Source organism: Bacillus sp. BHET2 (assembly GCF_005938125.1).
GTDB lineage: Bacteria > Bacillota > Bacilli > Bacillales > Bacillaceae_B > Rossellomorea.
In genome coordinates, this window is record NZ_VCQN01000001.1 from 977,870 (window position 1) to 1,035,414 (window position 57,545).

Genomic DNA, 57,545 nt, shown 5'->3' on the forward strand with positions numbered 1-57,545 from the left:
AAGACCTTCATTAGCACTTATAAGTAAAACAAAGATTTCTAGCTAAGAGCTTTAATATAATGTGGTAATTCCATCAACTCATCGATCACTGTGTCTGCATGATCAGCATGACTCCATAAAGGGTCTCTTTTCCATGCGCCTTTCATCCCCACTTGTTGAGCTCCGGATACATCATATTGCGGGTGGTCCCCGATAAAGATGCACTCTGAAGACTCTAAATTCAGCCTTTCCAACGCTCTCTGAAAAAGTTCAGGATCAGGTTTTTTTATACCTTCCCATTCTGAAATGAGAATTTCATCAAAATATGCTTTAATTTCCAGAGCTATAATATTGTCCATTTGAAACCGTCCAAAACCATTGGTGATCATCCCAAGCTTTATGTTTGCCGATTTTAATTCGTCCAACATTTGATGCAAATGTGGAAAAGGGACACAACTATTCCTAAATTCCCTGAGGTAATCATCCAGCATTTCCTCCCATGTTAGTTCCGTGATTTTGAATTCCTCTATAAGCTGCTTGTATACCTTATCTTTCCAAACATATCCACGCTGATCTAATTCAATGAACCTTTGTATGTAGGACGTTTCAGGAATATGATTTAGCCATTTATGAAGTCTCTCATATTGATTTGTTATAAATTGTTGTACTGATGCATCCCTGTTAAGCAGGGTTCCGTCCAGGTCGAAAATGGCTGCTTTTATCATGTTGATTTCCTCCTTTTCACTCATTTTGATTTGAGTGTTTTCTTATTATATTAGGACGATTCTTCATACCCAATAGCATCATAGAATCGATGTGCTCTTCTGGTGGCTAACGCTAATAACTTTGAATTTCTATATTATGAGGTTTTCTCGCAGCCTCAATTTGGCTACTTGATAAATCCACTCCCCACAGCTCACTTGCATGATTACGATACATATATTCCAATGAATGACCGCTTCCACATCCAATATCAAGCACCTTATTCCCTTTAACACTACCGAGGAGTTGTACTTCATCCTCTGTCGGTGCAAGTGGCCCGTATTCTGGGAGTGGGTTTCTTCCGTAGAAACGGGGAGCTGCCTCGTTCCAGCTTTCCTTATTAATAGAAATGGTTTTTGAGTCCATAAAATCCCTCCTAGTTATTCACATGATATTTCTAAAAGAAATTAAATTAGCAACAACTATTTAAAATATGAAAAAATGCCGTTTAATTACTAGTTCCTGAAGAAATTATTAATTCGTGATATCTGTACAGGCATTCTAAAAGATTTTTCATACGTTAATATATACAGGAGGTGAAAGATATGAACTGTTACAACACCCCTCTAGGTTGGAAGGATGATAAATGTCCTCCGAGACCTAAAAAAGAGTGCAAAAATGCTCACTACGAAAACTGTGCTCCGTTCGCAGGTACTGGAAACCAAGATGTAAATACAATATTTGACGTTCAATCCACAAGTATTCCAGTTATTGCTGCAGGTACTATTGAAAACTTTAGTACTCAGGCGATTAATGTTCGATTTGAAAGAAGTGTAAGCAATCAGCCAATTGTTCTTTTAGTTCAACCCCATAGTTCTTTAACCTTTGTTTATGATCATTTAACAAGAATCGCAACTACAGGCACTGCACCAGAAAGAATGTACAATGGATCTTTAAAAATTCAATTGAATTATTCTTTTGAAACAACTTGTAAAGAATAAGAATAAAGCGGGACCTTCTCGCTTTTTTCTTATTCACATGTTCTTCATGATCGATATGCCCTTCTGATTGTGTATTCCCTCAGCAGTTGAAAGAATCTCATGATATACCTCATTCCATGCAGGGTAATAATCTGACACCCTGGCTGGATCGATCCAGCATCTTTCTACAGATTCATATTCCGCTTCAAATCGATGGACTTGATCTACTTCCATTTGATAAAAAATTTGATACCCCACTTTGGGATAGTGGCCATCTTCATTCCAGTAGGGATTGTCATGATGATCCACAATGATATATCCTAATAGATGGGAATGCCCCGAAACATACGCTTCTTCCATTGCTTCCCTTTCCAAACACTCTTCTGGAGATTCACCTTTCTCTAAATGCCCTCCTGGAAAATCCCAGCCTCTTTTACGCAGCTTCACTAGAAGTAATTTTCCACTATTAAAGCAGAAGCCATGTATACTGGTGATTAGCTTCATGTCTGGAAGGTGAATATCCTGTCTCCATGTTAACTTTACTTTCGATTCCCCCCATTTTACGATTGTAGAAGTCATTTTATCCTCCTATTGTATAAAGAATATTCCATCTATTCACTATATTAACCTATTTTAGAATATAATGGAAAGATAGTACTAGAAAGGGAGATACATATGGGATTAGAAATGAAGAACAATTGTCAGTCATGTCAGAATTTATTGAACGATCATGCATATATCTGTGTTCATGAATGTAGTTTTTGTGAAAAATGTACAGATAATTATAACTATACTTGTCCGAATTGTAGTGGGTAGTTAGTCAGAAGGCCGAAATCGCCAACAGGCATCAAACAGTAAGGAGGAGAACGAATGAATATAGCACTAATGATTATCGATGTCCAGAAAGGGATGTTTACAACCAATCCTTCTATTTATAAAGGGGACACATTACTGGAAAATATTAAAAGAGCGATGGAATATGCAAAGAAAAAAGAAATCCCTATTATTTTTGTCCAACATAATGGACCTGAAGGAAGTCCGTTAGAGAAGGAGACAGCGGGCTGGAACATACATGAGAGTATCTCACCGGAAGAAGGATCGATTATAATAGAAAAGAATACCCCAGATAGCTTTTATCAAACGGATCTTCAACAAAGATTATCAAATTTAAACATTGATCACTTAATCATAACCGGTATTCAAACCGAAGCATGCGTGGACACTATCTGCAGAATAGGTTGCAGTAAGGACTACAAGGTAACCCTGCTTACAGATGCCCACTCAACTTTCGACAAAACAGAAATTTCGGCAGCACAAATCATTTCACATCACAATGAAGTGTTGCGTTGGTTTGCTGAAGCAGTTAGTACAGAAGAATGGCTCCTCCAATAGTACACGAATGAAATGAAGCCCCAGGGTCTTGACCTTTATAGCTTCATTCTTTTAATTCATATCTCCAAGATAGACAATCGATGCTTCTTTCAGGAGGTACTCTATGATTTTCTGTGGGTAGACCCTTAGTTTCGTAAATTTTTGTAAATCAATCCACTCAATGCCGACTTGATGACTATCTGGATTTGTTGGTGGTTCACTATTTTCCAATTCTACTTCCAACGTAGTTCTAAAATAAAACTCTACCTGATGCACGTCATAGTCAAATGAAGAATGCTCATGATTCTTTCCTATATACTCACGAATATGTAAAAGTTCGCCTACTTTTACTGAACTTCCTATTTCCTCGATACATTCTCTTCTTAATGCCTCATCAAGAGTTTCACCATGCTCCTGACCGCCTCCAGGGAAGAGATAGAAATATCCCTGTGCATCCTTGTTTTTGGTTAAAAGTATTTTGTTATTATGTATAATGATGGCTTTTGCTGAGTTTCTGATCGCCATGTTATCATTCTCCTTCTATTTATCATCTTTCTTCATATGTATAGAGCATACTCTTAAATACTTTTCAGAAAATACTGGGTGATGCTCCTTTCAAGTTTGGATCAACATCACCCACACTTATTATGACTTATTCAGTTACAAACCATCAGCAAATTCCCATCAGGATCTTTAAATACAAAGTATTGATTATTCTCAATCTCGGTTATTAACTCTACACCTTTGTCTTTCATAAAATGGTAGGATTCGTGAATATCGTCTGTCGCAAATTGAATGGCTGGAAAATCCAACCTTGGTAGTCTACCAGATTTGTCCCTCCACATTGGCATTGTGTCGAGGATCATCCCTGTTCCTTCCATGTCAGCAACAAATAGATGATCAAAATGTTCTTCTCCTTCTTGGATGTCCAATATACTTGTGTACCACTCTTTAGACTTTTCAATGTCACTTACAGGAATAAACACCAAATTCACTTTATTTTTGATCGGACTTTTTATCAAAGAGACTCCCTCCATTCCATTCGATACTTATTTATATTTCAATCTAACCGTTGTCAATTCCTGCTAAACTTCCAGATTTTCACTTACAAGTAATAAACTAAGTATAAAGACGGCTTTCATAATGATCGGTATCCAATATCTATTACTAGATGAAAGGACGATGACATTGATTAATCATACGATATTACAGAATACGGTGCGAACCCTCCAGGAGAAACACAATCTTCCAGGAATTTCTGTTTGTTTAACAAATTCTGATGGAAGTGACCATATTTATGCTGCTGGCGTACGGCAACTGGGGACAAATGACGTATTGAATGCACATGATCATCACCGGGTCGGGAGCATTACTAAAATAGTCATCAGCACCCTCCTTCTAAAACTCCAGGAAAAAGGGCATCTTTCACTCGAACAAACAGTAGAATCCATCTTACCCGGTCTCCTAACCCATGGTAGACACATAACAGTTCGTCAATTGCTTCAGCACAGAAGTGGTTTAAAGGATTACATTTGGATGGATGTTGCAGGAACAAAATGCATCCAACACGCATTATCCTGCCCTAAAGATGATTTTCCACCTCAAAGTCTTATAAGGCTCATTCGTGATCAAGACCTTGAATTTGAACCCGGAACCCAATATAGCTATTCTAATACAGGATACATTTTGCTTGGTTTAATAGTAGAGAAATTGTCAGGAAAAACGATTGAAGAGGTTATCCATCAATGGATTATACAACCACTCCATCTAAAAAGGACATACTTCCCGTCTGCTAACGAACTAAGACATCCATATGCAACTGGCCACTCGATAGCCACAGAAGACATGTCAGAGCTCTCTGATGAACTCACATATATAAATATTCTCAACGTATCGATCATCTGGACAGCCGGAGCTCTTATTTCTAACCCCATCGAAATTCAATCGTTTATGAAGGCTCTGTTCAATGGTTCATTATTATCAGAAGAATCCCTGAAAGAAATGGTCCACTTTCAAGCTACTGATGATCCTTCCAACTCTTATGGACTAGGAATACAAAAATATAGATTTGATAACGGTAAATCTGCACTCGGCCACCAGGGAGGAATTCATGGTTACGAATCTGTGACGCTTTATTATCCTGAAGATGAACTCTTTTTGACCGTGATTGTGAATCAAATGCCCGTAGGGGTTGTAAGGATTGCAAATCAGGTATTTAATGAAGTATTAAGAAATGAAAGTTAGTCTTTAATCATTACTAGCCATTTGTTGAAGTTCATTGACAGTCGCGAAAGTAAACCCCTCTTTCGTCAATGCTGCAAGGATTTCATCTAGTAACTGTATTACATTCCGACTCTCATCATACATGGGATGTAATAAGATAATTGAACCTGGCTTTGCCTTCTCCTTCACATATGCGACTTTCTCATAAGGATCATTCGATATACTATCAGGTTCAATATTCCACATAATGGTTTCTCTCTTATACTTATCTAGATAATAAGGAAGACCTATCAATTTCTTTCCGTTCGGGGGACGAAAATCAATCTGTCCATCATATCCTGCTTGATTGATCAGCTCATCCGTTTTTTCGATTTCTTCTCTATAGTATGTTCTCGATTTAAAAATCATCCGTTCATGTGAATAGGAGTGATTTCCAATTCCATGGCCAGCTTTCACAATTTTTTCAATTTCCTCCGGATGTTTCTCTATCTCTCTCCCGATAAGAAAGAAAGTGGCTTTGGCTTCATACTTTTCTAGTGTGGTAAGAATTTCATCAACATTTTCAGTAGGGCCATCATCAAAAGTGATGGCTATTACTTTTTCATTGATTTTCACTTCTGAGGTCAGATTGCCAAACATTTGAAACGTTCTTGCATTCATCCACTTGTAAGTACCGACTACTACCAGTGATAACACACAAAAACCTGTAATGGAAATCAACATTATTTTTTTCATAGCTTACTCCTTTGCTTTATCATCAAAAATAGTATAGCAGTTTTATAGACAGTTCATACTTTTTTTGAATAGTAAATGGCCAACGTCCAAGGAGTTGGCCACGCATTTCATTCATTTGTTTCTAGTTACCTTCTAGCCCTTCATGCGTTAAGGATTATGATTAATATAAGAAGCGATGCCAATTCCCTTGTTTTTCATTAATATTTCACAAATCCTTTTTTTATTTAGATGAATTGATCGGTTACTTTATAGAAAAACCCTGAGATTTTTTCTGGTTTTTATTGAATTTCATATAAGAAAATAATGACTTTCCTCTTTTGTTCGCCTTTCATTTTCCCAGTATGGTAAAGCTACCTAGGAATACAATGAGTGGCGCGTCAATCAAAAGGAAGTCACATTGGAAAGTTTTGAAGAACTTCAAAAGAATTATGAATTGATGATTCATAAGTTGATCCATACCTTGCATATTTACAAAAACAAGGATGAATACTATCAGACTGGTCTCATTGCCTTATGGGAGGCTTATGAAAATTTCGATGCGGAGAAAGGAGCGTTTCCAGCGTATGCCTATTATTTCGTACGAGGTAGAATCCTATCTCAATTAACGAGTGAAAATCGCAATGAGACGAAAAGTATTTTTAAAGAAACGGACTTTTTTGAAGTGATCGAGGATGAGAACGGGAATGAGCAGTTAGCGCAGGAAATGGTACTCTCCTATTGCGAAGACTTAACGGAAAATCAAAAAAAATGGGTAATGTATACGTGTGTGCACATGTTGACAATCAGCGAAATTGCAGAAGTTGAGAATGTTTCGAATTCTGCAGTAAAGAAATGGCGTAAAGGAGCAAAAGATAAGATAAAAGAGTCATTGGTTATAAGAGAAAACTAGTGGCGCGCTGCCGCTATACTTCTTTCTAGCTCACGGCTTATGATTGCTGTGAGCTTTATTTCCATCTGAAATCATGCCCCCTCACTGACTTAGCTAATAGAAAAAGGCCAAGCATCTATTCTTGACCTTTTCATAATTATTTACTTAGCTTATCCTTCTTTCACTACAGCCATTTCCTTGCCAAATCTATTACCATGGTCAACAAACCCTAAACTTGCATATAAATGGTGGGCTTCCTTATTATCAGGATGGTACCCAACCACAATCTTATTTCCTTCAAGAGTTTCATTCATTTCAGATAACATCAAAGTCGTCGCTGCTTTTCCGATTCCCTTACCCTGATAGTCTTTATCCACCATGATTCTATATACCCAATATGCATCGAGCTCTTCTGGCACAGTGTTATACATTAAAAATCCAACAACTGTACTCCCATCATAAATAGCATAAGGTTTAAGTGTAGGTTCAAATTTTGATTGAGCAATGGATATGGCGTTTGATTCAACAAAAGATTTTTGGTCTTCAGATACTTTCAACTGACAGCACTCATACCAATTTTTTTCATTTAATTCTACTATCGAAACATTGTTTATTTCCATTAAGTTTCCCCTTTCAACTCATGGGGAGTGAGACCTCCTAGCTAGGAAACTCCCCCTTGTCACTACTTGTATTCAATCTTTCCAATTTTGTCATTATGAACGCCTCCTTCCAAAAAATGCACTCCCAATTTTCAGACTATTATATTATACCATTATTTTCTATCAGAGATTCTTACCCTCCGTTCTGAACATTGGTAAGAGTAACAAAAAAAAATCGGTCTATCGGAAAATCATGTTTTACACTTATTTCTTAACTCTTTGATAACCGTAGGAACCGGGGATAGGCAGCGTATGCAATTAATCCCCCTCCTATGCCGGAAACAAGCAAGATGATGATGTTAAACCACACATCACCCGTTGTTCCATTCTCAAGAATAATTTCTTTGTAACCTTCTATCGCCCAGTACTGAGGCAGGAATTTACTGACGGTTTGCATGAAGTCCGGCATCAATTCTACAGGAAGCCACAAGCCTCCAAGCATAGCTCCACCGAGTGCTATGATTTGTGTCATGGCAATACCCATGTTCTCTGTTTTCACCAGTACCGCAAGTGCCATCCCCCATCCTGTTACAATAAAAGCTAATGATAAAGATAACATAACTAAAGATATAGGATCTCCTAATGGAAGATCGTAAACAACGACACCAAAGCTAAATAATACAGCAATCTGAATCAATACAATCAACATGAACGGAATCCATTTTCCGATAAAATAACCTTGGATTGGAAGTGGTGTACTGGCTATACGGGCCACCATCCCTCTATCCCTATCCTTCACAAAACCAATTACCATAGAGATCATTATATAAAAGGCGAACATAATGGTGTAGCCTGGAATGATTTGGGTGACAACCTCTTTATAACTCGTATTTTCATCACCCGAAAAAATGGAAACAAACGCAACAATGAATACAATAGGTAGAATAAACGTCCAAAACCATAACCCTTTGTCTTGAAAATTCTTCTTCAATTCCGTACGTGCAACTGCAAACATTTGTAATCCCTCCTTTTCTATGAATCTCGTAACTGAGTACCTGTTAAGTTGAAGAAGATATCTTCAAGCCTTGGATGATATAATTCCAGTCTCCTTGGTTCAATTTTAAGATTACGAAGATCAGCAATCAACCCTTGGAGCGTTTCTAAAGGTTCGTCACTATCTAATAAGAATCCGCTACCCTTTGATTCCACGCGACCATGCTTTGATAACAATTCATCATCTAACCTGTCTCCAGAAATAAATAATGAAGGCTTATTATATTTCTGTAGCAATTCATCCATTGTCCCACATTCTACAAGCGTTCCTTTATCAATAAGACCAATACCATCACATAGCTGTTCTACTTCTTCCATATAATGACTAGAATAAATGATTGTACTGCCTTTTGATTTTAATTGATTAATGATGGAGAAAATGGAATTTCTCGATTGCGGATCAATGCCAACAGTTGGTTCATCCATGATGACAATCGAAGGATTATGCAATAATGCACAGCCTATATTCAGTCTCCTTTTCATCCCTCCTGAAAAGGTGATTACCTTGTCTTTCCCTCGGTCCTTCAATCCTATTTGCTCTAATATTTCTTCTGCACGTGTTTGGAGGATCTTCCCTTTCAGTCCATACAGACTGCCGAAATAAGTGAGATTATCTTTAGCCGAAAGGGATTCTTCCAAACAAATATCTTGGGGTATGTATCCTATCATCCGCTTCACTTTTTTTCGGTCCTTAAGGACTGAATGATCATTGACGATGATATCCCCCTCAAAGTCTTGGAGAACACCTGATAAAATTTTCATCAAAGTCGACTTCCCTGCCCCATTCGGACCTACCAGACCAAAACAACTTCCTTTTTGGATGGTCAATTGAATTCCTTCAAGTGCTTGGATGGAATCATATCGTTTACTCACGTTACCAACTTCGATCATAAAAAGCACTCCTTTCATATAAATGTAAATATGACGATGTGTTAAATAAATCTACGGTTTAACAATGGGAAAAGTTTCATTAAATGTCTTATCCTCAAGTATCGAGCCCTTGCTTCAAGCATGAAAAAATCCGATTATTTAAAATCGGATTTGAAATACGGTAAGTTCAGGAGCGACGACGGCCTTTATCGGACCAAATACAATAATATAAATGAAAGGATTCCCAATACCACAATCATGATGGTATCTTTAAAGCCATCTTTCACACGAATATGAGCCAACATTCCTCCAATAGCTGTTATACCAAGGATGAGCGCTCCAGCTGAAATGACATTTTCCTGCCAGTATCCAATGACTAAAAGGGCAGCACCTGTTAACTCCACTAATCCTGTGACGCCCCTAAACCATTGAGGTAGCCGTAAGTGTTCAAATACACCACGCTGCATACTGGATCCGGTTAATTTTCCAACTGCTGCCATTAAAAACATGGCTGCTAATAAACCTTGTAACGTCCAGATAAAGATAGTCATGCTGTTTCCCCCTTCAAATAGAAGCAATGGAGCCTATTTAATGAGTATGCTATCTTATTAATTTCCATTCAATATTTTTCCTAGGACCAGGGAAATAGAATATTAAACCTACTCTTTTACCTTTAATCCCAATAAACTCGCAAACCCAATCGCTTGCTCCGGTGAAACCACACAACCAGATAGATTCTCAAGGGCCACATTGATGCGTGTAAACGTACATGTGCTTATATCGATTCCATTAAGGTTTGTTTGAGTAAAATCAATCTCATGAAGATCGCACTTATCAAAGCTCACCTTAACAAGTTTACAATCTGAATAATTCGCATTCTGTAAAGAGGTTTGATCGAATTTCACTTGTTTTAAACGAGCGTCCACAAAGTCACTCATATTCGCCATGGATTCAACGAAACTTACATTGCCTAAATTGGTCTCAGAAAAATCCACCCCCAATAACTTACATTCTTTAAATAGTACCCGGTGGATGATGCCTTCTGTGAAGATAGCATTCGAAAGATCACAGTTCTCAAACACTACATCCGTCATATCGATCCGTGGAAATGACGCACCAATGAACGAAACATTTTTAAACGCTACTTTAGATAAAACGAGCTGATCGAGCGCTTCGTTATCCAGTCGTGCATTTTCTACCATACAATTAGAAAGGTACGGATCTTCTTCATAATAGACATCTTGGAAATTAGCTGATGCTAAACGGGCTGGGATTTTCGGAGCTTCTATTTTGATTTTCATTGTTTGATTACACCTCTACTATGTTCATTTTCTATAAGGAAACTATATCATGAAGAAATTTGATTAGTAGTCTTGGATTTTTTCCAGGTGTGTGTCTCGCTAAATATATGATTGGCTGACCGGAGAGAATATTCTATACTTGAATTGATTTTCCTTTTATATTTTTAAAGGTACAATAGGATGTGATCATATAGAAACGAGGTGCTCACATGAAAGTACTAGAAACGGAAAGGCTCATCCTGAGATGGGTAGAATCGAGCGACGCTGAATTCATAATGAAATTATTAAATGAACCAGGCTGGTTAAAGTACATAGGTGACAAAGGCATTCGCACATTGGATGATGCAAGAAGTTATATTGTGAATGGTCCGAGAGCAATGTGTGAAAGAGAAGGCTTTGGATTATTTTTGACGGAAAGGAAAGATGATCAGTCTCCTATAGGCTTATGCGGATTAATTAAGCGTGAAGGGTTAGAAGATGTAGATATCGGTTTTGCGTTCCTTGCTGACTTTCAATCTCAAGGATATGCATATGAGGCAGCTGCAGGAACCATCGAATTTGCTAAGAAGATCGGCTTAAACCGGCTGGTAGCGATTACGACAAAGGATAATGAATTGTCATCTAAACTTCTAGAGAAACTGGATATGAATCCAGAAGGCTATGTGACACTGCCAAATGATACAGAAGAACTGAAAAAGTACGGGTTGAACTTGTAATAGAAGGCGTATCATCAGATTCATAATAAAAGAGCAGTGATCAGAGAATCACCGCTCTTTATAAACATATAACTTCTTTAATTCTCTCAGTACATAATTCTCCCGTTCTATCCAGCGATTGTTATCAAACTGATCCTTAAGACTTTCATTTCCATTGATGGCTTCATCCAGCGTAACCCATTTCGGTACCATTTCCAGTTCAGATTCGTACCCTTCCAATTGTTGCGGTACCTTTTCACTGTCAGTTAATTCACATCGAAAATAGTGAGAAGTCATTTCAAATAGAGATTCTTCATTAAATAAATCCATATGCCTCTGTGTGACAATTCCAAGTGGCTCATTAACAACACAGTGAACATATCCTGTTTCTTCAGCAATTTCCCTTATTAGTGCAGCATGTAAGGTTTCACCCTCTTCCACACCTCCACCAGGAAATTTAAAATCCCCTCTATTCGAATGCATAAGAAGTATCTTATGATTTTGAAAGATAACCGCTTTAACGGCCGTTCTATATTTCATTTTCAATTCAGTTTTTGCGTTTTTGGGTTTTCCTAATACTGTTTCAAACAATGTGGTATCTCCTTGTATTTTATTAAATTGTGATTAATCATTTAAAGCCGAAGATCAATGAACGATCTTCGGCTTTTTCATTCAGATTACTGATTTATTGGTTTTTCTGCATAACTGCAAAATAATTATCTTCACTATCTGCAAAGTTAAATACCCTGCCTGAAGGCATGTCCACAATTTCCCCAACCGTGATGTTTTTGTTTGATAAGTCTTTATGTAATTCATCCAGTTTGTCTGTGTACATCATTAATGAAGGAGTTCCAAGATTTAGTTCAGGCTGCATTTTAGCAATCAGTTCTTTATTATGGAGAACAATACTTGTTTCAGCTTCTTTCGTTGGTGCTATTTCAATCCATTTCATTCCTTGACCATTATCTTCCTCAGAAATGATGGTAAAACCGACTACTTCAGTCCAAAAATTCATCGATTTTTCCTGATCTTTCACATATAACATGATTTGCCCTACTTTATTTATCACCTTGATCACTCCTTTTTGAGTATGTTTCAATTATACCATCATCTTGTTGAAGCGTTAACATAAATCAACCTACATCGTCTAAGAATGTAGGTTGATTCTCATTATCGGTTAGAGTTTCCGATATATTCTGATTGAGGTCTGTAAATGGTATTATTCTCAGCCTGTTCTAATACATGGGCTGTCCATCCTACGATACGGCTCGCAGTAAAGGTGGGTGTAAATAAATCTGATTCAAGTTGAATGGATTTCATGATGGCCGCTGCATAGAACTCTACATTTGTGTAGAGTGATCTTCCCGGTTTAATTTCAGTTAAAAGTTGGAGCGCACTGTTTTCCACTGCCAATGCTAGATCAAGAGATTTTTCTTCCCCCTTGGATTTTAATAATTTTTTTCTTAAGGCTATAGCTCTCGGGTCATGAGTCTTATACACCCGATGACCAAATCCCATTAATTTCTCTCCTTTAAGCAACTTTCTTCTGATGACATTCTCCGCATGATCGGCAGTCCCGATCTCATTTAGAAGATCGATAACACCAGATGGAGCTCCTCCGTGAAGTGGACCTTTCATCGTCCCGATCGCTGAGGTTACGGCTGAAACCATATCTGATTCTGTGGAAGCCGTCACTCTTGCAGAAAATGAAGAAGCATTCATACCATGTTCCATGGTTAAGATCATGTATGTTTCTAACGCATCCACAACTACCTTAGAGGGCTTGTTACCGGTAAGCATATATAGATAATTCTCAATATGGTTAAGTCTGGGATTTGGCTCATTAATGGGGTTTCCCTTAACCCTATTATGTCTATAAGCAATAATGGTAGGTATTACAGCTGTTAACCTAATCGCTTGATCAATAGTAGGTTTCCAAAGGTAGCTTTTTCCTCCTTCAGCAGAGATTACAGTCCTCAATACACTCATCATATCCATTTCTTTAGGCAAAGAATGAATCACTTCCTTCATGGTATGAGATAAAGATCGAAGCGAGATCAATTTTCGCTTAACAGATTCTGCTTCGTCCTCTATTGGTAGACGACCATACCATAATAAGAACGCAACATCTTCAAATGAACGATTTGTTAGTTTCCCAATTTCATATCCTCTATAGATTAGGATCCCCTCTATACCATCAATGTGACTAATCATTGTTTGTGCTGCAATAATTCCTTTTAACCCTTTACTAAACATTCACTCATCCCCTTTTCATTCATTACAATTATTGTATAATGATAATATAATTAAGAAAATTAAATATTTTTAATTAATTTGATTAAAAATATTAATAAGGGTGAGGGAAATGGATCTAAATGTTTTAAAAACGTTTATTACCGCTGCTGAATTCGGTCATTTTAGAAAAGCTGCTGAAAGGCTATATATATCACAGCCTTCCGTTACCGTTCATATTAAACAATTAGAAAAAGAGCTCGGCGTTTTATTATTTGAACGTGAGGGAAAGAAAATTAAATTAACAGAGGCTGGGAGGTTCTATATAAAGCATGCACGAAGATTGTTAGACGTGTACGAGGAAGGTATCACTAATCTCCAATCCTTTCATCAAGGATATACATCAAAACTGAAAATCGCCATTTCTCCTTTAATTGCAGATAATGTATTACCTTTTGTGTTAAAACAGTATTTAGAAAACCATCCGCAAGTAGAGATTTCCGTTGAAATCATTGAATCAGAAAACATAGAGAAGGTTGTCCTGAATGAAAATGTGGACATTGGTCTTTCCTGCCTCCCTAGTTTTAGCCCGGAACTGGATCATACCTTATTATTTACTGATAAAGTGATTCTCGTTGCCCCCCATGATGGACGAGATTTCGAGTCCGCTTTTCCATTAGAAGAAGAGGAACTGTTAGAATCTCATCATGTTTTCACCCACAATCATCCTGCCTACTGGGATGATTTGTGCAGAACAATCAAACGATACTATCCTTATACAAAGATGATGAAAGTCACTCAAACTCATATTACGAAGCGGTTTATTGCAGAAGGACTTGGCGTTTCCTATCTTCCCTCCTCTACTGTCCGTCGGGAGCTACTTGAAGGGAGACTATTGGAGGTTGACACACATACTTTTCCATTACCAGAAGCAAGGACTTTCGCCATAACGAAATATCAGCATAAAGAACAGCAGGAGTTTTTACGTTTTCTGTCTCACTTCAGAGTATAAAAGAATACGAGCATATGATCTGAAAATGACAGAAATGCACTCGTATTCTTTATGCTTCATGGTTGATAGATTATTATTTCTTAAAAAGTCCTGTTAATAACTCAGAGACTCCAAATTGATTATCTTGTTGGTCTCTCATCTTCCTCACTTCAATAGGTTCTAAAGTATGAAAAATGCTCAAGAGCCGTTCTTTTGTATAACCTAATCCTCCCTTGAGAGAACCAGCTCTGTATACTTCCCAATCGGATATATCTGCACCGCCTAACTTTCCACCCTTTAGAAAACACGTAATGCCAAAGTAACCTCCCTTCTTTAATGATTTCTCAATAATTTTAATGTAACTCATCCTTCTATGAGGGGCTATATGATGAAAGCAGCCTGAATCGTAAATGAAATCGTACTTTCCTGGTTCAACATTAAAGTCAAATATATTTTGATGTAAGAAATTGATTGAAAGGTTTTCTTCATCGGCTCGTTCCTTTGCCCAGTCCAATGAAACCTTTGATACATCGACTGCGTCCACCTTAAATCCTTTCTCAGCTAAATAAATCGCATTCCTGCCAGGACCACATCCAAGTTCGAGAACTCTTCCACTCTTAATGATCTCCTTGTCCACATATGTAACTAAATTTTCGTCTGGTGCATTGACAAATATAGGAATCGCTTTATCACGATCAGAAAAAAACTCATCCCAAAATTGAGCAGGTTCCCTTATAAAAGAATCCAGCATATTTAATAAATCATCGAAATTATGAATGTTTTCTTGCATGTGTTCCCCTCCCAAATGAATATACATTCATTTTACTTTATTACAAAAGGAAGTAGGTTACCACGATTTTACAGTTCGTTTACTTTACAATCCAGCTCATCCATAAACAAGTGTTTGGGATGCCTCTAAAAAGGATGATAATCTCCCAAATTCAATCGTACGTTCTTTTTAATAGTTACATATATAAAATACTTTAGACTGAATAAATGACAATGGAAAGCCTTTATGAATGATAGGTTAAATACAACAACCTCATTTATTATTTCAATTATTACATTTTTATTACATATGAAAGAATTATTTCTATATACTGACCAAGAGTAACAAATGATTATAATCTGATCTTTTATCACTTTCAACTATCTTAAGTTTCAATTTGTCCATCACCTTCATTTATATACTTTTCCATCCTGATGTCCGCCCACATCTTATTGTTCCAATATGTGAAATCAGCAATTCTTCCAATTTCGTGATATCCTAACCGGGTATACAAATCATATGCCTGAGTATTAAATTCAAAGACCCCTAACTCAATTCGGTCGTGTCCTTGCTTTTTTATCTCTGCCTCTAAAAACTGGATTGCCTTAAATCCTACTCCCTTTCCCCGTCCCTGGGCTTCACCGATCGTAATTCCAATCCATGCAGTTCCTGTCACTTTTCTATACAAATGAACAGGGTCAAGCATATAATTCATTTCTCCCACAAGAGTGTCATCTAAGTAGATGAGATACACCTGATGAGTGTCTAAACGCTTTCTAAACTCGTTTAAGGTCGTATCTCTCCTTTGTTCCGACTCATCTTTATCTTTGCAGGGACGAATGAGGGGAATTAATGCTGGATCATTGTCCCATCGATTCATTGCGAATACCATATCAGATTCAGGTTCGATTATCTTTATGAAATGTATTTTCATCTATTTCCCTACCTTCAAACTATTTTTTTCATTTAAAAGTAATACATTGCATTCTACAGAAAAAAGCAAAAGTCGATGTTTTTACATGATGGGGGGGCGATATTTAGATCGCTACTATTTAAACCAACCTGTACATTAATATATCATCTACATATTCATTTTCATCAAATTTAAATTCTCTTATCTTGCGCCCTTCCTCTATGAATCCTAATTGCTTGTATAGTGCGATAGCTCGTTGATTTGTATGGAAAACACCTAAACATATCTTTTCAATTTTAGGATTCTGTTCCGCCCATTGAATCAACTCTTCAATCAATTTCTTGCCAACGCCTTTCCCTCTATAATCTTTATGAATCATGACTCCAAATGAACCTGTATGCATTAACCTTTTCCGGTCTTGGGATAAAAATACCAACCAGCCAACAACCTTGTTGTTTATTTCAGCAACCAGCAGCGTATTCCTACTCTTTTCTGATATCTCCTGAATCCATCCTCTTTGTTCTTCTTCCGTTTTCTGAAATTCTTCTGTTACAGATATAAAATAATCATTTTCAGCTATTACCTCACGTTGAATGTGTAAAATGGCTTCTGCATCTTCTATTCTGGCTTTACGTATTTGAACATTCATGTGGTTCGTTTCGATCATCCTTATGCCCTCCGATTTCTGTTTCGATTATTAAACTTCGAAGTAATTCTACTATTATCAACTAAAAGTTAGCAACGCGAATTTAGCAACCACGAGTAAGACGCTAACAGTAGTAGAAAAATAGTAGCTTCAACTTCCTTATTTTAACATCAATTGAATTCTTTACACGCTAATTCTGTAAGGCACAAGCATTACCTTTCTGTTCTATCGATTTCCTTTATTAAATAGGTTTATATATGACGTTATTTACCTATTTTAAGGAGGAAGATAAATGAACGGAGTGATCAATGCAATCAAGCTGAACCAAGTCATGGAATATGAAGATCTTTTTCACCAAGCATACTCGCCATCGCGACTTAAAGCTGGTCAAGTGAAACAAATAAATTATCATATTCAACCGAATAAAAATGAACTATCCTACGAAATTGCGAATGGGGAAAAGGTATATGTAAATGTAGAGGATGCACCCTGCCCTCCCTCTATTGTCAGGGAAGAACTCAGCTATCAGACTTTATTTCATTTGAAACAACCTATCGATATTGAGATAGCAGGGGTAAAAAGATCGTCTATTATAATATCGATACAAGTTTCATGGCTCGATGAAGGCAATTTCGTCTCATATGGTGTGAAAGATCGTACTGATACGACTTATTTCGGAGTAAGACAAGAACGATTGGTGGAATGGAATCCAATTGGGAGATGAAGATTTCTTTTCATTAGAACCTGTCATCATTAAGAAAAGATGCTAATTCCCAACAGGGATCTTAGCATCTTTTTTAAATTATTTATAAAATACTTTATCTACATTATATTTCGCTTGAAGCTTATTAAGGATGTATGTTTCGTAAATTTCACGATCCATAGCGTCCTCTACAATGGCTACGTCGATTCGATAAATTTCGCCTCTATGATTACGTAGTGGTGAAACACTATCTTCCAAGTGCTTTTTGACTCTTTGTCTTAATTTACGTGCTTTCCCAACGAAGAGAAGTTCATCATTAATATTATAGAATAAGATGATGCCACCTTTGTCTCTTGGAATATCGTGAAGATCAATGAATCCTTGAATACTCTTGATCTTTGGTTCTTCCGAATCTCTTGGTTGCTTTCGTTCCGTTATGGAAATATCCGCTTGTGGGATTTGAATGTTTATCATAAATGGTCACGTCCTTTATTTGCTCTAAGAGGTAATGGTAACACAAAAAAGATAGAAATACTATACAACGTAACACTTACTTACAAAAAAGAGAATGTTCCTCTCCCTCTTTACACGTAACTATTCCAATTTAATTTTGAAAAGTTTAATGAAGAATTTTGCCCACAGGAATCTCAGTTATTTATTCCTTACGAGGCTGGATAATCTTTTGTATCATTACAATTTCCTCCTACTCATTTCGGGGAACAAGTATCTCTAAATGCTGTTTTAAATTTTCTACCTTGATGGGAAGTCTGTCTCCTTCATCTCCATCCACATTTGCAATCATTTCATAAGTAGATGATGCTTCAATCTGATCTACTTTCATATAATGAACGTGTTCGCTAGCAGCTAATTCACCTGATAATACTTTAGGAAGTAACAGAAGAAATTGAGGCAAAGCGATATCTTTGATAATAAAGACATGAAGCTTTCCATCGTTCACTTTGGCTTCAGGAGCAATGGTCTCCATCCCGCCGACTGAGTTGGTAAGTGCAATCAGCATAAGAAGAGCTTCCCCTTCCCAATCATGATTAGAGTGCACCTTGAGTTCAAAGGGCTGCTTCTCCTTCATTTTCTTCATTCCTTCTATAATATAGGCAAGTGGCCCTAGCTTAGATTTCTGCTCGACAGGTGTCGAAAAAGACGCTTCTGCCAAAGCCCCTACTGCAACGATATTGATAAAGTACCGATCATTGATCTTACCAACATCTGTTTTCTGTATATGATGTTGCTTAAAGATGTTGATTGCTTCTTCCGGTTTCATAGGGATGTTGAGTGCTCTAGCAAAGTCATTAACCGTTCCAAGAGGGATAAGCCCGAAAAGTGGACGATGTTCCTGCTCTGCCATTCCATTGATTGCTTCATTGATTGTTCCATCTCCACCCATGGCTGCCACGAAATTAAACTTTTTCTCACAAGCTTCCCTTGCAAACGAGACCGCGTCTCCTTCTCCTTTTGTCAATCGCAATTCCGTTTCATATCCCATTTCTCTCATAACATTAAGTGCATGATCACAATACTCGTTTCCCATTTCTGTTCCAGAAGATGGATTGACAATCAGCATGGCTTGTTTCACGGTGATTCCTCCCCTTTATAATAAGTATATGGTTAGGGTATACCCTATAAGTGAAGAGAGGAATCCTTCATATGAGCAATTCACGCTAATGAAATAATCCGGACTCTTTTGATTTTTTCATAAACGCTTTCGATTTATCGTTAAGCGGCTTCTTTAGAACAGTACCAAATAGTAAAGCACCAATACCAAACAGGAGAAGATAAAGAATATCATGGTTCGCCCTTTCCCACACAATTCTGCCTACAGCCTCCCTCATGAGATCAATGGCATATGAAAACGGAAGAAAGGGGTGTATCGTTTGAAAAAATCTCGGTAGTAGTTCAACTGGATACGTTCCCCCAGCTCCTGCAATCTGAAGGACAAGGAGCACGATAGCCATGGCCTTCCCTATGTTTCCAAATACCGATACTAGCGTGTAAACCACGATCATAAAAATGATGCTTGTCATTGCGCCGAATAAAACAAACCAGAAGGGTTCGGCAATGTTGACCCTTAAGAGGTAGATGTCACCAACGGTTACAATTATGGCTTGTACCACACCAATACTGAGAAACGTTAACAGTCTGCCAAAATAGATTTGGCTTTGGGTATAGCTATTTTGACCCATCACTTCTGTAGCCAATAGAGAAATAAGCAATAGGGCTCCCACCCATATTGCCAACACCGTGTAAAAGGGTGTCATGGCTGCACCATAATTTTCAATCGGGAAGAGACTGTTTTTCTTTAGAACAACCGGTTCTTCAAAAAAGCTCTTCTCAGCATCGGGATCATTTTGAAGAAGTTCAATGATTTCGTTGATGTCGGTCTTACCTTGAATGTCTCGAATCCGATTAGCCAAATTGCTAATTTTATCTCTAACATAAGGGAATTCCCCTAACATGTTTTCGAGAGTTTCCGTCCCGTTGTTGATGTTCGTGTCTGTATTGGAGAGGATTCTTTCTACTTCAGGAATAGTCGATTGAATTTCTTGAAGGATTCCCCTCGCATCATTTATAGTTCTCTTCGCTTTATCTACTTCTTCTAATACAACGGGTTCTATATTTTGTTTATACTCTTTCAAAAATGTGTCGATTTCGGTTTCTGTTTTGACAGATCGGTCGTTGATCCCTTTTATAACTTTGTCCACATCCTGCTGTTTTGTTGAAAGAAACTGATTTAATTTCTGCCCTTCTTGTTGGATTGTCAACATTTTCTGCTTAACTTCAGCAAGTTGTTCAAGGGTTTGTTGGATCTGTTCCTGACTTTGGCTACCATCATCATTCTGCAGTTGCTTTAAGGATGATTCAATCGTTTCAATTGTTTGTATAGAAGTGGTTACCCTTTCAGAGATACTGTTATTAATCATTTCTCCACCACTAAGATCAATAGAAGCGGCCTGAATCGCTTGAATGAACTCATTGATCTTGGCAGCCATTCCTTGTACTTTCTCCAAATCCCTTTGAACTTGAGGAGCAATATTATTCAATCGTTCTTCAGCCTTATTTAGCAATGATCCCGTATTTTCCAACGTCTCTAAACCTTGATTCGTTACTCTTTCTATGTCTGGAATTCCTGCTTGTGCTTTGTGTATAATCTCTTGCGCACTTTGTGCATCGGATAATGATTCTTGTAATGTATCACCGATTCCCGGTAATGTATCATCCACTTCAAATACATATTCTTCAAACTTTTTGATATCGGGAAGGTCCTTTTCGATTTCAATCCCAAGTTCATTAAATAACTGGAAAATAGTCCCGTTCACTGTCGATATAAATGAACTTGTTATTTTATCGACAATCCCGCCTGCTCCGGATTCTGTAATCTTAGGTGCAATTGCATTTATTTTTTCATTTACATAGTATTCTAATGGTGCTTTCTTCGGATCATCCTCTACGACAGTAGCCAATTTGCTTGAGAAGTCTTCTGGAATAATAATGACAGCAAAATAATCTCCATACTCCACTTTATCCATTGCTTTTTTTCTTTTCACAAACTGCCAGTTCATATCATCATTTTTCTTTAACTCTTTTACTAGATCCTTGCCAATATTAATCTTTTCCCCACGAATCTCTGCACCAATATCTTCATCTACAATGCCTACAGGGAGCTGATTAGTCTTACTATAAGGATCCCATGAGGCCCCGATATTGAACCAGGCATACAAAGAAGGCAGTATCATTAGTCCTCCTATCAAGAATGCAGCTACCCAGTTCCTCATAACATTTTTAATATCCCTCGTATAAATACTCCATATATTTTGCATACGTATTCCTGCCTTTATCCCGAACTATTAAGTCTGAAAATTAGTATGCCCAACTTCATATTTCTCACTATAATTGTTTGTATTCTATTATTACTTATAAAAATAGAAGGTCCCTATTATTAATGGGACCTTCTGAGGGAAAAATAATGCTCTAATTTCAGTAAGATTAATGATCTTTTAATGCATCCACAACTTCTTTATCTATACTGCGCACATGCAAATCCTGCTGTGGAAAAGGAATTTCAATACGATGTTCATGTAGGATTTTATATATGCGGAAATGCAAGTTACTTTTGATTAGAATGACTTTATCAGGATTACTGATCCAGACAAAGAGCTCAAAATCCAACGACGAACTACCAAACCCTACAAAGTTCACAAATGGACTCGGTTCCACCAGAACAGTATCGGAATCTTTCTCTTCCTGCGCTGCCACCTTTAACAAAAGTTCCCTGACCATCTCAACATCACTTCCATATGCCACTCCAATGGGAATAACCAATCGAAGTCTAGGATCAGAATAGGAACGATTCACCACTTGCTCTTCTAGGAAATATGAATTTGGTACGATGATATGTTCATTGTCCAATGTTTTGATAATGGTTGCCCTCATGTTGATCTTTTCCACATCGCCAATTACGTCATTTACGATCACACGGTCTCCTACCTTGATCGGTCTTTCAAACAATAAGATAATACCTGAGATGAAATTAGAAGCAATATTTTGCAGGCCAAATCCTATTCCCACCCCTATGATTCCAGCGAACACTGTCAAGGCACTCAAGTCAATTCCCACTGTCGTCAAACTTATAAATATTGCTAAAACCATAACACTATAATGAAAAATTTTATCGAATGTAAATTGAAGTCCGCGATCTAAGTTGTAGCGCTGATAAATATTAGGGAGCAAGTATTTTGTCATAATATTGGAGGAGCGGTTGGCGATGGATATAATGAGTATCGCGATAATGAGTAAAAAGAAAGTCACTTTCACCTTCCCGACTGAAACAATTTCCCGAAACATCCAGGCTGAATTGGAGAAGTAAAAAACCATAAATAGTAATATTCCATAAGTCGTAATCCAGTTTAAAATATAACGAACGAGAGAATCCATTTGAAATAATAGTTTACTATCACTTTGTTTCATTCGCTTTGTTACGGATAGAATGATCATTCTGATTAAGAAAATGAGGAAAACATAAAATAAAAAGAATAAAAGGTTCATCCAATCGAATTGCTCAATAGCTTGAAACCAATTATCTGTTACTTCGTCTATTTCCGTGTTCATTTTTGTCATCACCCTTTCACATTATCTCCCCCTTATGTAGCGAAGGATAAATTAGTTATTCATTCCGAATTTACACTTAGATCCCTGGAATTGTTTATTGAACTGCTTAATTACATGTTAGAGAGATTAAATCGTCGGTAAAGTCCGTTTCAATACCACAGTTCACAATGAATTTAGAACATTTTCTCTACATCTTCATAATTTTCCCACTCTCCTAAAGTACGTAGGACTAGTCGCTTAATATCCATAATTCTTACCACTCCACATTCTCTGCTATTTGCCAAATCGCATAGTGCAAGAAGGTCTAATAATTTTGATTTACGAAGCCACTTTTCAGGTAAGGATCCCCCACTCTTTATGTAACTTACGATAAATGGTTCTAATAATCCTTTTGTGGTGATCCCCTCATATCTCAACATATTTCCAATGTCGGTTAATGGCGAACCACTAAAAGCGTATTCCCAATCCAAAATGGCTGAAATAGTAAGGCTGTCTACCTTTTCATTTACTAATATATTTAGTGGGTTAAAGTCACTATGGACCAAAGAATTTTGGTCCCCAAGGTAATCCATCAGATGTCCATTCTCATTGGTGAACGATAGGATTTTGTCGCTTAAATCGGGACCTAAATGCCTTTTTCCATACCCATCATGAATACATCCTCTTATTAACTGCAAAAATAGGTCAGAGGATATCCTTACATTTTCTTTAACCTCTAACTTATCATTGAAGAATCCAGAGTGAGGGAATCTGATTTTATGTATGCATGCTAATGTGCTTCCTACTGTAGTTGCTGCACCTGATTGAAGTGTACTATTCTTCTGAAGAACCTCTGAAAGTTGTATTCCGGTCTTCCAGTTCATTAATACAAAGGGCTTGTTGAAAACGGTGCATGAAAAGTCACTATAAAGGACTTGCGGTACGGGTACTCTGTCCTTTAAAAGGGTTAGTATTTCTTTTTCAATCTTTATAGATTCATTATTCTTGTCAAATATCCGAAGAACGAATTGATCTTTGCTATTGGTTATGATCTTTATATTCGTATTATTCAGACCCCCACTTAATATTTGGACATGACCTATGCCCTTTTCCTTTAAAAAGGGTTTTAGCATATCCCCAATAGTAGGAATGGCTGGAATGATTAAATCATTTGAACGTTCCCACCCTGCTTTCATTGCTATGCCCCTCCATGATTTCAAATGATTGATTATTATTATTCGAAGAACTACAGATCAAATCAAGAAACATAAAATAACGATTAGGTATCAAGATTTTTTCCGCTCATATAGTGTTTATACATCCTAATCTTCTTGGTTAGCATTTCATTTGTAGACAACAATGAATCTATCTGATTTTGAATGTTTTTTTGATGAGTTTCTAAAATATTAAGTCTTTCACTGGTCGTTTGATTTCCTTCTGAAAACAACTGAGTATATGTCTTTATATCGGAAATCGGCATTTGTGTTTCTCTTAGTTTCATGACAAATTGCAGCCACTTGATGTGAGAATCAGTATAGCTTCTTACACCTGATGATGTCCTTTCTGGTGAAATAATGCCTTCTTTTTCATAATAACGAAGGGTATGTGGATTGACCCCTAATGCGTCAGCCGCTTCACTTATACTATACATACATAATTCCTCCCATGAATAAAAGCTTGACTTAGAGTTCACTCTAACCTTTAGGATAAAATTGTACCACAACATGACAGGAGGAATAAATATGAAATATACAGTCATTACAGGAGCGAGTTCCGGAATCGGATACCAAGCAGCACTGGCATTTGCAGCAAGGGGGAAAAACATTATTGTCGTCGCTAGACGAGAGGACAAGCTGGGTGAGCTAAAGAAAGAGATTTCTTCTTTTCACCCTGATGTGGAAGTTGTGACGATGACGGCTGATTTATCCAGAAGCGAGAACGTCTATTCTTTTTACGAGAGTTTGAAACCTTATCAAATAGAAACACTTATCAATAATGCAGGCTTTGGCAACTTTGATTCGGTCGCCGATCAAAATCTTTCTAAAATAGAAAGCATGTTAAGATTGAATATTGAAGCCGTAACCGTTCTATCTACACTGTTTGTTCGGGATTATCAAAATGTAGCAGATACACAGCTTATTAATGTCTCCTCAGGTGGAGGATACACCATAGTGGCAGATGCCGTTACGTATTGCGCAACGAAATTCTATGTGAGTGCGTTTACCGAAGGGCTTGCACAGGAGCTTGAATCAAAAGGGGCACAAATGAAAGCGAAAATACTGGCTCCGGCAGCGACTGAAACAGAGTTCGCTCAGCGATCATTCGATGTAAATGAGTTCGAATATAATGGTAGCGTTCCTCAGTACCACACTGCCAAGGAAATGGCTCAATTCATGCTGGATCTTTATGACAGTGACAAGGTGGTAGGAATTGTAAACGGAGAATCTTATGAGTTTAAGTTGGTGGACCCGATTTATCCTTATGCGAAGCGTTCTAGCAACAACTAGAATCGTTTTTATTTCACCCAAGAAGACTTTTCTGCTCAGAGCTAATAACTCTGAGCTTTTTTTGGCTCTTGTAGTCCAAGCTAGACTCCTAAATTTGATAACTAGGAGTAACAATTTATCTCGCATTACTAATGAGGCAGGTATAACCCGCACTAAAATATTTCCCTCACCTAATCCAGTCAAACAATTGAAATCTACAATCGTTAATCCTTAACCGCACCATTTACTTGATAAAATTCATTACAATATTCAATAATATACCTCATGAACATAAGGGTGCAGTTCACTCTCTCTTCTTCTGACTTAAAATTTCGTTTTTTCAAACCCTTTCGGATATTCATTGCCTCCTTTATAATACTGCTCCACTCCTCTGGAAGATGGAGTAGACCATACTCCCCAGCTCCCAGTTTAGAAACAATGTCGATTTCTTTTAACGTATAAAATTGCCTAAGCAGCCCGAGGACGGACCATTCTAATTCAGTATCAATCACATCTGTAGGAAAGGTCTTTACCTCGTCAATGGAATTTTCCAACCATTGGGTCCTTCCAAACCAATACGAATTCATATTGGTAAGAACATATGAAACCAATTGTTTTGACGAAATGACCACATCATAAGAAGAGATTTCTGGTCCCAAGACCTTAACTCCCTTATGTTGAAACAAATACCAAGTGATCGGGTTAAAATTAAAATACTTACCCCTTTTCAGTTCCCCCTTGTTGTAATACGGATAAAGTGCACTTTCATCTTTTATATTTGAATTAAGCATCCCAATATCCTCTATCAGTATATATACTCCATCCATTTCAGGCTTTGGATACTGGACTTTAACCTGTTGATGTACAAAGGAAAGCAGATTCAGTTCATCTTCAGTTAAACGACGGTTCAAAACCGTAATAAAGTCGATATCACTGGAATTATTTTCATACGCCTCCAGGGCAATCGAGCCATGCAAGTATAAACCTTGAACCAAATCTGGTAATAAATTATTTAAGAGAGTGATATATTCATTTAATACTGTTTCAACAACTGATGGTGTTATAGCCACTTTCTTTCCTCCTTAGGGATTGTAATTGTTTTTAAATATCTCCGTTAAGAAATCATGTTAGCATTTATTTCCATTTTTAGATAGAGTTTTTATATAAGGCTCTTTTCGCAAAGATTGTTGTTTTCTAAACATAGGAGCTGCTGCCTAGGCTCTGTCTATGAGTGAGTGCGATAGATGGTGAGGGGAACGGCTTCGCTTTCCGGCGGACGAACGACCAAGCCTCCTCAGCTGCGCTTCCGGGGTCTCGGCACGCCCGTTTTTCCGCAGGAGTCTACGCCGTTCCCCTCACCATCTAAATGAGATATTGTGACAGAGCTTACTAGTGAAAAAAACGAATGAAATAGTATCATACTATTCAAGCTTAAATCGACCACTGCACACGTTGAAATTTGATGTTTTCTAGCCGTGTATAGTAGTAGATTCGTCCTCATACTTAGATAAGTTCAACTCACGCCCCGCGGAAAGCGAGCACCTGCAGCGGAAATCAACTAGCACTCGCTACCTTCAATAGCAACAAAGTTTACGAAAAGAGCCTTATATAAAAAACGGATTTCAACATCAGAAAAGCCTGATCTCATGAGATCAGGCTTTTCTGATGATGTCTTTTATTATTTCTTCAGCTGTATGTTTTCCGTTTTGAATACATGCTCCAATTCCTACTCCGTAATAAGAAGCACCTGCTACTTTCACTCGTGGGAATTCAGTTAAAAGAAGTTGATCCAAAGCCTGTACAGTTTGACCATGCTTAAGATGATATTTTGGCATCAAATCTTTCCAGTTGGTCACCTCCACAGCAACCGGGTCTCCTACGATACCGACACTCTTCCTAATATCCTCTTGGGCAACGGTCATAAGTTCGTCATCGTTCAACCCAATTAATTCTCTATAATGAGGATTTGTACTTTTATAAAAAAGTCTCACTAAAAGATTATGGTTTTCAGAAGTATGTTTCCATTTACGACTGGTCCAAGTACATGCATCACACTTCACTTCACTACCTTTTGATACAATAAATCCAGTACCATCAGCCGGCAGTTTGTCATCCGGAACATTGAATCCCAGGTAGATCGATATCAGAGAGGAATTTTTTAATTGATCGAAATCAGGGTTTAATTTTTCATGATTTACGATCTTTTTTGTGACATCATGAGGTGTAGCGAATACCACGTAGTCTGCCTGGATACTTCCCTGTTCAAATAGAGTAAGTTCATATTTATCTCCCATTTTTCGAAGGTTTTTTGTTTCAACCCCTTTTAAAATGGTTGCATCTGAACAAACTTCCTCCAAGCGGTCTACAATAGCGGATAATCCATTTTTAAACGAAATGAATTTTTTATTGGAAGTTCCTTGGAATTTTTGTTTATTTTCAGATAACCCTTTGATAATACTTCCGTATTCATTCTTATACTGTAGTAGATACGGTAGAGTCGTGGACATAGTGAGTTCATTCAAATTCCCTGAGTATACACCTGATAAGACAGGTGCTACTTGATTCTCCACTAGTTCTTTACCAAGAAAGGCTGTTAAGAATTCCCCGATAGAGCTATCTTTCGTAAATCGAGTATTTTCCGTTTCCAAGTCTTTCAAGGCCTCTTTCTTACCTGCTTCAGAAATGAGGGTGCTCTCATAAAGGGATTCTATACTCATTGGAATTCCGAAAATCGTTTCACCTGGAATCATGTGCAGTTCACTATCCGTATATATGTAAGAGGTCCCTGTTTCATTGTAAACAAGCTCCTCCTGAAGATTCAATTCCTCTATAAGAGGAAGAACCCCTTCATTGCGGGCGACGATTGAATCTGCTCCTGCTTCCATAATAAATTCGCCTTCTCTTACTGACCTGATCTTCCCTCCAAGCTGTTCATCACGTTCGATTAATAATACGTTCATATTTACCTGTTGTTCCCTTGCCATCTTCTGAAGATGATACAGTGTTGTTAATCCTGTAATTCCTCCACCTACGACAACCACTGTCTTCATACCATCACTCCATTAATTGCGTTTATGTATCAAGATTATCATGTTTTTAGGATATTAGAAAAAGAATATGTGTCAAAATCAAGAAATGGTAATTGGGAATGGCTTTTTTCTTGAAAATAGAGAAAATTGCCTGTCCAACTGGATGAGATTTATTGACAACAGGCGATTTCCTTTTTTAATACCGCACTAAAACTTACACGTTACATCATGAATGTTGGACCAAGTTTGAAAATCCGTAATGAAGCACTGTTTATTGGTTGATCTGCTACTCCTCCAAAAGGTGGATATTGAACGTTAGAAGCCAAATCTATAGTTGTCTGGTTACTCGTGGCGGGTATAAGTGCTTGCAGTGTCAACGTTTGTCCCAAGGTTAAACTTAAGATGGCTACCGATGAACTCACCCCAATTTCTTGATCAGAAAATACAGCCACACCAGAACGAGTTGCTGGTGCTAAACTTCCATCTATAAATATTCCAAACGCAGCGTGTTGACTTCCCGGTCCAGGTAAAAAGACTGTTTGCCATAATACAGCGTAGTCTCCATCTTCTGGAACTGTCATAGAGTTAGCCGTTGCAGTTATTCCTCCCACAAGAACTGATTCAGGTTGATCAAATTGGTTGAAACGTACCAATTCATTTACCCCGAGAACTAATTGTTGATTTGCATTATCAAATATGTTCCCATATATGGGTGAAAAAGTTCCTGCTTGCCCTTGTTCTCCTTGGGGGCCTTGCTCTCCTTGGGAGCCTTGCTCTCCTTGAGGGCCTTGCTCTCCTTGAGGGCCTTGCTCTCCTTGGGGGCCTTGCTCTCCTTGAGGACCCTGCTCTCCTTGGGGGCCTTGCTCTCCTTGGGGGCCTTGCTCTCCTTGGGGGCCTTGAGGTCCAGGTGGGCATTCACATTTAATTGGATAAAAGTCGCAACCCTCTGGAAATGATTGTACTTTTCCAAGGAGTGACCCCTCTCCTTTTCTAAGCAGAGGAAGCCTTTCATAGTATTTTTTCTTTTTCATTATTGTTTTCCCCCTATTAATAATCTACATGAGGTAGTGACTATTCATTTTATGAATAAATACTATCATTGCTTGTTTAAATGCCCTAAATATAGAAAGAAATCTCCAAAAGCGCCCCTACCAAACATACAATTCCCTAAAACCAAGTTGACAGCTTTGTTTAGTCAACTATATAATAGAATCAATACAACACTATAGCCACTTATCCAGAGAGGGAGAGGGACTGGCCCGATGATACCTCAGCAACAGATTCTAATTAATAGAAAACTGTGCTAATTCCACAAGCATGATGCTTGGAAGATAAGTTGAAGTTCTGATACTAAAAAGCCTTCTTCTTATCTACAAGGAAGTGGGTTTTTTTGAGTGAATAAGCCCACTTCTCTGATTGATTACATTTTAAGAGGAGTGAAAACGATGGGGAAAATACTGCAGGATACATTGCATAAGAGAAGAAATGAGTTAATCAATAAATTGATCGCTCACAACCTTTTCAAAAAAGGTGACAAACAATTATTCGAACTGACACTGAAAGAACTAGAGGAAGAATATAAGTACATTCAAGAGGAATGCCATCCCCATAACGATGTCGGTTCCATACATTGGAAAAAACGGGTGAGAATTAGCATCTAAAAAAGCACCAATCCGAGAAAAGGATTGGTGCTTCGTTTTTTGCTAATTAAGCTAAATTTCTACATTCATCTGCACAGGCAAAACATGCTTTTGCGCATTTTTGACAGTGATCGTGGTCATGCCTTTCACACTCTTTATCGCATGCCTCGCAAATCGCAGCACATGCTGTAGCGATTTCAGCAACAAAGGGTGTCCCTCTCACAAGAGCCTGTTCCAAGAATCCGCACATATCTGCACATTCACTGTCCATTAGGATGCAGCCCACCATCATCCCAATATTTTCTTCTTTAAGACACTTGTCGAAACAATGATTGCATGCTTCCATACATTCATGTAATGTTTGAATTGTTGTTTGGAAGTTTTCCTGTGACATTTCACTATCTCCTCTTATATCGTTTTGTTTTATAGAAATCCATAACCCATATTTTCCCTCTTTAAACGTTTTAGGGTTATTCTAAGTGCGTGCTTAAATGAGCTTTTCATAAAATAGATGAAGATTTAAATACGTTGTAAAGGAATTAAAATATGTCTACATATCTTCAACATTTCACAGACGACTTAATTGGGCTGAATATTGGGTTTCTCTTTATTATCAGCATAACCATTAGTATAGTCATCAGTATTCTTGGATTCCTTCCGAGTATTTTCTTGACCGCCTTTAATATATCTGTGTTTGGACTTTGGGCAGGAATCGCTATCTCAATAGTTGGTGAATCATTAGGTGCGATAATCAGTTTTTTCTTATTCCGAAAAGGAATGCAGTTAGCAGGTGTTGATCGGATTCTTACAAATAAATATTTCCTCAAATTGAAAGAATCGTCAGGAAAGGAATGGATCCTTCTTCTTTTCTTCTTCAGGATTGTTCCATTTGTACCTTCGAGTGTAGTAACCATTGCAGCTGCATTTAGTTCCATTTCTATCTTTTCATTTACAGCCATAAGTTCTTTAGGGAAAATACCTTCCTTATTAATTGAGGCGTTTATCGTGGCGAATCTGTTAGACTCGAAAAACGGAAATGGTTTATTGATGCTTGGGGCAATTGTAGTTGGTTTGGTTTATTTTCTATATCGATTGAAGAATAAGAGAAAATAGTTGGGAATCACATTATTCATTAAAAATGATGTGCACCAAATGGCGCACATCATCTCTTCAACTATTGAGCATTCACCTCTATGGCATCTTTCTTATAATACTCAGCGAAGATCTCAGCAAAAGCTTCAGTAGAATTATATAATTCCACTAAGTTGTTTTCCACTCCACCGAACTCTAATAACATGGCCCGTTCAGTTAAATCCTGATTGTATATGCCGTTTCCTTCCGCTTTAGTTTTGACAAATACTCCACGGCTAATGCCAGGATATTTTGCTTCTAACTTAGCGTTTAATTCTTTGGCCACCTTCAAGTTCTTTTCAAAGTTTTTGTTTTCTTTTCCAACAATGAAAAATAAACGGGCATAGTTTTTACCTTTAATTGATTTGGTTGTGATGCTTCGCGGCATAGAATCCCGATGGATATCAATCAAATATGTTAGATCTTCGTTTTGGGCAATGGCTTCCTGGACTAATCCCCTTGATAACTTATAGGATTCGAAATATGTCCAAGATTTATCTTTTAGCGCTTTATTCACATCTGTCTTATCCTGCACAGCCCCTATCCCTCTCGCCTCAAGCTCCTGTTTCAATTTCGATCCTACTGCAATGACATTTACCTTCTCATTTGTACTCGCTGGATCTTTAGAATCATTGTTTTTGATCAGAGGACTGAAGGCTTCCCAGCTATGAGAGTGATAGATGAAGACTGATTTTTCATCAATTTCCTGTACACCATCCGCGCCGTTATGATTGGCTTGGTCAATTTGCCTCTGGTCTATTTCCTGATCTTTCAACTGATCTTCCGTTGGTGCCGGTGATTCGTTCGGAAGATTTGTAATATCAGTCCCTTTTCCAGCAACCGCTATATGAGTATGATAATTTTCAATTCCAGGAATTTCCCTTCCAAAAAGACTACGAGGATCAAGTAGTGATACATTCGTAACGCTTTCTAACCAATCAAAATCATGATTCAATGTAACCTTATTTTCTATACGCAATCCAGTCATTTCTTGCGACAACAGCATGAGAAACGTTTCTTTCGGTACGAGTTCTGATACAGAAGTATAAAACAAGCTATCCACCCTTAATTTGATGGCAGTTGATGAAATCAGCCAAACGGTCAAATACATGAGAACGACTCCGATCATCACTACACGAATGACCGCTTTCAGTGAGATGAATACTAGTGGGACTAAGCTATTATGGTTTCGAGATTTATACGACATCATCAGTACCCCTATATAAAGTATTTAATAGTTAACTTTATGCAGGTTGATGATAGAGTAGAAGATTTTTTCTGAGATTCGGTCAGATCGCCCAGGTAGTTTTCATGTATACGAATGAAATCCAGCATCTTAGGAAAGGTAAGCTTCAATCAGCAATTCTTGAATTCATTCCTCGCTCGACTGATATTCTAAAACATCTCCAGGCTGGCAATCCAAAGCTTTACAAATAGCATCCAGTGTCGCTAATCGTACTGCTTTTGCTTTCCCATTTTTTAAAACGGAAAGATTACTCATTGTGATTCCCACTTTTTCAGATAACTCAGTTACACTCATTTTTCTCTTAGCAAGCATGACATCAATATTTATGATTATCGTCATATCATCGCCTCACACAGTTAAGTCATTTTCAGATTTTAGTTCAATTGCATTTCGGAGCAGTTCCTGAAGAACCGCTGCAAAGATCGAAATGGTGGCAGACGCAAAACTGATAATCATTCCGAGAATGGCAATGCCCGGATGAAGTGCCTCTTGAATAAGGAGAAAAAGCATTCCCACCACATATATCACCGTTATCAGTAAGGCACATTGTTTGATACGAGTAAGGGCTTCAATCGCTTTTCCTGAGAAAGCATGTTTCTTTTCTATACAATTTAATAACTTGAATGCCTGATATAAGGCAATACCAAAAGGAATCGCTGTCAAATAGAGCCCGATAAGAACGGTCCATTTCAAGTAGGCAAATTCAGGAAACAACTCGGCGGTATGTTTCGCCATCGTTGGTAACCACACCACACATAATATAAAGACAAGTGCCCCTATGGAAATAACAGCCACTTTTAAAAACGTTGTTGTTCCTCGCTTCATAACACACCTCTTTCTTCATATTTTTCTAAATTATATAATGATGTTTATTGTTTTACAATAATAATTTGTTGTTTAATTTAAAACTGTATATAGGGAAGATTGAAATGGCGAATTCTTTACACATCAATTTCGATTTTAGGAAGATTGTAAAGCATTTAGGTTGTTTCCAATTGTTTTCAGAACAAATGTTTCTATTTTCATGTTTATATGTTATAATTGAAGTTCAATGGGTCTACGAGACTGTATTTAGTCAATCCCTCGAGCAAGTAGAAGGGAGACATGTTATATGTCACTAGAAAATATCGTAACCATGCTCAAGACCCTTAAGGAATTCAAGGATAGTGAGATTGTTCATACTATTTCAAGTTATGATCACTCACCTGTAATGACTGTTACCTACCAATTGGATACAGAACGATTTCAAATCACTTATGTCGATTCAATGAAAGTAGAAGAATATACTGACATCAACCTTTTGGCGACAACAATAGAAAGTGTAGTCCTTCTTGAACCTTCAAGATGATAATCTCATATAAAAAAATGCCATTACGCTTTAAGTAATGGCATTTTTTGCACTTTACGTTATATATTAAAATCTAATAAGAAGGATGCCGATGCCTTTCTGTAATGAGCCTTACATACGCAAAGTATTCCTCAATAGAGAAAGCGTACCCTCTTTTCACCGTCATCCTTTTCATATCCCATGCATCCGATCCTTAACTGACATTTCCCTTCATCCAAACGTCACATTCATTGTAGGGGAAAAAGAACCTATCCTCTTTCTACATTCAAACAAAAAGTCGAGCATCAAACCTTGTTGGTTTGATGCTTGACTACTCCCTAAAAAGGTGGAAGTTCACTAAGATTATTCTCCTTTAACCCATCTGGCTCACTTCGGATAATATCCCTGCCATAGCGATGAATCACATCGACACGGGCGAGTTTCCCTGCCTTTGCTTCCTTTAGGGCAGTGATATAATCAAGTTCCCTACCGCTTCCCGTTTTAAATGCGATTAGGTCATCGTCCGAATTTCGGCGAACTGCCACAATGGTTTCCTCCCCAGTTGCAAGCTCTTCAGCCATTTCCATTTCCGTTTGAAACTTTCCTTGCTGTTTATATTCTTCAAAAATTTGTTCAAAGTTTTTTTCTTCCATATGGTTCACCTCCCGAACATATGTTTAGTATTGTCTGGAGATCTAGGTTTTATGAAATATAGTTGGGATCGAACTTCTTATAAACCATTTATGTAAGATCGAGTGAAATGCTAATGATCTATTTTTATCCCGACATCCAGTCTCGACTTTTCGTTCTGTACAGCTCCATCAATAGAATATTGCACCTTCCACTAACAGCTAAGCTACATTTAAAAAATCACCAAAAACAGAGAGTGCTTATAAGCACTCTCTATCATTCCTTATTTCAATTTTCCCAAGGCGTTGTTCAGCATTACTTTCTGATTCTCAATTCCTTTTAGTGCATTTTGTATATTCATGGAATATACAGACAGTACGCTTTGCCCATAAGTGGTGCCTGGAACTGCCCACTTTCCATTTAGATCTGTCCAGTTAAGTGCACTTCCTCTTGTAACAAGCGAAAATCGGGGGTCGACGATTGTTGCTCCCTGTGGAAGCGGGTTTTTGGATGAATAAGCATAAAGATGTTGGATGTGGGCTAGCACCCCTTCTTCAGGAGTTTTGAATGAGGCTCCGTCATTTCCCGGACCCGTTGTTCCAATCCCTGCGTAGTTATGTTGATTTGGATTGACCTGCCCTGTAAATCGGAAGTAATTGGTTTCATGAATCGCTTGAGCAAATGCTACATCGCCTCTTATGCCATAGAAATCTCCATAATAAATATAGAATTTTCCTAGTAAAGGAGCAGTTGGATTAACGGATTTAGCGAAATCATCCAGCTGTTCTGACTTCAATAAAGATGCACCTAAAATAGAATACTGGACACCTGGTGGCTTCGTTGGTTGAGGTGGTTGGGTCGGTTTTGGGGGTTCTGTTGGTGCAGGCGTAGGAGGTTTGGGTTCATCACTTCCAGCTCTTACAAGGATAAATGCTTCAACACCGATTTTTTTTAAAGCAGCTACCTGATTTTCTGCATTATCTCTATCGGCAAATGCGCCTGTTTGAACACGGTAAAATGTCGTTCCTGAAACCACCACCGAGTCGATAAATGAACTTATCCCTCTTTGCTTCAATTCCGCTACTCGAATATCTGCATTTTCACGATCCGAAAATGAACCCGCAATTACTTTGAAGAGTTCTTTTTCATTTACGATTTTTGCAGGTAATCCCAATGCTTTCCCAACACCTTTACCAATTGCTGCTCCTGTGGCCGATCTAAAATTACTGTTGTTCAATAAGACTACATCTGCTGGATTATCAATAAAAAGAATTTCTAAAAGGAGCGAAGGCAGTTTCGTTTCTCTTAGCACATGAAAGTTAGCCCTCTTTTTCCCTCTATCTAGAACGTTATATGATGGCTTTATTCCAGCCATCACCTCGTCATGGATAATTGTTTGGTAGGTCAATGTCTGAGAGGGAACACTTCCATTATATACGTAACTCTCAAAACCACTCCCCCCTCCTGCATTGTGATGAATGGACAAAAAGAAATCCGGATTTGTTCGATTTGCAAGATTAGACCGTTGAGTCAAAGAGAGGCTTTGATCATCAGTTCTTGTCATCATTACATTTACATTGAAATGGGACAACAAGTAATCCCTTACAGCAAGTGCTGTTAAGAGATTTAACGTCTTTTCCACATTCCCCTTATACGTGGCACCAGGATCTGATCCACCATGTCCTGGATCAATCATAATCGTTTTCAATTAACATCCTCCTAAGAGTTTGACTTATAGTACTATATTCTCAAGCGGACAAGCATGCTTGGACGTTTTCATTTTTTTGCCTAGTATATTTACAAAAAAATGCTTCCTGCTCTATGAACAGGAAACACTTTTGATACGCTCGAATCTATATTTATAGAGGGAAATTTCATATATGGTATATTTTTCTTTATCTCTATTGTATTTCTTTGAACACGATCTTATTCACTTTATTCATCAAGATTGTATCAATTGATCGGCGGAGTTACATACTGTTCGCTTCATTTTTCAGTATGAACGGTTGATCTTATAACCATTGTTATTTTTCTATTTGTGGGGCCGAAGAGTTACCCCAAACTGTGCAACGTACTTATTTGAGAGGGAAGGAGATCCCAATTCAAGATTAGCATGAGATTTAAATGGATTGATAAAAAGATATTCAAGTATTTTTCTTGCCAATGCATCACCTCCATAGAACACTCTATGTAGAAAGAGAGTGGTTGGTGAGGACAAGCAACGAGTTTTTATAAAAAATGGACATTCATTAATTACTCTTGGAATAAATCAGATTTATGAGTGTGGGTATCATCCCATACATAGCAACAAATGAGACAGCCATACCATTCCAGCCCGCAATCCTGAAGATAGAAATCGGCATTGTGAGAATAGCTATATGTAACGTCCCATGCAAAACGTGAACATGTACAATATGATTTAACTTACCTTCTCTTTGTAAAATGTGCAAGCCTTTGGAAATGAGAACAGCTAGGAACAAGTAAAACTACAATGGATGACTGCAGGTTCTTAATAATTTAACATATTTTTCTAGTGGTAGTTCTATGAATGATTGGGATGAAGATGCAGATGATAAAAGGAGATGTTTAGATGAATGGAGGATTTAAGTTGAAAAAATGGAAAATTCTTTTAGCTGCTGTTTTAGTATCAATTTTTTCTTTACCTGGAATCGCTGAAGCTGAAGATGATAAGTGCTTGAGTGAAGCAGGTATAAAGGCTAAGGAAGAGATGAGAACTCTTTGGACCGATCATGTATTCTATACGCGAAATTATATCATTAGTGCCGTAGAGGGATTGGAGGATACCGATGTAGTTCTTGATAGATTACTTCAAAATCAGAAGGAAATCGGAAACGCCATCAAACCTTATTACGGTGAAGAAGCTGGTAATAAGTTGAGTGATTTATTGACGGAACATATTATACTGGCAGGAAAAATCGTCGCTGCTGCTAAAAAAGGTAAGCAAGCAGAAGTAGAGAAAATAAATAAAGAGTGGTATCGGAATGCCGATGATATTTCCCGGTTCTTATCGAATGCAAATCCATACTGGAGTGAAAAAACGTTAAAAGATTTGTTATACATGCATTTACAATTTGTTACCGATGAAGCATCGGCTCGAATCAAAAAGGATTGGAAAGTGAATATTAAGAGCTTTGACGATGGAAGGAATCATATCCTTCATTTGTCTGATGCGATATCAGGTGGCATTGTAAAGCAGTTCCCTGAGAAATTTTAAAAAGAAGCTGGGGTTACATGGTTACCTGGCTTCTTTTTATCTATTCACACAAATCTATTTCCTTGATGATACGTGCGGGGGGTCCACCTACTAAGACATCAGATGGGATGTCCTTTAATACAACAGCACCAGAAGCCATCACGCAATGTTCATCGAAATGAACTCGTACATATCCAAAATCACATAGTTTGAATTAGCAAAAAAATGATTCCCGACCTGAATGTTGGGTTTGCCTGAAAGGTAGACCTAGTAAGAAACCCCATTAAAACGTTATACTTTTCAATCGGTCTGAGTGTTGTAGTAGATATTGATGGATTTTCGGATGATAATGATGTTTTATGATGAATACTTCCCGTTTCATTTTTTCTGGATGTTTACTCGTACCTGATTCAGGGTGAGATCTATATTTCAACAGAACTTCATCCAAATAATACATGACATGCCCATGAATCAGCAACCGGAACCACATCTCATAATCCTGGGTAAATCTTAAATTCGGGCTGAAATATCCTACATCACTAATCACATCCTTATGGAGCATGACAGAACAGCCATTGACTGGATTAATGGTCATAAAAGATCTGTAGATTTCGTCTGCATTGGTAAATCTCTTCCCGATGAACGGAAGCAACACTTCATTTGCACTATTAATGAAATCATAATTGTGAAAGCTTGCCTTTGCTCCACGGTTTATCATAAAATCCAATTGCTTTTCTACCTTCTGATGATCGAAATAATCATCAGAACTTAGCCATGCGATATAGTCACCACTTGCTCTTTTTATCCCTTCATTGATCGCAGTTGCTGTTCCCCCATTCTCTTTTCTTATATACATAATCTTATTCATAAAGGGTGTTAATCTCTCGATTTCTTTAGTCGAACCATCATCTACCACAATCACTTCAATGTTTGTATACGATTGATTTAATGCACTTTGAATCGCCTGGGCGACATATGAACAATTATAAAATGGAATCACGATTGATACAGTTGGCTTCATTTTAACTCCTCCGGTATGGCCTTGGACAAGACGGGTTTACTATAAACTATTCATCTACCTGTCTATCTGATTAGACGAATGAGCTATAAGAGGGGATTTCACACGATTAAAAAAAGGACTAAACCAGAAGTGGTTCAGTCCTCATAAAAGTCTATGTTATTCCTTTATCAAATCGTTTTCCACCAGCCAGTCATGCGCGACCACAGATACACTATTCCCTTCGATATCCACTTTATAATTCAGTTCTCGCATAATATCACTATCAAGTTTACTTGCTAATTTTGCGGTAATATCTTTAATTTCAGGATACTTTTTATACACTTCTCTATTTATGCTGACGGCTGCCCTGTAAGGAGGAAAGAATTTCTTATCATCCTTCAATGTCACCAAATCATAGTCTACAATCGTGGCATCCGTCTCAAAGGCAACCGATACATCGACTTGGCGATTATTTAATGCTCTTTGAGTCAAACCGAGGTCCATCTGCTTGATCTGACCTGATCCAAATTTAAATCCGTACTTCTCTTCAACTCCAGGAAGACCATCTGCACGATTCGCAAATTCCGCATCAGAAGCCATTGCTAATTCGCCGGGATGGTCATTGATGTATTCGGCTAAGTCACTGATGGATTCAATTCCAAGCTGTTTTGCCTGAACTTTATTCATTGCCAGGGCGTATGTATTATTTACACTTGACATATTCATCCAATGAATTCCATTCTTTGCATCAAGCTTTTTCACTTTTTGAAACGTTTTCTGTGGATCTGTCATCGGCTCTTGTCCCATGTATGTAATGAGGGCTGTTCCTGTGTATTCCCACATCATATCCACCTGTTCATTTTCCAGAGCCTTTCGTACAACGGTACTTCCCAAATTGTTCATTTGCTTGACTTTAAAACCTTCCTCCTTTAAGAGAAAAGCTGTCATCTCAGAAAGCAAGTACTGCTCTGTAAAATTTTTGCCTCCGACGGATATTTTCTTACCCCCTATTCCACCGCTAGAACAGGATGTAAGCATTAGCGTAAGGATAATGATTCCAATCCATTTAAGCTTTTGTTTCAATCAAGTCACCTCCTGTAGTGGAATTACGTTTCTAGTGTTTGTTTAGTACCATTTGGAACAACGATTCTTTCAACCCATCTCAATAATAAATCGACGAGAACAGCCAGTATTGTAACAGGAATGGCACCTGAGATTAGATACCCATTATCAAACAACTGAATGCCGGTAAAGATCCAGACTCCAAGTCCTCCACCACCGACAACGTAAGCTAATGCAGCGGTACCAATATTTAATACAACTGCTGTCCGGATACCTGCCAGTATGGAGTAGGATGCATTAGGCAATTCAATCCTGAACAAGATTTGATATGGCTTCATCCCCATCCCCTTTGCAGCATCAATCAAGTTCTCGTCTATCGAATCAATCCCTGCGACAGTATTTCGGTATATAGGTAATAACGAATATATAAACAGTGCGAAAATGGCTGTCTTAAAACCGATACCTAAAATACTGATCATAAGCGCAAGTACGGCCAAACTAGGGATCGTTTGACCAAAATTCACTGTATTCGACACAATCCACTCTGCTCTCCTAAACTGCTTCCTTGTAATTAATATCCCCGCCGGAACCGCTACAATAAGTGCCAGTGTGGAAGAAACAAATACAAGCTGCAAATGCTGTTTTAATAAATGAAGAAACGTTTTAGATTGAGTGAACATATAGTCAAAATAGTGGTTTTTGATAGCCCAGACGAAGAATAGGATGACCAGTGCATAAACGAAATACCGAACCACATTACTGATAACCTTTTTGGTAATCACCGAATCATCCTTTCTGAACCACGTTCGTTTTCCCTTTAATTTCGTAATGAAGATACTTTTGAACAAGATCGATCATAATCGCACCTAATTTATTTCCTTGATCATCTGTCACGATCACTTGTTCGGCTTCCTGATTCAAGAGCATTGACAATGTGTTCCGAAGGTCATGGTGAACATTGATTGTTTTCGTGTCAGAAATCGATTCATCGAAGTCTGACAATCCTATAATGTTCTTCAAATCTTCAATTGTGTGCAGACTTAAACTTTTAATGGCACGATCTTTCCCAAAGAATTCATAAACAAAATCACTTTTTGGTCGGACCAGCATTTCTGAAGGAGTGTCATATTGCATGATTTCCCCTCCACGCAAGAGGACAATCTTATCCGCCATCTTAATGGCTTCATCGATATCATGACTGACAAACAAAATCGTTTTCTTTACTTCCCGCTGAATCTGAAGGAATTCATCCTGAATCTTCTCACGGATAATAGGATCCAGCGCACCGAACGGTTCATCCATTAGCATTACCGGAGGATCAGCCGCCAGTGCCCGAATGACACCTATACGTTGCTGTTGTCCACCTGATAACTCATGTGGGTATCTCTTTCCGAATTTCTCTCCGCTCAGCCCGATCATGTCCATCAACTTATTGAATCGGTCTCTCTTTTCTTTCTTTCCCCAACCTAACATGTCAGGAACAATCATGACGTTTTCTTCAATCGTCATATTTGGAAACAATCCGTTACTTTGAATGACATATCCAATTTTCCGACGCAGTTCAATTTGGTTTAACTCCATTGAGTCCTGTCCGTCGATGACGATTTTCCCATCGGTAATCGACTCAAGCCGGTTCACCATTCTCAAAAGGGTCGTTTTCCCACACCCGGATGGTCCAAGAAGTACGACAATGTGACCTTTTTCAACGGTTAAGTCTACTCCTTTGACTGCAGTCACACCGCCTTCGTAAGTCTTGGTTGTTTGATCGAACGTAATCATCTCATCACCTCTTCCACTTTATGCAATGCTTTTTCGAGTGTAGCGTTTTTGGATCCACAATAGTATGGCATCGGCTATCATTGCTAAAATTGCAACCGCTACAGATCCGCTAATAATTAAGTAATTATCTCCTCTTGATATGCCCTGTGTAATCAAGACACCAAGTCCACCAGCCCCTATGTATGCTGCGATGACACCAATTCCGATATTCAACACAACGGCTGTACGAATACCTGCCATGATAACGGGAAATGCGTTAGGAATTTCAACTCTCATAAGACGTTGATGAGTCTTCATTCCCACACCCTTTGCTGCATCTCGCATCTCTGGACTCACGTTACGAATCGCTGTATATGTATTTCTTATAATCGGGAGCTGAGAATAGAGAACTAACGCCACAAATGCAGGAACAAACCCAATTCCCTGGTTAATGATTGAAAAAATCGGAATCATTACTCCAAACAAAGCTATACTCGGAATCGTCAGCATAACCGACGCAATTTGCAACACCGTTTCAGCCAGATAGTCATTTGTCGTTAAATAGATACCAAGAGGTACCCCAATTAAAAGGGCTACGATAATGGCAAGTCCCACCAGAACCGCATGCTCAATAGTCAAATCAAGGATTCGAGGTGCATTTACCTCGAGAAATTTCATCCATTTCTCCACAGGTACATCCTCCTTTATATATGTAATTTTGGCCAAAACAAAAGCCGTCCAGGATCTAGAATAGTCCTGACGACCCACGGAATTAGTATAACCGTATAGTTGCGCCAACATTCCTTTACCCTCTCTGTCGAATCTTGAAACATTTACTAGATAGGAAAGTTTTATGGCAGGAGCTCTACAATGATACCAAAGAGAAACTGTTCTCTCTTGATCTATCCCAATTTCTCATAGATTAGCTTCATCAGCTCCCAGTTTAGAAACCAACACTCTTTACGATAAGAGCATTAAAAATAAAGCCTAAATTTTAAAAAAAACGCAGAAATTTAATATCAAATAGCAAGTCATATGTTTCTGAGGACTCGTTTCCTTCTGAATCTTCACTCACCTTCAATTTTCATTACCATCAAAAAAACTCCTTCCCTAATTATCAGGAAGGAGCTGCAATTCTAACTCTTCAGCTTCCAATTTTATATCCTCTTCATCCATTAACAATCTGAATAGTCCTTTGATGATTAACTCGTCAGGATCCGATTTCCGGCATTGGTCTGAAATCCGATTTGCTATGTTCATAAAGTACATAACACGAGTTTTACTCAAGCCTTTAATTTTATCGTACAGGGACTTCCATGCACTCTCTCTTTTTTCAAACGATATGAAGGCTCCTTCCTTGTCCATACTGACAGAAAAGGATTTCATCATGCCATCATCCAAGAGCGGACGACTATTCCCTTTTAGGAAATCATTTGCGAGCAGAGAAATCTGTCTAACTAAATGCTTGCCCAGTTTTTCAGGTTCGAGAGAATCATCCTGTGAAATCATTAACATCATATAGGACGAATAGATGGATTGGGTCATCCACATCAGGTCCCATTTATAGGGGTTGATTTCATCACCGAATACATCCAATAGATTGTGTTCGAGCCAGCTGAACAGCCTCCCCCTCATCCGGTGCTCCATGGCCGCAAGTTTTTCACTATTCTTAGCTGACTCACCTCTCATATGCATCTTCATATAAGATTTGTATTCCAATATCCCTTCAAATTGTACTTGGAACTGTTTGGCGAATCGCTCCATAGGAGGTACATTCCCGTCCAGTCCTACAACGAATGCCCGTTCAAATACGAGCTGCTGATAATGTTCATAAATCGATATGATCAAATCTTCTTTTGATTGAAAAAATGAGTAAAGCGAGCCCTTTGATATGCCGACACTTTCGGCAATTTGCTGCATGGACGTCTGATTGTACCCATTGGCCCCAAAGAGCTCCACTGCAGATTCGAGAATTGCGTTACGTTTGTCCATTTTCTACACCTCTATATCCAGAGAAAATATTTCCCTTCTCATTTTAACCATACTCTGCAAAAAATAGAAGAACATTGTTTCTTGACTACATCGTATTTTTAGGTAAAATGACTAGTGAGTCAACTAATGAAATGACTGTTGTATCAATATTTTAATACTTATAAAAACGAACGAATGACCCACAAGTCAAACATTTTAAAGGAGGAGTTATCCATGTTAAAAGCTATTTTGAATCGTTCGAAAATCGTCCTGATATTCATTTTATTATTTGTGATTATCGGAGTTTTCACCTTTTTACAATTACCACAGAGGGAAATACCGGAAACCAGTGTCAATATCGGCACGGTTACAACTGTATACCCTGGTGCTACTGTTGATTCAGTTGAAAGGACCATTACAAATCCTATTGAAACTTCTCTTCAATCAATCGGTGGCATTAAAGAGATCAGTTCTTCTTCAGCCGCCGGTTTCTCTACTATTATTGTAGAGGTAGAAGACGGGGAAGACAAAAAAGAAGTGTTTGGTAATGTGCGACAAGCCGTCTCTGATGCTTCAACCTCATTTCCAGAAGAGGTGTTCGATCCTGAAGTCAATGAATCTACCGTGAAAATGCCCATTGTATCTTACCACTTAATCAGTGATAATAAGGAATCACTTCTTGAGATGAATGACGAAATGAAAAGATGGAAGGACGAAGTCGAGGACTTAACCGGTGTTTCGAGTGTAACGGTGAAAGGCCTTCCTGAAGAAGAAATTATTGTTGAATTAAAGAAGGATGAACTCAAGGCTGCAGGGCTAAATCCTTCTTCGGTCATGAGTGCAATCAATAGCGAATATTACCCTACTCCCCTTGGAAAGCAGGAAGTGGACAAAGAGGTTGTACAATTAACTGTTGATCACTTTACTACCCTTGATGAAATGAACAAACTTTTTATCGGGAAAAATCCTCAGCGGGATTCGATATTCCTTGAAGACATCGCTAATGTGAAAGTTTCACCTAAAGAGATCAAAGACATCGTAACCTTTGAAGGTAAGCCCTCGGTATCTTTCACTGCATTTGTACAGCCCGGGGAAGACATTCCAACGGTAGATGAAAGAGTAGTTGACAAAGTGGAGGAGTTGTCTGACTCCTTGCCTTCTAAAGTTAAACTTGTTCCTTACTACTCTCAAGCGTCCACTGTTACAGATATTTTTGATGGATTATTTAAGTCCCTTGCCATTTCCGTTGTGGCGGTAGTTCTAACTACAGCCCTTGGACTCACTGTTTCAGGTGCATTCGTTGTAGCACTTGCCGTACCGATTTCCGTTTTGATGGGATTGATTCCCCTTCCCTTTGCGGGAGTGGATCTGAATCAAATTTCCGTCATAGGTGCCATTATCGCTCTCGGTATCCTGGTGGATGATTCTATCGTTGTGAACGACAATATCCAACGACGCTACAAACTTGGTGATGGTGCGCTTGTAGGCGCGGTAACCGGGGTGAAAGAGATTTGGGTGTCGATTGTGACTTCCTCTCTTGCCATTGTGTTCACATTCCTTCCTCTCATTTTTTTATCAGGTGGAAATGGAGCGTTCATTAGAGCTTTACCGACGGTCTTAATTACAACTATTATTGCATCCACCTTGGTTGCCCTGATCTTTGTTCCCATCATGAGATTCTTTCTTTATAGTAAAACAAAGAAAAAAGTTTCCGATGCTCCAGGGCTGTTAGGGAAACCATTAAATAAGATGGCTGATTTTTATGCCGATACTATACTGAAGAAGTTTTCAAATAGGCCGTTCGTCGTTTCTTCCATTGGCCTCGTGTTTACGACTGCCATCTTTGGATTGATTGCTCTGACACCTTTCGAATTCTTCCCATCTGCCGATCGTGAAGAAGTAACAGTCGATGTCACGCTGCCAATTGGTACTCCGATTGAAGAAACATCCAATACACTGGAAGATATAGAACAGCTTTTAAAAACAGACGAAGGTGTCTATGAAACTTCTGTGTTTGCAGGTACAGGATTACCGAATCTGTTCAACAGTTCTCTAACCAACTCAGGTCAAAATACAGGTCAATTAGTGGCAAGAGTCGACCGTAACAACCAGACTGCCCAAGGATTGATCGATGAATGGACAGATACACTACGAAATGAGTACCCTGAAGCGAAGATTTTCATGGAGACGATCCAGCAAGGTCCACCGGCAGGAGCTCCTGTAACGGTTACTATTTCAGGTCCAGAAATGAAGCGATTAATCGAGCTTCGAGATGAAATCTCAACTGAAATAAATACGTTGGATACCGATTTGATCGTTGATAATGTCGGGGATATGGAACCAACGATCGAGTATGTTCCAAATCGTGAGAAACTTTATGAAAATGGAATCACGATAAATGATGTCAGTCAACAGCTTCGCTTGGCTACAAAAGGTATTCCAATGAAAGCATTTGATAATGGTGTAACAAAACGTGATATGACTCTCCTTTTAGAAGGAAATGATGGAGACGTCGATCTCACTTCCCTGGAAGTTCCAGCAGAAACTGCAAATCCTGCGGGGCCACCTAAGATGCTCCCGCTTGATGAACTTGTGACGGCTGAGAAGAAGAAAGAAATTCAACTTATTCCCCACAAAGATGGAAAGCGTGCCATAACGATACGTGCTTTCCCAGGGGACGGAGAGAACTATAAAGAAAATGTACAGGAAATCGTAAAAGGTGTTCGTAAAGATCTTGATAACAATAACTACTCGATTACATTGGGTGGCGAAAATGAAGCGCAAAGTGATTTCTTTGCGGAGATCACCATCTTGTTTACCATCGTCATTTTCCTAGTGTACTTATTAATTGCTCTTCAGTTCAATTCTTTATCTCTGCCTTTCCTAGTCCTGGTTGCTGTATACCTTGCGATTGCCGGTGCGATTCTTGGATTGTTTGTCACTCAAACTCCAATTAGCTTCCTGGCAGTGATGGGGATGGTGTCCTTAACCGGAATCGTTGTAAGGAACTCAGTAGTGTTAATAGAGTTTATTGAACAAGGACTTAAGAATGGTATGAGTATAAAAGAAGCAGTCATTGAGTCTGGTCGTACACGATTACGCCCTATCCTTCTGACTGCCCTTACCTCGATAGTGGCACTGATTCCAGTGGCAGTCAGCGGAGACGCCTTATTCACACCACTTGCTGTTACGATTATATCTGGCATAATGTTCTCAGCTATATTAACACTAATCATAGTACCGATGATGTATCTGGTCTTTAACCGCTTCAGAAGAAGAAAACGTGAAGCTTAATACTGAAAATTTGAGGGGAGACGCGGTCTCCCCTCTTTACGTTGATTAAACAAGTTTAAAAATGATGATAATAGAAGTCATAGCTCATATCAGAAGGACTCAGAGATACGAGTTCAGTGTAAGCGTTCATTTAGAAATGAATATAACTCTTGAGATATTTCCGTGCATCAAGCATTATAGATAAGTGTTACATTTTATACTTTTTTTGGAGGAACTACATGACTACTAAAATAAATTCAAAAGCCATCCTCATAACCTTTATGATCGGTGCTTTTTTTGCAATCTTGAATGAAACTTTATTAAATATCGCCCTGACAGAATTAATGGAGGTCTTTAATGTAGATGCTCCCACAGTTCAGTGGCTTGCAACAGGCTTTATGCTTGTAATGGGGGTGTTGATGCCTATCTCTGCCTTATTGATTCAGTGGTTCACAACAAGACAAATGTTCATCGGGGTCATGAGTGTATTTCTTTTGGGAACGGTTGTCGCTGCATGCGCCATGAATTTCCCGATGCTCCTTGCGGGAAGGATGATTCAGGCTGTTGGAACAGGGTTACTGATCCCTGTCATTATGAATGCCCTGTTGCTGATTTACCGGCCGGAAGTCCGTGGGAAAATCATGGGTACTTTCGGATTGGTCATCATGTTTGCACCAGCTATCGGACCGACTCTATCTGGTGTTATCGTCGACTTCTTAGGATGGAGATGGTTGTTCATAACTGTCCTTCCATTTGCCGTATTTTCAATCCTGTTCGCCCTAAAATATTTACAAAATGTCGGCGAAGTAACCCGCCCTGGGGTAGATGTCTTTTCCATCATCCTTTCTTCCATCGGGATTGGCGGGATCGTTTATGGATTCAGTGCAGCTGGCGAAGAAGAAGCAGGGTTTACATCAGTCAAAATCCTCTTAATCATAGCGGGATCATTGATTAGCTTGATACTCTTTGTCATCCGTCAATTAAAACTTGAAGAACCACTCCTTGATGTTCGCGTTTTCCGCTACAGTAGCTATACGAGAGGCGTTGCCATTTTTGTCATCGTTATCATGGCTATGTTTGCGTCGGAAATCGTGATGCCAATGTACCTGCAGGGTCCTCTAGGCTATTCAGCAAAAGCTGCAGGGCTTCTATTACTTCCAGGCGCACTACTGAATGGTCTGATGTCTCCAACCATGGGTTCCCTATTCGATAAATATGGGCCAAGAAAACTGATCATCCCAGGAACACTGACGTTGGTCGGGGTCATGATCTTCTTTAGTACGATTAACCCATCGACTCCGATTTGGTTATTTGTACTCGTCTACATGATACTCATGCTCTCTATTTCTGCCATCATGATGCCTGCACAAACGAACGGTTTAAATGAACTTCCAAAGCACTTATATCCCCATGGAACCGCCATCGCAAATACGCTGCAGCCCGTTGCAGGTGCCCTTGGCGTTTCCATCTTTGTCAGTATTATGACTCAAAGTCAGGCAGGATATATTGAAGAACAATCCGGTGTTGTATCTGAAGGTATCCTTGAAAGCGCAATGACCTATGGTGTTCACCATGCTTATTGGTTCGCACTGGCCCTGGCAGCAATTTCTTTCGTGATTTCCTTGTATATCCGTAAAGCCATCGCCCCTGATTTTGATGGGGAGATGGAAAAGGCAGAAAGTGAAAGGTAAAGAGTTTTCATGATAAAAAAAACGAAAAGCTAAATTTCGGCTTTTCGTTTTTTTTATTCCCATATGAGAGTAATATCCTTTTCTCAAATGGCTATTACTGTACGTCCTTCTTTCTCAGGAGTAAAATGGTTCTGAAAGCATATTTGAGGAGGATCTTGTATGGATAAAGAAAAAAAGATTATTGATGAAATCCGTTTTGAATTGTTAAATAATGTGAATGGTTTAACTGATAAGCAATTAAACAAACGAGTTGAAGACGGTCGTTGGACAATTATGCAGGTACTGGATCATCTGTATTTAATGGAACGATCCTTGACGAAAGCGATTCAAACGACGTTAGAAAAAGGAGAAGTTCAAGAAGTCGAATCCAAGCCGGTTCACTTTACGGTAAATCGTTCTACAAAAGTTGACGCTCCACCTTTTGTAATTCCAACAGAAGAAAAGCTGACCCTTCAAGAAATGAAAGATAAATTGGAGGCATCACGAAAAGATCTACTCTCATTCCTAGAAACAACCAGCAAGGAGGATTTACAGAAAAAAGCGTATCCTCACCCTATATTCGGTAAGATTCGTTTGGATGAATGGGTCCCATTTATTGGATATCACGAAAAAAGGCATATTGAACAGATTATAGAGTTGAAATCAAAATTATAACCCCATTCAAGAAAGGATCTGCTCCCTGTGGAACAGATCCATTTTCTTCATTTTCCCCATTTATTCCCTTACCGGATTTTCATATCGTCAGATTACTATTATTCTAATTTTTGTTGGCAGTATTCCTTCAGCTATATGTTCAAATCCCGCTTATCATAAGACATAAACGTAGAAACAGCCAACACCCCTATCAGGACAAGAGAGATACCGACAAACACGAAATCCAATCCTCCCCCACCCATCACGTTCTTGGCTTCAAAATATTTAAATGGTGTGAAGTATTTCAAGCCCTCGATTTTTTCGCTCAAGTCTATTGCGAAGGATAGAATAAAGCATAGTAACAATACGCCTGTTGTCAATGTCGCTGCTTTTCCCGGCTTTTTACTAGAAGCTGCAATGGCTGTTCCAATCACCATAAATAATAATTGTAAAATGAACATTCCCAACATGATGATTCCTACATCACCTGCTATGGAAGCATCTTTACTGTAATGCCCTACAATCAACAAGGAGAAAATCCATGCGATAAGGTTGAGTAGCCCGATTTGAGTCAAGGCAGCCAGTAGCTTGATCCCTATGATTTTCTTTCTCGGAAGAGGTTTGACGAATAAAAACTCGACGGTTTTATCCCTCTCTTCCTTGGAAATGATGGTTGCACCGATCATTGCCCCATGGATGGTTGCAAGTAACAAAACATAGAGAAAGAGTACGCCATAATACCCAATTGCCGTCGACAAATCAAGAGTACCTACGCCTAGAAATGCTTGCAGAGATTTAGGCATTTCTGCCATCAAATCATTCATGGATTGACCTGAAGAAGAAAACCCCGCATACTTGCCCATTCCAGATCCGATCAAAGCAATCATTCCAATGCACCATATGATAAGGGATTTGCGATGAGCTTTCATTTCTCTAATATACACGTTCATATGATTTCCCTCCTTTTAAACCGTATGAATGTCTTTTTTGTTATAAATAATAAAGCTTACAGCCAGGGAGATCGTAAACAAAATCAAGCCCACAAACAGAAATGACCATTCATATCTCTCCTGTTTCATAATATAGGTGTAATCAAAGTATTTAAATGGTGTGAAATAGCGACTCGCCTCTTCCGTTGCAGCGACCATCCCAATTAAAAAGAAGGCGAAAACCACACCTAGAGAAACGGTAATGACCGATTTCAGCTTTGGAAATATTACCGCAATGAAAATGCCAATGGCAAACATCATCAGCTGAGTAAATAGGAGTGTAAGGGAAATCAACAAGAATACGTACAGACTGAATGCTTCCACCTTTACCAGATTGGCAATCATGATGGCAAAGAAGATATAGACAATATTTGTAAACGATAATGATGTCAGGGCTGCCAACAGTTTAGACCCCAGAATCTTCGTACGGGTCACCGGTTTAGTTAAAAGAAAATCAGCTGTCTTTTCCCTTATTTCCTTCGAGCTGATCGATACTCCAAGATTCATGGCTTGAATGGCACCGCATAATGTAATGTACAAAAATACATACGAATAAAATCCGTTAAGGGATCCAATGCTTTCTACCTGAATTCCCAAAGCTTTTCGAACACCTTCTGGAAACCCCTCCAGCAGCTTTTTGAATTCGTCTATTTCTTTAGAAATGGACGGGAACATGGACATGAACAGAATCACCAATGCAACGAGGGCTCCGGTCCAAATCAGCGTGGACTTCCGATAAGCCTTCAGTTCATAAAGGAAGATATTCATAGGGAATCAAGCCTCCTTTTCGTAATAGTGCATAAAGATTTCTTCTAAGTCAGGCTCCTCGATCCAAAGATTCGTTATTTCAATATCAGCAATCTTGTTCATTACTGTATTGATATCCCCTCTAAACAGGAAGCTTACATGATCCTCTTTTGTTTCCAGGTTGCTTACCCCTTCAAGTTCAAAGTAAGCAGGGTCTAAATCACCCTTACTTTCTATCTTGAACTTTTTATGATTGTTTTCTTTTAACGTACTGATTTTCTCAACTTGAACGATCTTTCCTTCTTTAATGATCGCAACACGATCACAAAGTCTCTGCACTTCACTCAGAATATGAGATGAAAAGAGAATGGTCGCGCCTTTTTCGTTTTCAGCCTGAAGGAGTTCAAAGAATTTTTGCTGCATAAGTGGATCCAAACCTGACGTAGGTTCATCTAAAATGATCAATTTCGGTTCATGGAGCAAACCCTGAATGATCCCCACCTTCTTTTTGTTACCGAGGGAGAGATCATCAATTTTCTTGGTTACATCCAGGTTCAACACCTGGGCCAATTCCTTTATTCTTTTCGAACAATCCTTTTTATAAAAGCTAGCAGAATACTTCAGAAGATCCATTACCTTCATATTGTCATAATAAAACACTTCAGATGGAAGGTAACCTACTTCTTTAGCGATTTCAGGGGCAAATTCAATACAGTCTTTACCAAAAATGGTGGCACTTCCGCTCGTCGGATGAATCAGTGAAAGTAGGGTTCGAATTGTCGTCGATTTGCCAGCCCCGTTTGGTCCGATAAAACCAAAGATTTCCCCTTCTTCTACGTGGAAACTGATATCAGTGATACCTCTGGATTTCCCATAGTTTTTTGTCAGTGAATGAATTTCGATGACATTCATACTCTCTTCCTCCCTTTTCCCCTATTCTATTTATAAAATGAAATCTTTAATAATTCGATATAGGAATCGATTTCCGCCAGAACTTCTTCTTGATTGATTTCATCAACTGAAACGTACTTCGCTTTCTGCTGTTGTTGATTGGCAAACCCTTCAAATGTCCAATAAATAATTTGAATTGACTTTTTTATATCGATCCCATCTTTGAATTTTGATGTGTCAACCTGAGAGAATAATGTTGCAAAACTACTTTCTACCATCTTTGCTTTCAAATGGTCAATATCATCTTTTACTTCTGTCGCTTCTTCTGCAAATGCACTTGTAAGAAAATTAATTAAATCAGGGTAGAAGGTAAAAAGTTCGAATTTTATCAATGTTACTGTGCGAATCGTAGTGAAAATATCATGCTCATTCCAGTCAACGCGCTCATAGATTTTCTCTGTGAATAGTTCAGACAGATGTTCATACAAAGAAATATACAACTCTTTTTTACTTTTAAAATAATGAAACAGAATTCCTTTAGATATCCTTGCTTCCTTCACAATGGCATTCGTTGATGCATTCTGATAACCGTTTTCAGCAAAAACCCGTGTTGCCGCATTGATGATCCGATCTTGTTTCTCTGGTTCTATGTTTAACGATTTAAACAAATGTTCTCACCCTCCTTTTAAAAAGGACATGTACTTGACCACTTTGGTCAATATCATCTTAATCCTTTTGACCGGTTTGGTCAATATTATTTTTATATAATCTTATACTCATCTCCTATCTTTCTTTTAAGTTTTAACTATTCGATAGTCATCTAATATATTGCAAAAACATGAATAAATCATTAAATTTTCTTGAATAAACATGAACAAAGATGTAAAATCACTTCTAAAGGAGGAATATTATGGTATATCGAGTACGAACATATGAAATCATACCGGATGTATTACCACAGTTCAATCATTTATTTCACGAATACCTACTACCCAATCAATTACGTCATGGATCTCAATTAATTGGTCGTTGGGTGAATGTAGAATGCACAAAAATCACGGCGATCTGGAAATATGAATCAATTGAACACTTCAACCAAATTGAAGAGAATATTAAAAAAACCAGACTTCATCAAAAAGCTCAAGCTTATAAACGAACGATTGATCCTCTGTTTATCTCTACGAATGAAGAATACTGGAGTATGACTGGAAATTATGACTTTAAGGAGAATGAAAAATGAAACCCATTATACCGCGAGAACCAATTGTACCGGATTTAAACCAAGGAGAAGTTGAATTTTTAACGTCTCTTACGTTTGGCATGAACATTAAACCAAGAGTTTGTGATGCCCTTTTTGTCTTCAGCGGAACTCATAGCGGTCACTGGGAGAAAGCCATTGAGGCATACGAGAAGGGTTACATACAAAAAATAATCGTTACTGGAGGAAGAAGTTTAACAGGGGTTCCCCATCCTGAATGGGAAGGAAATCAACATGAAGAGTGTTCAGAGGCAGACATCATCATCTCTCACCTTCGACAAGCCGGCATTCCGTCTCATCAGATCGTTTATGAAGATACATCCACCAACTCCCTTGAAAATGTTCTTTATGCAAAAGAAGTCTTTGATTTTACTTCTATCGAATCTCTTATGGTGGTATGCAAAAGTCATGTCACCGGGAGACAACTGCGCACATTAAAGAAGCATTTACCTAAAAGGATTGAATACATTCCTTATACATTCACCACTACTTATCGTGGAATCGAAGTAAACAGAGACAACTGGATGACTACTGACAGTGGTAGAAAAAGAGCGTGGGGCGAATATTTAAGAATTGAAAAATATGGGAAAATGGGGCATTTACAACCAATGTAAAATGAACAATATCATTGCTGAAAATAAGCTCAGGGGGAGACCCTGAGCTTCGTCACATACATCATCCTGTCCAATTATTTTATTAAAGTAACTATCTCCCCACTGTCATCCCCAAAAAAGCGAACAAAATGCCAACTGTATAGCTGAGTAACAGATAAGAAACCAGGGGTTTCCATTTTTTTTCGACAAAAAGTTGAATATTTTCCAGTTTAAATGTAGAAAAGGTTGTAAATGAGCCAAGGAAACCGGTGCCAAGAAGAAGCATACCTGATTCATTGATTCCAGTTCCGATTACATATCCTAGTAAAAAAGAGCCGAATACATTCACACATAAAGTAGCGTATGGAAAATCAGACGAGTAGTACTTTTTGAATAATCGATTGACCCCGAAGCGGGAAATTGCCCCAAAGAAGCCACCGATTGCTACCATCATTCCTTGAACAACCATCTTTATGCCCCCTTATGCTTATACTGATTGAATTTATGTTTTCCGATCATATAGCCTGCAAAAGACATCAACAGGCCGCCGAAGGCACTCCCAATTACGTAGATAAATGCTAGAAACAGATGTGAATGGGATAAGAGATTCACCGTTTCCACACTAAATGTGGAGAACGTAGTGAAGGATCCGATCAATCCGGTTCCAATGGCGGTTGCTATCATAGGATGAACGTTCTTTTTTTGAAAAAAATAGGTTGTTACCAAACCCAAAGTGAAGCTACCGATCATATTTGCCAGAAAGGTACCCAAAGGAAAGTCATAGTTCCACCAATCCGCTGAAAGTATTCCAAGATAGTACCGTAATAAAGCTCCCACCATTCCGGCAGCCCCAACAAATATATATACCATATTCCCACCCCATTTGTTCTATAATTTAATGAAAGAAACTCCTACCAATACATATGTATCAGTAGGAGTCACTTTCATTTCAGTAGATATGGCAAACTCCCTTGCCGTTCTCTATTCATTTTATCAACACCAGGATTTTTTGCAATTCCTTTACATTAATTTCGTAATAAACATCGTAGCAATCCCAAAATAGATGAGAAGGGAAAGAATATCATTTATCGTAGTAATCAATGGACCTGAAGCTACAGCAGGATCAACATTTAACTTGTAAAGGATTAGTGGAATGATGGTTCCAGCCAGTGTCCCGATAATCAGGGTGATAAGCAATGAGCTTCCCACTACTAATCCCAAGACGATATTTCCCTGCCACACAAATGCGATGAGGGCAATCATGACAGCACATATAATACCAATAATGATGCCCACCCATAGTTCACGAAAGACCAGCTTAATAACTTGTTTCACATCTAAATCATTTGAAACCAGCCCTCTTACGACAACGGCAAGTGATTGGGTGCCGGTATTCCCCGTCATACCGGCAATCATTGGCATAAAAAATGCAAGCGCCACCACTTGTTCCAGGGTTGCAGAGAATCTGTCGATGATACTTCCAGATACAAGACCTATGAATAATAACAAAATGAGCCATGGAAGACGGCGATAGGCTGCGACGAATGGTTTGGTCGTAAAGTCGATGGACTTCCCCGATGCCGACAACTTCTCGATATCTTCATTTGCTTCTTGAATGACTACATCAATGATGTCATCGACGGTAATAACCCCAACCAGTCTTCCATCTTCTTCAATAACCGGAAGCGTGATGAAGTCATACCGGCTGATCAATTTCGCTACCTCTTCTTGATCGGTATGAACGTCCACTTTAACCACACGGCTGTACATAATATCTTCTATCTTATCTACTAACTCACTAAGCAATAAATCCTTGTATGAAATAACCCCTATCAAATTCTTTTCTTCATCAATGACATACATATAGTTAAGATACTCGGCTAATTCGGCGAAATGCTTAAGTTTATCCACCGCTTCACGGACGGTGTAGTGTTTAGGAATCCAGACATATCGATTGTTCATGATACGACCGGCAGTTTCCGGTTGATAGGTCATCAGATTCTGAACAACCTGAGACTCGGCTTGACTCATTTCAGACAATAGTTCCTCTATTTTTTCAGGCTCTAAATCAGTCAACAAAGTGGCGAGGTTGTCATTTTCCATCAAGTCGAGTACTTTGGTCGATTTTTCAATCCCTAATTTTTCTAAAACGATCAACTGATCTTCTCTTTCAATCTCCTGAATGAATTCCGTTATTTGCTCAAGAGGTAAATACAACAGAAATTTATTTCGATGCTTGGATGGGATATGTAAATATTGCTGAGCGATATCATAAGGCTGCAGCTCTTCGATGATATCTAAAAAAATATTTTTCTTACCATCTTTCAAGCTTTGGATAATGGCTAGAGTGATTTCATTTTCTGTCATAGGTAATGTCATAATAGTACTCCTTATGATATGTTTCTTTCGGATAAACCAAAAGCAGGAGATAACTAAAGGTTTCATCATCGCCCCTAATAGTATCTCCTAAAACATGTATAAACTCTACTTTTATTCTATTGTTTATGATCCAAAGATAAAATTGCCTTCAATTCATCCTCTGTTATGGTTTGTACAACCTTTTCATCTGGGTTCATTACTTCCTGGATCAGATGCCTTTTTTTATCCTGAAGCTCGTTCATTTTCTCTTCAATCGTCCCTTCGGCGATAAGCTTAATCACCTGGACCGTATTTTTCTGTCCCATCCGGTGGGCACGATCTGCAGCTTGTTCCTCTACTGCCGGATTCCACCATGTATCATACAATATGACCGTATCGGCACTCGTTAAATTAAGTCCAGTTCCCCCTGCTTTCAATGATATGAGAAAAAGATTCCGTTCCCCTTCATTAAATCGATTGCACATCTCCACTCTCTCTTCTGAAGGAGTGGCTCCATTCAGGTAAAAGTAGGATTGCCCTTTACCTGAAAGCTCTCTTCCAATCATCTCAAGCATTTTCGTAAACTGTGAAAAAACCAGAACCCTTCTGCCTGATAACCTGGACTCCTCCAACATGTTCATTAACTGCCTGAATTTCGCTGACGACCCCTGATAGCCTTCTACAAATAACCCGGGATGACAGCATATTTGCCTTAGCCTGGTCAAGCCGGCCAGAATTTTGATTTTGTTTTTCCTCAGTGTATTCTTATCTAAATGCTTGAGCGTATCATGCCTCAGCTTTGCCAGGTAGGCGGCATAAAGCTCCTTCTGCTGCGGAAGCAGTTCGACTGAATCAATGATTTCTTGTTTTTGGGGAAGTTCTGACAATACATCATGTTTCAATCTTCTAAGAACAAAAGGTCTGATTCTTTTTGCTATATCTTTTTTTGTAAGGCGGCTGTAATCCTTGAGTCCGCGGAATAATCCAGGAAATATGACATGAAAGATTGACCACAGTTCCTCAAGTGAATTTTCCACTGGCGTCCCCGTTAAGGCGAAACGATTCTCTGCTTCGATTTTCTTAACGCTTCTTGCTGTCTGTGTGAGAGGATTTTTAAAAGCTTGTGCCTCATCATAAAAAACGGTATGAAAATTCTGAAGCTCATACCATCTACTATCGCTTCGGAGTAACGGATAAGAAGTAATGATCACGTCGACATCCTTCATTTCCTTCTGCTTCTTCTTTCGTTCTTCCTTGTTTCCATCCAGGATGACAGAGCGTATTTCAGGAGCAAACTTCATAAATTCATTTTTCCAGTTATACGTAAGCGAAGAAGGACACACAATCAATGCAGGTAAGTTCCGGGACCTGATCTGTTCAAGCTCGGATACAGTGAATGCGATACTCTGAAGCGTCTTGCCCAATCCCATATCATCGGCTAAAATCCCCCCGAGTCCATAAAAGGAGAGTGCCTTCATCCACCTGTATCCGGTTTTCTGATAATCTCTCAGAATGGAATCCAAGCTTGATGGAACAGCAACATCCATACTGTCTGGATGCATGAGTTGATGATAGAAATCTTTAAAGGAGTCCTCCAATCTAAACAAATGACCAACATCTACTGTATCGAGAAGATCCAGGCTTTGATGCAAGGGTAGCTCAATACCCTTCACAAGATCATTTTTTTCTGCTTGTGACGAATGAAGAAACCGCTGAATATCTTGAAATTCTCTTGTTTCAAGAGACAGCAGTGAACCGTTTCGCATCCGGTAATACTTACGGTTTTCTTCCAATGCATCAAGGATATCCATAATATTCCGGTCTGGAACACCGTCCAATTCAAACTTGAATTCCAGCCAGTTCACTCGTTCTTTTTTTACCTTAACCC

Annotated in this window: 65 protein-coding genes and 1 riboswitch (1 of these 66 cut by a window edge); of the genes, 18 read left to right on the forward strand and 47 right to left on the reverse strand. The window is 38.5% G+C overall.

Annotated features, from left to right (window positions below; translation table 11 throughout):
- Positions 1-38: 38 nt before the first annotated feature.
- Entirely contained in the window at positions 39-704 is a 666-nt protein-coding gene (locus FGG79_RS05110; RefSeq protein ID WP_138776656.1) for an HAD family hydrolase, read from the reverse strand.
- A 112-nt stretch (positions 705-816) separates the two neighbouring features.
- Complete coding sequence (locus tag FGG79_RS05115; RefSeq protein WP_138776657.1) at positions 817-1,107, reverse strand: class I SAM-dependent methyltransferase; 291 nt, start codon at positions 1,105-1,107, stop codon at positions 817-819.
- 179 nt (positions 1,108-1,286) lie between these two features.
- Here FGG79_RS05115 and FGG79_RS05120 point away from each other — a divergent pair, with 179 nt between their 5' ends.
- On the forward strand, positions 1,287-1,682 hold the full coding sequence (locus FGG79_RS05120; RefSeq protein ID WP_138776658.1) for an S-Ena type endospore appendage: 396 nt from the start codon (positions 1,287-1,289) through the stop codon (positions 1,680-1,682).
- A 33-nt stretch (positions 1,683-1,715) separates the two neighbouring features.
- On the opposite strand, the gene FGG79_RS05125 is transcribed toward FGG79_RS05120, so the two are convergent.
- Positions 1,716-2,240 (reverse strand): NUDIX hydrolase, encoded by a 525-nt coding sequence (locus tag FGG79_RS05125; protein WP_138776659.1) that lies wholly within the window; start codon positions 2,238-2,240, stop codon positions 1,716-1,718.
- Positions 2,241-2,348: 108 nt separating this feature from the next.
- Here FGG79_RS05125 and FGG79_RS05130 point away from each other — a divergent pair, with 108 nt between their 5' ends.
- On the forward strand, positions 2,349-2,477 hold the full coding sequence (locus FGG79_RS05130; protein ID WP_346764041.1) for a DUF1272 domain-containing protein: 129 nt from the start codon (positions 2,349-2,351) through the stop codon (positions 2,475-2,477).
- A 54-nt stretch (positions 2,478-2,531) separates the two neighbouring features.
- Positions 2,532-3,053: a cysteine hydrolase family protein gene (locus FGG79_RS05135; RefSeq protein ID WP_138776661.1), complete on the forward strand. Its 522-nt coding sequence runs from the start codon at positions 2,532-2,534 to the stop codon at positions 3,051-3,053.
- 51 nt (positions 3,054-3,104) lie between these two features.
- Here the strand turns inward: FGG79_RS05135 and FGG79_RS05140 are convergent, their stop codons facing one another.
- Complete coding sequence (locus FGG79_RS05140) at positions 3,105-3,557, reverse strand: NUDIX domain-containing protein (RefSeq protein ID WP_138776662.1); 453 nt, start codon at positions 3,555-3,557, stop codon at positions 3,105-3,107.
- A 131-nt stretch (positions 3,558-3,688) separates the two neighbouring features.
- Positions 3,689-4,051, reverse strand: coding sequence for a VOC family protein (locus FGG79_RS05145; protein ID WP_240794238.1), 363 nt, complete (start codon positions 4,049-4,051; stop codon positions 3,689-3,691).
- 124 nt (positions 4,052-4,175) lie between these two features.
- On the opposite strand from FGG79_RS05145, the gene FGG79_RS05150 reads away from it, so the two are divergent.
- The gene (locus FGG79_RS05150) at positions 4,176-5,276 is read left to right on the forward strand and encodes a serine hydrolase domain-containing protein (protein ID WP_138776664.1); all 1,101 of its coding nucleotides are present in this window, start codon (positions 4,176-4,178) and stop codon (positions 5,274-5,276) included.
- A gap of 3 nt (positions 5,277-5,279) precedes the next feature.
- Here the strand turns inward: FGG79_RS05150 and FGG79_RS05155 are convergent, their stop codons facing one another.
- Complete coding sequence (locus tag FGG79_RS05155) at positions 5,280-5,990, reverse strand: polysaccharide deacetylase family protein (RefSeq protein WP_138776665.1); 711 nt, start codon at positions 5,988-5,990, stop codon at positions 5,280-5,282.
- 397 nt (positions 5,991-6,387) lie between these two features.
- On the opposite strand from FGG79_RS05155, the gene FGG79_RS05160 reads away from it, so the two are divergent.
- A complete protein-coding gene (locus FGG79_RS05160; RefSeq protein WP_138776666.1) occupies positions 6,388-6,879 on the forward strand; it encodes a sigma-70 family RNA polymerase sigma factor in 492 nt (163 codons plus the stop codon).
- A gap of 149 nt (positions 6,880-7,028) precedes the next feature.
- Here the strand turns inward: FGG79_RS05160 and FGG79_RS05165 are convergent, their stop codons facing one another.
- The 5 genes from FGG79_RS05165 to FGG79_RS05185 form a co-directional block, all read right to left on the reverse strand.
- Positions 7,029-7,478 carry a GNAT family N-acetyltransferase gene (locus tag FGG79_RS05165; RefSeq protein ID WP_138776667.1) on the reverse strand — a complete coding sequence of 150 codons (450 nt, stop codon included), beginning with the start codon at positions 7,476-7,478 and terminating at the stop codon, positions 7,029-7,031.
- 250 nt (positions 7,479-7,728) lie between these two features.
- Positions 7,729-8,472, reverse strand: a complete 744-nt coding sequence (locus tag FGG79_RS05170; protein WP_138776668.1) for an ABC transporter permease — start codon at positions 8,470-8,472, stop codon at positions 7,729-7,731.
- Between the two features lie 17 nt (positions 8,473-8,489).
- A complete protein-coding gene (locus FGG79_RS05175) occupies positions 8,490-9,401 on the reverse strand; it encodes an ABC transporter ATP-binding protein (RefSeq protein ID WP_138776669.1) in 912 nt (303 codons plus the stop codon).
- 185 nt (positions 9,402-9,586) lie between these two features.
- On the reverse strand, positions 9,587-9,931 hold the full coding sequence (locus FGG79_RS05180) for a DoxX family protein (RefSeq protein WP_138776670.1): 345 nt from the start codon (positions 9,929-9,931) through the stop codon (positions 9,587-9,589).
- A 108-nt stretch (positions 9,932-10,039) separates the two neighbouring features.
- Positions 10,040-10,681, reverse strand: a complete 642-nt coding sequence (locus FGG79_RS05185; RefSeq protein WP_138776671.1) for a pentapeptide repeat-containing protein — start codon at positions 10,679-10,681, stop codon at positions 10,040-10,042.
- 209 nt (positions 10,682-10,890) lie between these two features.
- Between FGG79_RS05185 and FGG79_RS05190 the strand changes: the two genes are divergently transcribed.
- A complete protein-coding gene (locus FGG79_RS05190) occupies positions 10,891-11,397 on the forward strand; it encodes a GNAT family N-acetyltransferase (RefSeq protein ID WP_138776672.1) in 507 nt (168 codons plus the stop codon).
- A gap of 48 nt (positions 11,398-11,445) precedes the next feature.
- Here the strand turns inward: FGG79_RS05190 and FGG79_RS05195 are convergent, their stop codons facing one another.
- The 3 genes from FGG79_RS05195 to FGG79_RS05205 form a co-directional block, all read right to left on the reverse strand.
- On the reverse strand, positions 11,446-11,967 hold the full coding sequence (locus tag FGG79_RS05195; RefSeq protein WP_240794198.1) for an NUDIX hydrolase: 522 nt from the start codon (positions 11,965-11,967) through the stop codon (positions 11,446-11,448).
- Between the two features lie 94 nt (positions 11,968-12,061).
- A complete protein-coding gene (locus FGG79_RS05200; RefSeq protein ID WP_138776673.1) occupies positions 12,062-12,445 on the reverse strand; it encodes a VOC family protein in 384 nt (127 codons plus the stop codon).
- A gap of 101 nt (positions 12,446-12,546) precedes the next feature.
- Positions 12,547-13,632, reverse strand: coding sequence for a citrate synthase/methylcitrate synthase (locus FGG79_RS05205; RefSeq protein WP_138776674.1), 1,086 nt, complete (start codon positions 13,630-13,632; stop codon positions 12,547-12,549).
- Positions 13,633-13,741: 109 nt separating this feature from the next.
- Between FGG79_RS05205 and FGG79_RS05210 the strand changes: the two genes are divergently transcribed.
- Positions 13,742-14,620, forward strand: a complete 879-nt coding sequence (locus FGG79_RS05210) for a LysR family transcriptional regulator (RefSeq protein ID WP_138776675.1) — start codon at positions 13,742-13,744, stop codon at positions 14,618-14,620.
- Positions 14,621-14,693: 73 nt separating this feature from the next.
- On the opposite strand, the gene FGG79_RS05215 is transcribed toward FGG79_RS05210, so the two are convergent.
- The 3 genes from FGG79_RS05215 to FGG79_RS05225 all read right to left on the reverse strand — a co-directional run bounded on the left by FGG79_RS05215 (position 14,694) and on the right by FGG79_RS05225 (position 16,948).
- The gene (locus tag FGG79_RS05215; protein WP_138776676.1) at positions 14,694-15,389 is read right to left on the reverse strand and encodes a class I SAM-dependent methyltransferase; all 696 of its coding nucleotides are present in this window, start codon (positions 15,387-15,389) and stop codon (positions 14,694-14,696) included.
- Between the two features lie 364 nt (positions 15,390-15,753).
- A complete protein-coding gene (locus tag FGG79_RS05220; protein ID WP_138776677.1) occupies positions 15,754-16,302 on the reverse strand; it encodes a GNAT family N-acetyltransferase in 549 nt (182 codons plus the stop codon).
- A 118-nt stretch (positions 16,303-16,420) separates the two neighbouring features.
- Positions 16,421-16,948: a GNAT family N-acetyltransferase gene (locus FGG79_RS05225; protein ID WP_240794199.1), complete on the reverse strand. Its 528-nt coding sequence runs from the start codon at positions 16,946-16,948 to the stop codon at positions 16,421-16,423.
- Positions 16,949-17,219: 271 nt separating this feature from the next.
- Between FGG79_RS05225 and FGG79_RS05230 the strand changes: the two genes are divergently transcribed.
- Positions 17,220-17,651, forward strand: a complete 432-nt coding sequence (locus FGG79_RS05230; RefSeq protein WP_138776679.1) for a hypothetical protein — start codon at positions 17,220-17,222, stop codon at positions 17,649-17,651.
- A gap of 78 nt (positions 17,652-17,729) precedes the next feature.
- Here FGG79_RS05230 and FGG79_RS05235 read toward each other — a convergent pair whose 3' ends face one another.
- The 6 genes from FGG79_RS05235 to FGG79_RS05260 form a co-directional block, all read right to left on the reverse strand.
- Positions 17,730-18,104: a nucleotide excision repair endonuclease gene (locus FGG79_RS05235; RefSeq protein ID WP_138776680.1), complete on the reverse strand. Its 375-nt coding sequence runs from the start codon at positions 18,102-18,104 to the stop codon at positions 17,730-17,732.
- A gap of 229 nt (positions 18,105-18,333) precedes the next feature.
- Positions 18,334-19,221: a diacylglycerol/lipid kinase family protein gene (locus FGG79_RS05240; protein ID WP_138776681.1), complete on the reverse strand. Its 888-nt coding sequence runs from the start codon at positions 19,219-19,221 to the stop codon at positions 18,334-18,336.
- An 85-nt stretch (positions 19,222-19,306) separates the two neighbouring features.
- Positions 19,307-21,463 (reverse strand): YhgE/Pip domain-containing protein, encoded by a 2,157-nt coding sequence (locus FGG79_RS05245; protein ID WP_171050809.1) that lies wholly within the window; start codon positions 21,461-21,463, stop codon positions 19,307-19,309.
- A 166-nt stretch (positions 21,464-21,629) separates the two neighbouring features.
- Positions 21,630-22,751: a mechanosensitive ion channel family protein gene (locus tag FGG79_RS05250; protein ID WP_171050810.1), complete on the reverse strand. Its 1,122-nt coding sequence runs from the start codon at positions 22,749-22,751 to the stop codon at positions 21,630-21,632.
- A 173-nt stretch (positions 22,752-22,924) separates the two neighbouring features.
- Complete coding sequence (locus FGG79_RS05255) at positions 22,925-23,926, reverse strand: phosphotransferase family protein (RefSeq protein ID WP_138776682.1); 1,002 nt, start codon at positions 23,924-23,926, stop codon at positions 22,925-22,927.
- A gap of 83 nt (positions 23,927-24,009) precedes the next feature.
- Positions 24,010-24,381 (reverse strand): MerR family transcriptional regulator, encoded by a 372-nt coding sequence (locus tag FGG79_RS05260; protein WP_138776683.1) that lies wholly within the window; start codon positions 24,379-24,381, stop codon positions 24,010-24,012.
- A 91-nt stretch (positions 24,382-24,472) separates the two neighbouring features.
- Between FGG79_RS05260 and FGG79_RS05265 the strand changes: the two genes are divergently transcribed.
- Positions 24,473-25,237 (forward strand): SDR family NAD(P)-dependent oxidoreductase, encoded by a 765-nt coding sequence (locus tag FGG79_RS05265; protein WP_138776684.1) that lies wholly within the window; start codon positions 24,473-24,475, stop codon positions 25,235-25,237.
- 203 nt (positions 25,238-25,440) lie between these two features.
- On the opposite strand, the gene FGG79_RS05270 is transcribed toward FGG79_RS05265, so the two are convergent.
- The 4 genes from FGG79_RS05270 to FGG79_RS22080 form a co-directional block, all read right to left on the reverse strand.
- Positions 25,441-26,286, reverse strand: a complete 846-nt coding sequence (locus FGG79_RS05270) for an aminoglycoside adenylyltransferase domain-containing protein (protein WP_138776685.1) — start codon at positions 26,284-26,286, stop codon at positions 25,441-25,443.
- A 582-nt stretch (positions 26,287-26,868) separates the two neighbouring features.
- Entirely contained in the window at positions 26,869-28,266 is a 1,398-nt protein-coding gene (locus FGG79_RS05275) for a protoporphyrinogen oxidase (protein WP_138776686.1), read from the reverse strand.
- Positions 28,267-28,466: 200 nt separating this feature from the next.
- A complete protein-coding gene (locus FGG79_RS22075; RefSeq protein ID WP_171050723.1) occupies positions 28,467-28,898 on the reverse strand; it encodes a hypothetical protein in 432 nt (143 codons plus the stop codon).
- 17 nt (positions 28,899-28,915) lie between these two features.
- Complete coding sequence (locus FGG79_RS22080; protein WP_240794200.1) at positions 28,916-29,215, reverse strand: hypothetical protein; 300 nt, start codon at positions 29,213-29,215, stop codon at positions 28,916-28,918.
- A gap of 260 nt (positions 29,216-29,475) precedes the next feature.
- Positions 29,476-29,583, forward strand: a riboswitch (SAM riboswitch).
- A gap of 107 nt (positions 29,584-29,690) precedes the next feature.
- On the opposite strand from FGG79_RS22080, the gene fbpA reads away from it, so the two are divergent.
- Positions 29,691-29,906, forward strand: coding sequence for a Fur-regulated basic protein FbpA (fbpA, locus tag FGG79_RS05285; protein WP_138776687.1), 216 nt, complete (start codon positions 29,691-29,693; stop codon positions 29,904-29,906).
- A 46-nt stretch (positions 29,907-29,952) separates the two neighbouring features.
- Here the strand turns inward: fbpA and FGG79_RS05290 are convergent, their stop codons facing one another.
- On the reverse strand, positions 29,953-30,279 hold the full coding sequence (locus FGG79_RS05290) for a four-helix bundle copper-binding protein (protein WP_138776688.1): 327 nt from the start codon (positions 30,277-30,279) through the stop codon (positions 29,953-29,955).
- A 152-nt stretch (positions 30,280-30,431) separates the two neighbouring features.
- Here FGG79_RS05290 and FGG79_RS05295 point away from each other — a divergent pair, with 152 nt between their 5' ends.
- Entirely contained in the window at positions 30,432-30,998 is a 567-nt protein-coding gene (locus tag FGG79_RS05295; RefSeq protein WP_138776689.1) for a TVP38/TMEM64 family protein, read from the forward strand.
- 61 nt (positions 30,999-31,059) lie between these two features.
- Here the strand turns inward: FGG79_RS05295 and spoIIP are convergent, their stop codons facing one another.
- The 3 genes from spoIIP to FGG79_RS05310 form a co-directional block, all read right to left on the reverse strand.
- On the reverse strand, positions 31,060-32,223 hold the full coding sequence (gene spoIIP / locus FGG79_RS05300; RefSeq protein WP_171050811.1) for a stage II sporulation protein P: 1,164 nt from the start codon (positions 32,221-32,223) through the stop codon (positions 31,060-31,062).
- 165 nt (positions 32,224-32,388) lie between these two features.
- A complete protein-coding gene (locus tag FGG79_RS05305) occupies positions 32,389-32,601 on the reverse strand; it encodes a helix-turn-helix domain-containing protein (protein ID WP_138776691.1) in 213 nt (70 codons plus the stop codon).
- A 9-nt stretch (positions 32,602-32,610) separates the two neighbouring features.
- Positions 32,611-33,087: a DUF2975 domain-containing protein gene (locus FGG79_RS05310; protein ID WP_138776692.1), complete on the reverse strand. Its 477-nt coding sequence runs from the start codon at positions 33,085-33,087 to the stop codon at positions 32,611-32,613.
- A 286-nt stretch (positions 33,088-33,373) separates the two neighbouring features.
- On the opposite strand from FGG79_RS05310, the gene FGG79_RS05315 reads away from it, so the two are divergent.
- Positions 33,374-33,610, forward strand: coding sequence for a hypothetical protein (locus FGG79_RS05315; RefSeq protein WP_138776693.1), 237 nt, complete (start codon positions 33,374-33,376; stop codon positions 33,608-33,610).
- Between the two features lie 317 nt (positions 33,611-33,927).
- Here FGG79_RS05315 and FGG79_RS05320 read toward each other — a convergent pair whose 3' ends face one another.
- Together FGG79_RS05320 and FGG79_RS05325 are read right to left on the reverse strand one after the other, a co-directional pair.
- Positions 33,928-34,242 (reverse strand): DUF3892 domain-containing protein, encoded by a 315-nt coding sequence (locus FGG79_RS05320; RefSeq protein WP_138776694.1) that lies wholly within the window; start codon positions 34,240-34,242, stop codon positions 33,928-33,930.
- Between the two features lie 260 nt (positions 34,243-34,502).
- Entirely contained in the window at positions 34,503-35,927 is a 1,425-nt protein-coding gene (locus FGG79_RS05325) for an N-acetylmuramoyl-L-alanine amidase (RefSeq protein WP_138776695.1), read from the reverse strand.
- An 882-nt stretch (positions 35,928-36,809) separates the two neighbouring features.
- Here FGG79_RS05325 and FGG79_RS05330 point away from each other — a divergent pair.
- Positions 36,810-37,454 (forward strand): glycosyltransferase, encoded by a 645-nt coding sequence (locus FGG79_RS05330; RefSeq protein WP_138776696.1) that lies wholly within the window; start codon positions 36,810-36,812, stop codon positions 37,452-37,454.
- A gap of 262 nt (positions 37,455-37,716) precedes the next feature.
- On the opposite strand, the gene FGG79_RS05340 is transcribed toward FGG79_RS05330, so the two are convergent.
- The 6 genes from FGG79_RS05340 to FGG79_RS05365 form a co-directional block, all read right to left on the reverse strand.
- Positions 37,717-38,454, reverse strand: a complete 738-nt coding sequence (locus FGG79_RS05340) for a glycosyltransferase family 2 protein (RefSeq protein ID WP_138776697.1) — start codon at positions 38,452-38,454, stop codon at positions 37,717-37,719.
- A 156-nt stretch (positions 38,455-38,610) separates the two neighbouring features.
- Positions 38,611-39,516 (reverse strand): glycine betaine ABC transporter substrate-binding protein, encoded by a 906-nt coding sequence (locus tag FGG79_RS05345; RefSeq protein WP_240794202.1) that lies wholly within the window; start codon positions 39,514-39,516, stop codon positions 38,611-38,613.
- A 23-nt stretch (positions 39,517-39,539) separates the two neighbouring features.
- Positions 39,540-40,277 carry an ABC transporter permease gene (locus tag FGG79_RS05350; protein ID WP_138776698.1) on the reverse strand — a complete coding sequence of 246 codons (738 nt, stop codon included), beginning with the start codon at positions 40,275-40,277 and terminating at the stop codon, positions 39,540-39,542.
- A 4-nt stretch (positions 40,278-40,281) separates the two neighbouring features.
- Entirely contained in the window at positions 40,282-41,274 is a 993-nt protein-coding gene (locus tag FGG79_RS05355) for an ABC transporter ATP-binding protein (RefSeq protein WP_138776699.1), read from the reverse strand.
- Positions 41,275-41,292: 18 nt separating this feature from the next.
- Positions 41,293-41,943: an ABC transporter permease gene (locus tag FGG79_RS05360; RefSeq protein WP_138776700.1), complete on the reverse strand. Its 651-nt coding sequence runs from the start codon at positions 41,941-41,943 to the stop codon at positions 41,293-41,295.
- A 420-nt stretch (positions 41,944-42,363) separates the two neighbouring features.
- Positions 42,364-43,245, reverse strand: a complete 882-nt coding sequence (locus FGG79_RS05365; protein ID WP_138776701.1) for a TetR/AcrR family transcriptional regulator — start codon at positions 43,243-43,245, stop codon at positions 42,364-42,366.
- A gap of 213 nt (positions 43,246-43,458) precedes the next feature.
- Between FGG79_RS05365 and FGG79_RS05370 the strand changes: the two genes are divergently transcribed.
- The 3 genes from FGG79_RS05370 to FGG79_RS05380 all read left to right on the forward strand — a co-directional run bounded on the left by FGG79_RS05370 (position 43,459) and on the right by FGG79_RS05380 (position 48,842).
- A complete protein-coding gene (locus tag FGG79_RS05370) occupies positions 43,459-46,518 on the forward strand; it encodes an efflux RND transporter permease subunit (protein ID WP_138776702.1) in 3,060 nt (1,019 codons plus the stop codon).
- A 218-nt stretch (positions 46,519-46,736) separates the two neighbouring features.
- Entirely contained in the window at positions 46,737-48,188 is a 1,452-nt protein-coding gene (locus FGG79_RS05375) for an MDR family MFS transporter (RefSeq protein WP_138776703.1), read from the forward strand.
- A 159-nt stretch (positions 48,189-48,347) separates the two neighbouring features.
- Positions 48,348-48,842, forward strand: coding sequence for a DinB family protein (locus FGG79_RS05380; protein WP_138776704.1), 495 nt, complete (start codon positions 48,348-48,350; stop codon positions 48,840-48,842).
- A 131-nt stretch (positions 48,843-48,973) separates the two neighbouring features.
- Here the strand turns inward: FGG79_RS05380 and FGG79_RS05385 are convergent, their stop codons facing one another.
- The 4 genes from FGG79_RS05385 to FGG79_RS05400 are packed head-to-tail and all read right to left on the reverse strand — an operon-like array spanning position 48,974 to position 52,116.
- Positions 48,974-49,771 (reverse strand): ABC transporter permease subunit, encoded by a 798-nt coding sequence (locus FGG79_RS05385; protein ID WP_138776705.1) that lies wholly within the window; start codon positions 49,769-49,771, stop codon positions 48,974-48,976.
- A gap of 15 nt (positions 49,772-49,786) precedes the next feature.
- Positions 49,787-50,578, reverse strand: a complete 792-nt coding sequence (locus FGG79_RS05390) for an ABC transporter permease subunit (protein ID WP_138776706.1) — start codon at positions 50,576-50,578, stop codon at positions 49,787-49,789.
- Between the two features lie 6 nt (positions 50,579-50,584).
- The gene (locus FGG79_RS05395; RefSeq protein WP_138776707.1) at positions 50,585-51,469 is read right to left on the reverse strand and encodes an ABC transporter ATP-binding protein; all 885 of its coding nucleotides are present in this window, start codon (positions 51,467-51,469) and stop codon (positions 50,585-50,587) included.
- Between the two features lie 26 nt (positions 51,470-51,495).
- Positions 51,496-52,116: a TetR/AcrR family transcriptional regulator gene (locus tag FGG79_RS05400; RefSeq protein WP_138776708.1), complete on the reverse strand. Its 621-nt coding sequence runs from the start codon at positions 52,114-52,116 to the stop codon at positions 51,496-51,498.
- A 242-nt stretch (positions 52,117-52,358) separates the two neighbouring features.
- Here FGG79_RS05400 and FGG79_RS05405 point away from each other — a divergent pair, with 242 nt between their 5' ends.
- Both FGG79_RS05405 and FGG79_RS05410 read left to right on the forward strand, forming a co-directional pair.
- Positions 52,359-52,688 (forward strand): NIPSNAP family protein, encoded by a 330-nt coding sequence (locus tag FGG79_RS05405; RefSeq protein ID WP_138776709.1) that lies wholly within the window; start codon positions 52,359-52,361, stop codon positions 52,686-52,688.
- Positions 52,685-53,320 (forward strand): YdcF family protein, encoded by a 636-nt coding sequence (locus FGG79_RS05410; RefSeq protein WP_138776710.1) that lies wholly within the window; start codon positions 52,685-52,687, stop codon positions 53,318-53,320. Before FGG79_RS05405 ends, FGG79_RS05410 begins: the two co-directional genes overlap by 4 nt.
- Positions 53,321-53,411: 91 nt before the next feature.
- On the opposite strand, the gene crcB (FGG79_RS05415) is transcribed toward FGG79_RS05410, so the two are convergent.
- From crcB (FGG79_RS05415) to FGG79_RS05430, 4 genes are all read right to left on the reverse strand, one after another.
- Positions 53,412-53,768: a fluoride efflux transporter CrcB gene (gene crcB / locus FGG79_RS05415; protein WP_138776711.1), complete on the reverse strand. Its 357-nt coding sequence runs from the start codon at positions 53,766-53,768 to the stop codon at positions 53,412-53,414.
- Positions 53,769-53,770: 2 nt separating this feature from the next.
- The gene (gene crcB / locus FGG79_RS05420; RefSeq protein WP_138776712.1) at positions 53,771-54,169 is read right to left on the reverse strand and encodes a fluoride efflux transporter CrcB; all 399 of its coding nucleotides are present in this window, start codon (positions 54,167-54,169) and stop codon (positions 53,771-53,773) included.
- Between the two features lie 150 nt (positions 54,170-54,319).
- Positions 54,320-55,678 (reverse strand): magnesium transporter, encoded by a 1,359-nt coding sequence (mgtE, locus tag FGG79_RS05425; RefSeq protein WP_138776713.1) that lies wholly within the window; start codon positions 55,676-55,678, stop codon positions 54,320-54,322.
- A 116-nt stretch (positions 55,679-55,794) separates the two neighbouring features.
- Positions 55,795-57,545 carry the 3' portion of a DEAD/DEAH box helicase gene (locus FGG79_RS05430; protein ID WP_346764021.1) on the reverse strand. It continues 1,414 nt past the right edge of the window, so 1,751 of the gene's 3,165 nt are visible here — the last part of the coding sequence; its start codon lies beyond the right edge, outside the window; its stop codon occupies positions 55,795-55,797.

Coding starts and splice junctions, on each gene's coding strand:
- FGG79_RS05340 (WP_138776697.1), bottom strand. CDS start 38,454: ATGAAGCCAACTGTATCAATCGTGATTCCATTTTATAATTGTTCATAT.
- FGG79_RS05370 (WP_138776702.1), top strand. CDS start 43,459: ATGTTAAAAGCTATTTTGAATCGTTCGAAAATCGTCCTGATATTCATT.
- FGG79_RS05385 (WP_138776705.1), bottom strand. CDS start 49,771: ATGAACGTGTATATTAGAGAAATGAAAGCTCATCGCAAATCCCTTATC.
- FGG79_RS05275 (WP_138776686.1), bottom strand. CDS start 28,266: ATGAAGACAGTGGTTGTCGTAGGTGGAGGAATTACAGGATTAACAACA.
- FGG79_RS05235 (WP_138776680.1), bottom strand. CDS start 18,104: ATGATAAACATTCAAATCCCACAAGCGGATATTTCCATAACGGAACGA.
- crcB (WP_138776712.1), bottom strand. CDS start 54,169: ATGGTATATATATTTGTTGGGGCTGCCGGAATGGTGGGAGCTTTATTA.
- FGG79_RS05355 (WP_138776699.1), bottom strand. CDS start 41,274: ATGATTACGTTCGATCAAACAACCAAGACTTACGAAGGCGGTGTGACT.
- FGG79_RS05150 (WP_138776664.1), top strand. CDS start 4,176: ATGATCGGTATCCAATATCTATTACTAGATGAAAGGACGATGACATTG.
- FGG79_RS05125 (WP_138776659.1), bottom strand. CDS start 2,240: ATGACTTCTACAATCGTAAAATGGGGGGAATCGAAAGTAAAGTTAACA.
- FGG79_RS05390 (WP_138776706.1), bottom strand. CDS start 50,578: ATGAATATCTTCCTTTATGAACTGAAGGCTTATCGGAAGTCCACGCTG.
- FGG79_RS05130 (WP_346764041.1), top strand. CDS start 2,349: ATGAAGAACAATTGTCAGTCATGTCAGAATTTATTGAACGATCATGCA.
- FGG79_RS05140 (WP_138776662.1), bottom strand. CDS start 3,557: ATGGCGATCAGAAACTCAGCAAAAGCCATCATTATACATAATAACAAA.
- FGG79_RS05315 (WP_138776693.1), top strand. CDS start 33,374: ATGTCACTAGAAAATATCGTAACCATGCTCAAGACCCTTAAGGAATTC.
- FGG79_RS05320 (WP_138776694.1), bottom strand. CDS start 34,242: ATGGAAGAAAAAAACTTTGAACAAATTTTTGAAGAATATAAACAGCAA.
- FGG79_RS05365 (WP_138776701.1), bottom strand. CDS start 43,245: ATGGACAAACGTAACGCAATTCTCGAATCTGCAGTGGAGCTCTTTGGG.
- FGG79_RS05165 (WP_138776667.1), bottom strand. CDS start 7,478: ATGGAAATAAACAATGTTTCGATAGTAGAATTAAATGAAAAAAATTGG.
- FGG79_RS05395 (WP_138776707.1), bottom strand. CDS start 51,469: ATGAATGTCATCGAAATTCATTCACTGACAAAAAACTATGGGAAATCC.
- crcB (WP_138776711.1), bottom strand. CDS start 53,768: ATGGTTGTTCAAGGAATGATGGTAGCAATCGGTGGCTTCTTTGGGGCA.
- mgtE (WP_138776713.1), bottom strand. CDS start 55,678: ATGACATTACCTATGACAGAAAATGAAATCACTCTAGCCATTATCCAA.
- FGG79_RS05185 (WP_138776671.1), bottom strand. CDS start 10,681: ATGAAAATCAAAATAGAAGCTCCGAAAATCCCAGCCCGTTTAGCATCA.
- FGG79_RS05155 (WP_138776665.1), bottom strand. CDS start 5,990: ATGAAAAAAATAATGTTGATTTCCATTACAGGTTTTTGTGTGTTATCA.
- FGG79_RS05265 (WP_138776684.1), top strand. CDS start 24,473: ATGAAATATACAGTCATTACAGGAGCGAGTTCCGGAATCGGATACCAA.
- FGG79_RS05225 (WP_240794199.1), bottom strand. CDS start 16,948: ATGATCGAAACGAACCACATGAATGTTCAAATACGTAAAGCCAGAATA.
- FGG79_RS05330 (WP_138776696.1), top strand. CDS start 36,810: ATGAATGGAGGATTTAAGTTGAAAAAATGGAAAATTCTTTTAGCTGCT.
- FGG79_RS05205 (WP_138776674.1), bottom strand. CDS start 13,632: ATGTTTAGTAAAGGGTTAAAAGGAATTATTGCAGCACAAACAATGATT.
- fbpA (WP_138776687.1), top strand. CDS start 29,691: ATGGGGAAAATACTGCAGGATACATTGCATAAGAGAAGAAATGAGTTA.
- FGG79_RS05410 (WP_138776710.1), top strand. CDS start 52,685: ATGAAACCCATTATACCGCGAGAACCAATTGTACCGGATTTAAACCAA.
- FGG79_RS05405 (WP_138776709.1), top strand. CDS start 52,359: ATGGTATATCGAGTACGAACATATGAAATCATACCGGATGTATTACCA.
- FGG79_RS05110 (WP_138776656.1), bottom strand. CDS start 704: ATGATAAAAGCAGCCATTTTCGACCTGGACGGAACCCTGCTTAACAGG.
- FGG79_RS05180 (WP_138776670.1), bottom strand. CDS start 9,931: ATGACTATCTTTATCTGGACGTTACAAGGTTTATTAGCAGCCATGTTT.
- FGG79_RS05170 (WP_138776668.1), bottom strand. CDS start 8,472: ATGTTTGCAGTTGCACGTACGGAATTGAAGAAGAATTTTCAAGACAAA.
- FGG79_RS05120 (WP_138776658.1), top strand. CDS start 1,287: ATGAACTGTTACAACACCCCTCTAGGTTGGAAGGATGATAAATGTCCT.
- FGG79_RS05310 (WP_138776692.1), bottom strand. CDS start 33,087: ATGAAGCGAGGAACAACAACGTTTTTAAAAGTGGCTGTTATTTCCATA.
- FGG79_RS05135 (WP_138776661.1), top strand. CDS start 2,532: ATGAATATAGCACTAATGATTATCGATGTCCAGAAAGGGATGTTTACA.
- FGG79_RS05295 (WP_138776689.1), top strand. CDS start 30,432: ATGTCTACATATCTTCAACATTTCACAGACGACTTAATTGGGCTGAAT.
- FGG79_RS05250 (WP_171050810.1), bottom strand. CDS start 22,751: ATGAACACGGAAATAGACGAAGTAACAGATAATTGGTTTCAAGCTATT.
- FGG79_RS05380 (WP_138776704.1), top strand. CDS start 48,348: ATGGATAAAGAAAAAAAGATTATTGATGAAATCCGTTTTGAATTGTTA.
- spoIIP (WP_171050811.1), bottom strand. CDS start 32,223: ATGTCGTATAAATCTCGAAACCATAATAGCTTAGTCCCACTAGTATTC.
- FGG79_RS05255 (WP_138776682.1), bottom strand. CDS start 23,926: ATGAAAGCAGGGTGGGAACGTTCAAATGATTTAATCATTCCAGCCATT.
- FGG79_RS05210 (WP_138776675.1), top strand. CDS start 13,742: ATGGATCTAAATGTTTTAAAAACGTTTATTACCGCTGCTGAATTCGGT.
- FGG79_RS05230 (WP_138776679.1), top strand. CDS start 17,220: ATGAACGGAGTGATCAATGCAATCAAGCTGAACCAAGTCATGGAATAT.
- FGG79_RS05190 (WP_138776672.1), top strand. CDS start 10,891: ATGAAAGTACTAGAAACGGAAAGGCTCATCCTGAGATGGGTAGAATCG.
- FGG79_RS05115 (WP_138776657.1), bottom strand. CDS start 1,107: ATGGACTCAAAAACCATTTCTATTAATAAGGAAAGCTGGAACGAGGCA.
- FGG79_RS05375 (WP_138776703.1), top strand. CDS start 46,737: ATGACTACTAAAATAAATTCAAAAGCCATCCTCATAACCTTTATGATC.
- FGG79_RS05290 (WP_138776688.1), bottom strand. CDS start 30,279: ATGTCACAGGAAAACTTCCAAACAACAATTCAAACATTACATGAATGT.
- FGG79_RS05215 (WP_138776676.1), bottom strand. CDS start 15,389: ATGCAAGAAAACATTCATAATTTCGATGATTTATTAAATATGCTGGAT.
- FGG79_RS05260 (WP_138776683.1), bottom strand. CDS start 24,381: ATGTATAGTATAAGTGAAGCGGCTGACGCATTAGGGGTCAATCCACAT.
- FGG79_RS05175 (WP_138776669.1), bottom strand. CDS start 9,401: ATGATCGAAGTTGGTAACGTGAGTAAACGATATGATTCCATCCAAGCA.
- FGG79_RS05305 (WP_138776691.1), bottom strand. CDS start 32,601: ATGACGATAATCATAAATATTGATGTCATGCTTGCTAAGAGAAAAATG.
- FGG79_RS05245 (WP_171050809.1), bottom strand. CDS start 21,463: ATGCAAAATATATGGAGTATTTATACGAGGGATATTAAAAATGTTATG.
- FGG79_RS05220 (WP_138776677.1), bottom strand. CDS start 16,302: ATGAAAATACATTTCATAAAGATAATCGAACCTGAATCTGATATGGTA.